At 60.8% G+C, this 57,073-nt stretch carries 57 protein-coding genes (2 of these 57 only partly in view); 35 read left to right on the top strand and 22 right to left on the bottom strand.

What is annotated here, in order from left to right; all coding sequences use genetic code 11:
- Positions 1-29, bottom strand: partial view of a CidA/LrgA family protein gene (locus tag A462_RS11775; RefSeq protein WP_008436537.1) — the start only. Its footprint begins 334 nt before the window's first position; the window shows 29 of its 363 coding nt (coding positions 1-29); its start codon is at positions 27-29; its stop codon lies beyond the left edge, outside the window.
- A gap of 179 nt (positions 30-208) precedes the next feature.
- Here A462_RS11775 and A462_RS11780 point away from each other — a divergent pair, with 179 nt between their 5' ends.
- The 3 genes from A462_RS11780 (at position 209) to A462_RS11790 (ending at position 3,156) form a co-directional block, all read left to right on the top strand.
- Complete coding sequence (locus tag A462_RS11780; protein ID WP_003215423.1) at positions 209-664, top strand: MaoC family dehydratase; 456 nt, start codon at positions 209-211, stop codon at positions 662-664.
- A 103-nt stretch (positions 665-767) separates the two neighbouring features.
- The gene (locus A462_RS11785) at positions 768-2,486 is read left to right on the top strand and encodes a C13 family peptidase (protein ID WP_008436527.1); all 1,719 of its coding nucleotides are present in this window, start codon (positions 768-770) and stop codon (positions 2,484-2,486) included.
- 28 nt (positions 2,487-2,514) lie between these two features.
- Positions 2,515-3,156, top strand: a complete 642-nt coding sequence (locus A462_RS11790) for an oxidoreductase (protein WP_003215421.1) — start codon at positions 2,515-2,517, stop codon at positions 3,154-3,156.
- A 148-nt stretch (positions 3,157-3,304) separates the two neighbouring features.
- On the opposite strand, the gene A462_RS11795 is transcribed toward A462_RS11790, so the two are convergent.
- From A462_RS11795 to A462_RS11815, 5 genes are all read right to left on the bottom strand, one after another.
- Complete coding sequence (locus A462_RS11795; RefSeq protein WP_023659172.1) at positions 3,305-3,589, bottom strand: YceK/YidQ family lipoprotein; 285 nt, start codon at positions 3,587-3,589, stop codon at positions 3,305-3,307.
- On the bottom strand, positions 3,582-4,211 hold the full coding sequence (ubiX, locus tag A462_RS11800; protein ID WP_003219402.1) for a flavin prenyltransferase UbiX: 630 nt from the start codon (positions 4,209-4,211) through the stop codon (positions 3,582-3,584). Before ubiX ends, A462_RS11795 begins: the two co-directional genes overlap by 8 nt.
- The gene (mpl, locus tag A462_RS11805; RefSeq protein ID WP_003219401.1) at positions 4,208-5,557 is read right to left on the bottom strand and encodes a UDP-N-acetylmuramate:L-alanyl-gamma-D-glutamyl-meso-diaminopimelate ligase; all 1,350 of its coding nucleotides are present in this window, start codon (positions 5,555-5,557) and stop codon (positions 4,208-4,210) included. The genes ubiX and mpl overlap by 4 nt, the downstream gene beginning before the upstream one ends.
- A gap of 218 nt (positions 5,558-5,775) precedes the next feature.
- On the bottom strand, positions 5,776-6,522 hold the full coding sequence (locus A462_RS11810) for a hypothetical protein (protein WP_238544248.1): 747 nt from the start codon (positions 6,520-6,522) through the stop codon (positions 5,776-5,778).
- Between the two features lie 473 nt (positions 6,523-6,995).
- On the bottom strand, positions 6,996-8,906 hold the full coding sequence (locus A462_RS11815; protein WP_008436524.1) for a sigma-54-dependent Fis family transcriptional regulator: 1,911 nt from the start codon (positions 8,904-8,906) through the stop codon (positions 6,996-6,998).
- A 286-nt stretch (positions 8,907-9,192) separates the two neighbouring features.
- Here A462_RS11815 and exaC point away from each other — a divergent pair, with 286 nt between their 5' ends.
- The 10 genes from exaC (at position 9,193) to fic (ending at position 20,195) form a co-directional block, all read left to right on the top strand.
- Positions 9,193-10,713, top strand: coding sequence for an acetaldehyde dehydrogenase ExaC (exaC, locus tag A462_RS11820; protein WP_003219398.1), 1,521 nt, complete (start codon positions 9,193-9,195; stop codon positions 10,711-10,713).
- Between the two features lie 204 nt (positions 10,714-10,917).
- Positions 10,918-12,366 (top strand): ethanolamine permease, encoded by a 1,449-nt coding sequence (gene eat / locus A462_RS11825; RefSeq protein WP_008436523.1) that lies wholly within the window; start codon positions 10,918-10,920, stop codon positions 12,364-12,366.
- Positions 12,367-12,430: 64 nt separating this feature from the next.
- Positions 12,431-13,825 (top strand): ethanolamine ammonia-lyase subunit EutB, encoded by a 1,395-nt coding sequence (locus tag A462_RS11830; protein ID WP_008436522.1) that lies wholly within the window; start codon positions 12,431-12,433, stop codon positions 13,823-13,825.
- Positions 13,822-14,670 carry an ethanolamine ammonia-lyase subunit EutC gene (eutC, locus tag A462_RS11835; RefSeq protein ID WP_008436521.1) on the top strand — a complete coding sequence of 283 codons (849 nt, stop codon included), beginning with the start codon at positions 13,822-13,824 and terminating at the stop codon, positions 14,668-14,670. Before A462_RS11830 ends, eutC begins: the two co-directional genes overlap by 4 nt.
- 92 nt (positions 14,671-14,762) lie before the next feature.
- Positions 14,763-15,221 (top strand): GNAT family N-acetyltransferase, encoded by a 459-nt coding sequence (locus tag A462_RS11840; RefSeq protein WP_003219389.1) that lies wholly within the window; start codon positions 14,763-14,765, stop codon positions 15,219-15,221.
- A 240-nt stretch (positions 15,222-15,461) separates the two neighbouring features.
- Entirely contained in the window at positions 15,462-16,118 is a 657-nt protein-coding gene (locus A462_RS11845; RefSeq protein ID WP_008436520.1) for a DedA family protein, read from the top strand.
- A 6-nt stretch (positions 16,119-16,124) separates the two neighbouring features.
- The gene (locus A462_RS11850) at positions 16,125-16,955 is read left to right on the top strand and encodes a zinc-dependent peptidase (protein ID WP_008436519.1); all 831 of its coding nucleotides are present in this window, start codon (positions 16,125-16,127) and stop codon (positions 16,953-16,955) included.
- A 93-nt stretch (positions 16,956-17,048) separates the two neighbouring features.
- Complete coding sequence (gene ppa / locus A462_RS11855; protein WP_003219382.1) at positions 17,049-17,576, top strand: inorganic diphosphatase; 528 nt, start codon at positions 17,049-17,051, stop codon at positions 17,574-17,576.
- Positions 17,577-17,790: 214 nt separating this feature from the next.
- On the top strand, positions 17,791-18,567 hold the full coding sequence (locus A462_RS11860) for a LexA family transcriptional regulator (RefSeq protein ID WP_083853227.1): 777 nt from the start codon (positions 17,791-17,793) through the stop codon (positions 18,565-18,567).
- A gap of 506 nt (positions 18,568-19,073) precedes the next feature.
- On the top strand, positions 19,074-20,195 hold the full coding sequence (gene fic, locus A462_RS11865; RefSeq protein ID WP_008436517.1) for a protein adenylyltransferase Fic: 1,122 nt from the start codon (positions 19,074-19,076) through the stop codon (positions 20,193-20,195).
- A 123-nt stretch (positions 20,196-20,318) separates the two neighbouring features.
- On the opposite strand, the gene A462_RS11870 is transcribed toward fic, so the two are convergent.
- Complete coding sequence (locus A462_RS11870; protein ID WP_003219377.1) at positions 20,319-20,630, bottom strand: DUF6124 family protein; 312 nt, start codon at positions 20,628-20,630, stop codon at positions 20,319-20,321.
- Positions 20,631-21,281: 651 nt separating this feature from the next.
- Here A462_RS11870 and A462_RS11875 point away from each other — a divergent pair.
- From A462_RS11875 to A462_RS11935, 13 genes are all read left to right on the top strand, one after another.
- Positions 21,282-22,613, top strand: a complete 1,332-nt coding sequence (locus A462_RS11875) for an amino acid permease (protein WP_008436513.1) — start codon at positions 21,282-21,284, stop codon at positions 22,611-22,613.
- A 2-nt stretch (positions 22,614-22,615) separates the two neighbouring features.
- On the top strand, positions 22,616-23,911 hold the full coding sequence (locus A462_RS11880) for an aspartate aminotransferase family protein (protein ID WP_008436512.1): 1,296 nt from the start codon (positions 22,616-22,618) through the stop codon (positions 23,909-23,911).
- A gap of 115 nt (positions 23,912-24,026) precedes the next feature.
- A complete protein-coding gene (locus A462_RS11885; RefSeq protein WP_008436511.1) occupies positions 24,027-24,755 on the top strand; it encodes a TetR/AcrR family transcriptional regulator C-terminal domain-containing protein in 729 nt (242 codons plus the stop codon).
- A gap of 120 nt (positions 24,756-24,875) precedes the next feature.
- The gene (locus A462_RS11890; protein WP_032899516.1) at positions 24,876-26,918 is read left to right on the top strand and encodes an acetoacetate--CoA ligase; all 2,043 of its coding nucleotides are present in this window, start codon (positions 24,876-24,878) and stop codon (positions 26,916-26,918) included.
- Positions 26,915-28,099, top strand: coding sequence for a thiolase domain-containing protein (locus A462_RS11895; RefSeq protein ID WP_008436509.1), 1,185 nt, complete (start codon positions 26,915-26,917; stop codon positions 28,097-28,099). Before A462_RS11890 ends, A462_RS11895 begins: the two co-directional genes overlap by 4 nt.
- Before the next feature lies 1 nt (position 28,100).
- A complete protein-coding gene (locus A462_RS11900; RefSeq protein WP_008436507.1) occupies positions 28,101-28,487 on the top strand; it encodes a Zn-ribbon domain-containing OB-fold protein in 387 nt (128 codons plus the stop codon).
- Between the two features lie 124 nt (positions 28,488-28,611).
- Positions 28,612-29,256 carry an NAD(P)H-dependent oxidoreductase gene (locus A462_RS11905; protein WP_008436506.1) on the top strand — a complete coding sequence of 215 codons (645 nt, stop codon included), beginning with the start codon at positions 28,612-28,614 and terminating at the stop codon, positions 29,254-29,256.
- Positions 29,195-29,587, top strand: a complete 393-nt coding sequence (locus tag A462_RS11910; RefSeq protein WP_008436505.1) for a MerR family transcriptional regulator — start codon at positions 29,195-29,197, stop codon at positions 29,585-29,587. Before A462_RS11905 ends, A462_RS11910 begins: the two co-directional genes overlap by 62 nt.
- 416 nt (positions 29,588-30,003) lie before the next feature.
- Complete coding sequence (locus tag A462_RS11915) at positions 30,004-31,143, top strand: Fic family protein (protein ID WP_083853226.1); 1,140 nt, start codon at positions 30,004-30,006, stop codon at positions 31,141-31,143.
- A gap of 88 nt (positions 31,144-31,231) precedes the next feature.
- A complete protein-coding gene (locus A462_RS11920; RefSeq protein ID WP_003209964.1) occupies positions 31,232-31,474 on the top strand; it encodes an exodeoxyribonuclease VII small subunit in 243 nt (80 codons plus the stop codon).
- Entirely contained in the window at positions 31,471-32,358 is an 888-nt protein-coding gene (gene ispA / locus A462_RS11925) for a (2E,6E)-farnesyl diphosphate synthase (RefSeq protein ID WP_008436503.1), read from the top strand. The genes A462_RS11920 and ispA overlap by 4 nt, the downstream gene beginning before the upstream one ends.
- A gap of 110 nt (positions 32,359-32,468) precedes the next feature.
- Positions 32,469-34,367 carry a 1-deoxy-D-xylulose-5-phosphate synthase gene (gene dxs, locus A462_RS11930; RefSeq protein ID WP_008436502.1) on the top strand — a complete coding sequence of 633 codons (1,899 nt, stop codon included), beginning with the start codon at positions 32,469-32,471 and terminating at the stop codon, positions 34,365-34,367.
- A 142-nt stretch (positions 34,368-34,509) separates the two neighbouring features.
- Positions 34,510-36,405 carry a TonB-dependent receptor domain-containing protein gene (locus A462_RS11935; RefSeq protein ID WP_008436501.1) on the top strand — a complete coding sequence of 632 codons (1,896 nt, stop codon included), beginning with the start codon at positions 34,510-34,512 and terminating at the stop codon, positions 36,403-36,405.
- Positions 36,406-36,512: 107 nt separating this feature from the next.
- Here A462_RS11935 and A462_RS11940 read toward each other — a convergent pair whose 3' ends face one another.
- The 10 genes from A462_RS11940 to nrdR all read right to left on the bottom strand — a co-directional run bounded on the left by A462_RS11940 (position 36,513) and on the right by nrdR (position 43,931).
- Positions 36,513-37,310, bottom strand: coding sequence for a cobalamin-binding protein (locus A462_RS11940; RefSeq protein ID WP_008436500.1), 798 nt, complete (start codon positions 37,308-37,310; stop codon positions 36,513-36,515).
- Entirely contained in the window at positions 37,310-37,729 is a 420-nt protein-coding gene (locus tag A462_RS11945) for a nuclear FMR1 interacting 1 family protein (protein WP_008436498.1), read from the bottom strand. Before A462_RS11945 ends, A462_RS11940 begins: the two co-directional genes overlap by 1 nt.
- A complete protein-coding gene (gene ribA, locus A462_RS11950; RefSeq protein ID WP_003209983.1) occupies positions 37,726-38,343 on the bottom strand; it encodes a GTP cyclohydrolase II in 618 nt (205 codons plus the stop codon). Before ribA ends, A462_RS11945 begins: the two co-directional genes overlap by 4 nt.
- Positions 38,344-38,471: 128 nt before the next feature.
- Positions 38,472-39,425, bottom strand: coding sequence for a thiamine-phosphate kinase (gene thiL, locus A462_RS11955; protein ID WP_008436495.1), 954 nt, complete (start codon positions 39,423-39,425; stop codon positions 38,472-38,474).
- An 18-nt stretch (positions 39,426-39,443) separates the two neighbouring features.
- Complete coding sequence (gene nusB / locus A462_RS11960) at positions 39,444-39,944, bottom strand: transcription antitermination factor NusB (protein ID WP_003209985.1); 501 nt, start codon at positions 39,942-39,944, stop codon at positions 39,444-39,446.
- Positions 39,941-40,417, bottom strand: a complete 477-nt coding sequence (ribH, locus tag A462_RS11965; protein WP_003209986.1) for a 6,7-dimethyl-8-ribityllumazine synthase — start codon at positions 40,415-40,417, stop codon at positions 39,941-39,943. Before ribH ends, nusB begins: the two co-directional genes overlap by 4 nt.
- A gap of 90 nt (positions 40,418-40,507) precedes the next feature.
- A complete protein-coding gene (gene ribBA / locus A462_RS11970; protein WP_003209987.1) occupies positions 40,508-41,599 on the bottom strand; it encodes a bifunctional 3,4-dihydroxy-2-butanone-4-phosphate synthase/GTP cyclohydrolase II in 1,092 nt (363 codons plus the stop codon).
- A gap of 16 nt (positions 41,600-41,615) precedes the next feature.
- Positions 41,616-42,293, bottom strand: a complete 678-nt coding sequence (locus A462_RS11975; RefSeq protein ID WP_003209988.1) for a riboflavin synthase — start codon at positions 42,291-42,293, stop codon at positions 41,616-41,618.
- Positions 42,294-42,327: 34 nt separating this feature from the next.
- On the bottom strand, positions 42,328-43,464 hold the full coding sequence (gene ribD / locus A462_RS11980; protein WP_003209989.1) for a bifunctional diaminohydroxyphosphoribosylaminopyrimidine deaminase/5-amino-6-(5-phosphoribosylamino)uracil reductase RibD: 1,137 nt from the start codon (positions 43,462-43,464) through the stop codon (positions 42,328-42,330).
- The gene (gene nrdR, locus A462_RS11985) at positions 43,461-43,931 is read right to left on the bottom strand and encodes a transcriptional regulator NrdR (protein WP_003209990.1); all 471 of its coding nucleotides are present in this window, start codon (positions 43,929-43,931) and stop codon (positions 43,461-43,463) included. The genes ribD and nrdR overlap by 4 nt, the downstream gene beginning before the upstream one ends.
- A 139-nt stretch (positions 43,932-44,070) precedes the next feature.
- Between nrdR and A462_RS11990 the strand changes: the two genes are divergently transcribed.
- The 3 genes from A462_RS11990 to trxA all read left to right on the top strand — a co-directional run bounded on the left by A462_RS11990 (position 44,071) and on the right by trxA (position 46,207).
- Positions 44,071-44,529, top strand: coding sequence for a YbaY family lipoprotein (locus A462_RS11990; protein ID WP_003209991.1), 459 nt, complete (start codon positions 44,071-44,073; stop codon positions 44,527-44,529).
- Positions 44,526-45,182 (top strand): class I SAM-dependent methyltransferase, encoded by a 657-nt coding sequence (locus A462_RS11995; protein ID WP_008436484.1) that lies wholly within the window; start codon positions 44,526-44,528, stop codon positions 45,180-45,182. Before A462_RS11990 ends, A462_RS11995 begins: the two co-directional genes overlap by 4 nt.
- A 152-nt stretch (positions 45,183-45,334) precedes the next feature.
- A complete protein-coding gene (gene trxA / locus A462_RS12000) occupies positions 45,335-46,207 on the top strand; it encodes a thioredoxin (protein WP_003209995.1) in 873 nt (290 codons plus the stop codon).
- A gap of 3 nt (positions 46,208-46,210) precedes the next feature.
- Here the strand turns inward: trxA and A462_RS12005 are convergent, their stop codons facing one another.
- A complete protein-coding gene (locus tag A462_RS12005) occupies positions 46,211-46,558 on the bottom strand; it encodes a hypothetical protein (RefSeq protein ID WP_008436481.1) in 348 nt (115 codons plus the stop codon).
- A 135-nt stretch (positions 46,559-46,693) separates the two neighbouring features.
- Here A462_RS12005 and A462_RS12010 point away from each other — a divergent pair, with 135 nt between their 5' ends.
- From A462_RS12010 to A462_RS12030, 5 genes are all read left to right on the top strand, one after another.
- Positions 46,694-47,305: a DUF2796 domain-containing protein gene (locus A462_RS12010; RefSeq protein ID WP_003209999.1), complete on the top strand. Its 612-nt coding sequence runs from the start codon at positions 46,694-46,696 to the stop codon at positions 47,303-47,305.
- Between the two features lie 148 nt (positions 47,306-47,453).
- Positions 47,454-48,164: an ABC transporter ATP-binding protein gene (locus A462_RS12015; protein WP_008436477.1), complete on the top strand. Its 711-nt coding sequence runs from the start codon at positions 47,454-47,456 to the stop codon at positions 48,162-48,164.
- Between the two features lies 1 nt (position 48,165).
- Positions 48,166-49,431, top strand: a complete 1,266-nt coding sequence (locus A462_RS12020) for an ABC transporter permease (RefSeq protein ID WP_003210004.1) — start codon at positions 48,166-48,168, stop codon at positions 49,429-49,431.
- An 11-nt stretch (positions 49,432-49,442) separates the two neighbouring features.
- Positions 49,443-49,964 carry a DUF3299 domain-containing protein gene (locus tag A462_RS12025; RefSeq protein ID WP_008436468.1) on the top strand — a complete coding sequence of 174 codons (522 nt, stop codon included), beginning with the start codon at positions 49,443-49,445 and terminating at the stop codon, positions 49,962-49,964.
- 96 nt (positions 49,965-50,060) lie between these two features.
- Positions 50,061-50,759 carry an OmpW/AlkL family protein gene (locus A462_RS12030; protein ID WP_008436467.1) on the top strand — a complete coding sequence of 233 codons (699 nt, stop codon included), beginning with the start codon at positions 50,061-50,063 and terminating at the stop codon, positions 50,757-50,759.
- A gap of 98 nt (positions 50,760-50,857) precedes the next feature.
- Here A462_RS12030 and A462_RS12035 read toward each other — a convergent pair whose 3' ends face one another.
- The 4 genes from A462_RS12035 to A462_RS12050 form a co-directional block, all read right to left on the bottom strand.
- Entirely contained in the window at positions 50,858-51,220 is a 363-nt protein-coding gene (locus A462_RS12035) for a response regulator (RefSeq protein ID WP_008436466.1), read from the bottom strand.
- Positions 51,221-51,226: 6 nt separating this feature from the next.
- Positions 51,227-52,687: an ATPase domain-containing protein gene (locus tag A462_RS12040; protein WP_032899514.1), complete on the bottom strand. Its 1,461-nt coding sequence runs from the start codon at positions 52,685-52,687 to the stop codon at positions 51,227-51,229.
- A gap of 90 nt (positions 52,688-52,777) precedes the next feature.
- Positions 52,778-53,902, bottom strand: coding sequence for an ATP-binding protein (locus A462_RS12045; RefSeq protein WP_008436464.1), 1,125 nt, complete (start codon positions 53,900-53,902; stop codon positions 52,778-52,780).
- 243 nt (positions 53,903-54,145) lie between these two features.
- Positions 54,146-55,036 (bottom strand): sugar nucleotide-binding protein, encoded by an 891-nt coding sequence (locus A462_RS12050; protein ID WP_008436463.1) that lies wholly within the window; start codon positions 55,034-55,036, stop codon positions 54,146-54,148.
- 405 nt (positions 55,037-55,441) lie between these two features.
- On the opposite strand from A462_RS12050, the gene A462_RS12055 reads away from it, so the two are divergent.
- Positions 55,442-57,073 carry the beginning of an Lhr family helicase gene (locus tag A462_RS12055; protein WP_008436462.1) on the top strand. 2,649 nt of this gene lie beyond the right edge of the window, so 1,632 of the gene's 4,281 nt are visible here — the first part of the coding sequence; the start codon lies at positions 55,442-55,444; its stop codon lies off the right edge, out of view.

The following is a 57,073-nucleotide window of genomic DNA, read 5'->3' as shown; positions in this document are numbered from 1 at the left end:
ACCAGCCATGTCAGACCGCGTAACAGCATCCGTTCTTCCCCCCAAAAGCGTGTCGGCATTATAAGCACGCTGCCTCTATGGAGCGGCATTCGCCAAAAGCATGGTGGGTTGACCGGGCCAAGTGCCCGTGATGATCTACATTGGTTCTCTGGACCTGTCCAAAACTACAAAAACGATGAAGCCAACCGAGCAAAGAAGGAGAGTCGCAATGCCCTCAGTACCCGTAGCGCAACTCAAAGAATATGTCGGCAAGGAACTGGGACGTTCTGCATGGCTCACCATCGACCAGGAACGTATCAACCTGTTCGCGGAAGCCACCGGCGATTTTCAGTTCATCCACGTCGACCCGGTGAAAGCCGCCCAGACCCCGTTTGGCGGCACCATCGCCCACGGTTTCCTGTCGCTGTCGCTGATACCCAAGCTGATCGAAGACATCCTGATCATGCCCGAAGGCCTGAAGATGGCGGTCAACTATGGCCTGGACAGCGTGCGTTTCATCCAGCCCGTGAAGGTCGACTCCAGGGTGCGCCTGGCCGTGACCCTGACCGACGCCACCGAGAAAAAACCTGGGCAATGGTTGCTTAAAGCCACCTGCACCCTGGAAATCGATGGCCAGGAAAAACCGGCCTACATTGCAGAATCGTTGTCACTCTGCTTCGTCTGAAGCCTGGCTGTGGTGAGCCCGTCCGCTCACCACAATTCATGTAAATTTATGTATAGATCTCGCAGCTGCGGCATACTCGGCGCTCAATTATCCGGATCCCGCTATGCGCCCACTCGCTCCCCTTGCTCTTGTCCTGTTGCTCACCGCGTGCGGCGACGGCGAATCGCTGTTGCCGCCCGATGCGCGGCTGCCCGATGGCGGTCGTTACCGTGGCGATGTGGTCAATGGCTTGCTGCAAGGCCAGGGCCGGGTGGATTACCCCAATGGCAGTTGGTACGCGGGCCAGTTCGATAAAGGCCAGTGGCACGGCCAGGGCGAATGGCATGGCAGCAACGGCGAGGTCTATAAAGGCCAGTTCCAGCAGGGCCTGTTCGACGGCCAGGGCAGCCTGACCACGTCGGGCAACAGCTACGTCGGCGGTTTCAAACAAGGTAAGCGCAACGGCGAAGGCACCCTCAAAGAGGGGCAGATGACCTATCGCGGCGAATTCAAGGACGACCAGTATTCCGGCCTCGGCCGCCTCGAGCTGGCCGACGGCAGCCAGTACCAGGGCCAGTTCGCCCACGGCAAGCCCAACGGCGAAGGCCAGCGCAACGACGACAGCGGCAACCAGTTCAGCGGCCGCTTCGTCGATGGCCAGCTGGAGGGCAACGGCACCTTCAACAGCGCCGACGGCGACATGTACATCGGCCATTTCAAACAAAACCAGCTCAACGGCAAGGGCCGCTACGAAAACGCCGACGGCGACGTATGGATCGGCGAATTCAAGGAAGGCGCCCTCAGCGGCAAGGGCGAACTGATCGGCGTCGATGGCAGCCACTACGTCGGCCAGTTCGTCGACTGGCGCTTCACAGGCACAGGCCGCCTGAACCTCACCGACGGCAGCTTCTATATTGGCGGCTTCGACAGCGACAGCTATCAAGGTCGTGGCACTTTGGTGCTCACCGACGGCACCGTGCAGGCCGGCACCTGGGTCAACGGCATGCGCGTGCGCGACGCCGAGGGCAAATTGTTGCCTGACCCGCTGGAAATCGGCCTGTTTGCCCAGGGCCACTTGCTGGATGCCGCCCTCGCCGCCGTGCCCGCGTCCAAATCGGGGGTGGAGCTGTACACCCTGGTGGTGGCCGGCGACGGCAAACAAAGCGTGTTCCTGCGCGAAGCCGACTACGTCAGCAACATGCTTGCCACGCGCTTCGGCGCCTACGGCCAGATCCGCCTGGTGAACCATCGCGACCATATTGCCGACCGCCCGATGGCCACTCGCGAAAGCCTGCGCCGCGCAGTCCAAACCCTGGCCGAACGCAGTGGCCCGCAAGACCTGGTGTTTATCTACCTGACCAGCCACGGCACTCACGAGCACGAACTGGTGCTCGACCAGCCGCGCATGGAGCTGGCCGACCTGCCGGCCGATGAGCTGGCCGCCGTGCTGGCACCGCTGAAGAACCGCGACAAGATCATCGTGATTTCGGCCTGCTACTCCGGCGGGTTCATCCCGGCCCTGAAGGACGAACACACCCTGATCATGACCGCCTCGCGCGCCGATCGTGTGTCGTTCGGCTGCTCCGAAGAGGCCGACTTCACCTACTTCGGCGACGCCCTCTTCGCCCAGGCCTTCAACCAGACCGACGACTTGCAGCAAGCCTTCAAGCTGGCACAGACCCACGTGGCCGAACGCGAACAGGCGGACAACTTCGAAGCCTCCGAACCGCAGATCTGGGCCCCCAAAGGCGTAATCGCCCATTGGCAATTATTACGCAAACAGCAGGCACGAAAGGCGCTCGAAAGCGTCTCAATGAATAGCAAGGAAGCCAAGAGCAACTAAGCTGAATCTGTATCAAGGGGGAAACATCATGTACCTGACGCCTCAGCATATCTTGCTCGCCGGAGCCTCCGGCCTGACCGGGGAGCACCTGCTGGACCGCCTGCTCAACGAGCCGACCGTGACCCGCGTGCTGGCACCCAGCCGCAAGCCTCTGGCCGAGCATCCACACCTGGAAAACCCGGTGGGCGACCCGGCAGTATTCCTGCCGCAACTGAGCGGCCAGGTGGACATCGCCTTCTGCTGCCTGGGCACCACCATCAAGCAGGCCGGCTCCGAAGAAGCGTTCCGCGCCGTCGACCTGGACATGGTCGTGGCCTTTGCCAAGCGCGCCCGGGAAATGGGGGCGCGGCACCTGATCGTGATCAGCGCAATCGGCGCCGACCCGAAATCCTCGATCTTCTACAACCGCGTCAAGGGCGAGATGGAACAGGCGTTGAAAGCCCAGGATTGGCCGCAGTTGACCATCGTCCGACCTTCGCTGTTGCTGGGTGAGCGATTGGAACCGCGGCTGGCCGAGCAACTGGCCGGGCCATTGTCGCGGCTGATTCCGGGCAAGTACCACGGCATTGAAGTGTGCGAACTGGCGCGGGCGATGTGGCGACTGGCGCTGGAAGAGCAGGATGGGGTGCGGGTTATAGAGTCGGACGAGCTGCGCAAGCTCGGCAAATAACACGTAATTCCAGGCAGGACACCATCCAAATGTGGGAGCGGGCTTGCTCGCGAATGCGGTGGATCAGTCAATGATACAGTGACTGATCCACCGCATTCGCGAGCAAGCCCGCTCCCACATTGGATTTCTGTTAATACTGGGATAAGTACTAAAGCCCGCCCGTCGCGTTAAACCCAACCCCCAGCACCGTCAGCACCGACAGCGGCAACAGCAGCGTGTCGAGCAAGGCACTGGCCGGCAGGTCGACATGGGGATAGCTCGGCGCCTCGGCCCCAAAACGGTCCATCGCGCAACACCCGCCCTGAATCGCATACATGTCCAGCCGCGTGCCGGCATACACCACCGGCGCGCCGGGCTGGGCGGCGTCCAGGGTTCGCGCAGTCGCACACCCGGTCAGTTGCAGCGCCAGCAGCACCATCAATAGTTTATTCATCACTGCTCAAATGGTGCTCGCCCCAGCGCGGCAGCATGTCCTGGGGAATGTTCAGCAGGTTGAGAATCCGCGCCACCACAAAGTCCACCAGGTCATCGATGGTCTGCGGCTGGTGATAGAAGCCCGGCGACGCCGGCAAGATAGTCACGCCCATGTTCGACAGCTTGAGCATGTGCTCCAGATGGATGCTCGAATACGGCGCTTCGCGCGGCACCAGAATCAACTGGCGACGCTCCTTCAAGGTCACGTCCGCCGCGCGCTCGATCAGATTGTTGCAGGCGCCCGTGGCAATCGCCGACAGGGTCCCGGTGGAACACGGCACCACCACCATCGCGGCCGGTGCACCGGAGCCCGACGCCACCGGTGACATCCAGTCTTCCTTGCCATAGACCTTGATCTGCCCCGCCGCCGCACCGGTGTACTCGGTGAGGAAGGCCTGCATCATCTGCACTTTGGGCGGCAACGCCACATCGGTCTCGGTGGCCAGCACCAGTTGCGCGGCCTTGGAGATCAGGAAGTGCACCTCGCGGTCTTCGCGCACCAGGCAGTCCAGCAGGCGCAAGCCATAGGGCGCGCCGGACGCACCGGTCATCGCCAGGGTGACGCGTTCCGGGCCGCTCACTTCAGGGCCTCGGCGAGTTTGCCATGCAGGCCGCCAAAGCCGCCGTTGCTCATGATCACCACGTGAGTGCCGGGCCTGGCCTGGTGTTTCACGTGTTCGATAATGCCTTCCAGTGAGTCGCGGCAAATCGACGGCACCGTGCACAACGCGGCGATGGCAGGCAGGTCCCAACCGAGGTTGGCCGGCGCGTACCACACAACCTGGTCGGCATCGTTGACGCTTTCCGGCAAACCATCACGGTGGGCGCCCAGCTTCATGGAGTTGGAGCGCGGCTCGATAATCGCGATCACCTGGGCATCACCCACACGCTTGCGCAAGCCATCCAGGGTAGTGGCGATGGCCGTCGGGTGGTGGGCAAAGTCGTCATAGATGGTAATCCCATTCACTTCGGCGACCTTTTCCATCCGGCGCTTGACGCTTTTGAACGCGCTCAAGGCCGCAATGCCCATGGACGGCACCACGCCCACATGCCGCGCAGCCGCCAGGGTGACCAAGGCATTGGCGACGTTGTGCTGGCCGGTCATGTCCCAATCGACGATGCCTTGGGCGACGCCTTCGAACAGTACTTCAAATTTGGAGCCATCTTCGCTCAGCAGTTTGACCTGCCATTGGCCGCCAGCACCGGTGGTTTGTACCGGGGTCCAGCAGCCCATCTCGATAACTCGCTGCAGGGCAGGTTCGGTGGTGGGGTGAATCACCAGGCCTTCGCTGGGAATGGTGCGCACCAAGTGGTGGAACTGCCGCTCGATGGCCGCCAGATCAGGGAAGATGTCCGCGTGATCGAACTCCAGGTTGTTCAGGATCGCCGTACGCGGGCGGTAGTGAACGAACTTGGAGCGTTTGTCGAAGAACGCGCTATCGTACTCATCGGCTTCGATGACAAAAAACGGGGTGTCGCCGAGGCGCGCCGACACCGAGAAATTCTGCGGCACGCCACCAATCAGGAAGCCCGGGCTCATGCCCGCATGCTCCAGCACCCAGGCCAGCATGCTGCTGGTGGTGGTCTTGCCATGGGTACCGGCAACGGCGAGTACCCAACGGCCTTGCAACACATGGTCGGCCAGCCATTGCGGGCCAGACACGTACGGCAAACCTTTATTCAGTACATATTCGACTGCCGGGTTACCGCGCACCATGGCATTGCCGATCACGACAAGGTCCGGGACCGGGTCGAATTGCGCCGGGTCATAACCTTGGGTCAGCTCAATGCCCTGGGCCTGCAGTTGCGTGCTCATGGGTGGGTAAACGTTGGCATCGGAGCCAGTAACATGATGGCCCAGTTCTTTGGCGAGCACCGCCATGGAGCCCATGAACGTGCCGCAAATACCGAGAATATGAATGTGCATAGTCGACCTCGTAAAACATCGAGGCAGGTTAGCGCAGGGAAGGGAAAATCGCACTCTTTAGCTGTAGCACGCAGGCCTTGGGGGGTAGCCGCCATTGTTTGTCAGAGCGTAGGGGAATATTCGATAAGTCCGGTGCCACAGGATGCATGCATGGCATCGGACCCATCGCCAGTTTGACTGAGCATCATCCATGACTCGAAAGTTTACGCGGGGTTATGTCACACGACTTTTGTTTCGGCAGACTCTGCCGGTAATGACAGCGTGCCCATGTGCAACAACTTCCCTATGAACTTGTTTAATGCGTCGAATTTCTTATCAATAACATCCAGACGGCCTTTGTCATCGGTGCCGTCTGCGGGAGTGGCAATGTAAGGCCGGAATACCATGTCGTTTTCGTCCCCCAGTTTTTTAAGCTGTTCCTCCGCAGTTTTATACAAGGCCTCAAGCGTTTCCAGGCGCTCGCTTGGCGTACGCGACGAGGAGTCGCTCATTTTAAGTGCCGGAGCATTCGTTCCTTGACGCATTGCCATAATATTGTTGGCAATGACTTCCATGCGCAACTCGGCCAGGCCCAAGCGCGCGGTCGTGGCACCCGTGTCGGTGTCCTGCGTGGCGACGACCGATGTTGTTCCGTCGGTTTTCGCGGCAGGCACCTGCGTGCTTGGAGCCGGCTGGTGAGCCGGAGGGAGCAGTGGCGTATTGTTTGTAAACTGCGCCTTGATTGTCTCGCCAGACCAAACCGAGCCTGCGTAGGTACCAATACTCAGGGGAGCGCTGACCAATCCGCTTATACCCGCACTGACAAAGGCGTCGCGGGCTACCGTTGCCGCCTGGGGCGAGGTGTTGAACACCCCGGCCTTGACCAGCCGATCAGCAACCATCAGGTTTTGAGTCACCTGTGCCAAATCTTTAGGATCTGCGCTGGCCTGAGGCTTGAACGGCCGGTTGGCAGGCCCTTGGCTCATCAATTTTTGTTGTGTCAGCGTTTGAAAATTATTGGGTTTCTCGGGCTTGGGTAGCGTTGTGGAGGTGTCTGTGGCCGGATTTTTCCCTAACCGGGGTTTAGGTTGGGGAGCTATTGGAGGGGAGCTGCCCTGGCCACCGGGACGTACTATCGGAGGCGTTACACCGCCATTGCGCGGGGCCGGTGGTTTATTCACTGGAGGTAGATTGACCGTGTTGGGCCGAACTCTAATACTATTCATGATTATTATCTCACTTATTGTTACTATTTACCCATAAGCGCTATTAGCGAGTTACCGAGACAATCGACAACCGCCAACTTAGTAACTAAACAGATAATGAACGTTCCAGAAGACAGTCACCTACGCACAAAAATACATGACAAAACATTAGTACGGTGCGACGCCAATTATTTAACGCACAGTCGCTCACAACACAGATTGATCACTCACAGTCAGAACAGTTAACGTCATCATTAAACCTGACGCGCTATACCATACTTACGTAACTTTCTATAAAGCGTATTTCTACTGACTCCAAGCACGGTCGCCACGTGCGTCATATGCCAGCGTTGCTGCACCAATGTTGCCAGCAATGCCTGGCGCTCGGCAGCATCCAGCAATGAGTTTGCCGGTTCACTCATCGCCACCGGCAGGGTTTGCACGGCACGAATCTGTGCAGGCAGGTCATCAAGCCTCACCCGCCCGTCCTCACACAGTGCGGCAAGGGTGCGCAACACCGTGCGCAACTGCCGCACGTTGCCCGGCCACGCGAACGCCAACAGGGCCTGGCGGGCCTCGCCGTCAAGCTGCACCGCCTGATCTCCCGCTTCTTCGGCCAACAGGAAGTCCAGCAGTTGCAACTTGTCACTGCGCTCGCGCAACGGCGGCAAGGCCACTTCCAGGCCATTGAGCCGGTAATACAGGTCTTCACGAAAACTACCGTCCTGCACCCGATCAAGCAGATTACGGTGGGTAGCGCTGATAATTCTGACGTCCACCGCTTGCGGTTCACCGCCGATGGGCACTACCAAGCGGTCTTCAAGCACCCTTAATAGCCGGGTTTGCAAAGCCAGCGGCATATCGCCGATTTCATCCAGAAACAACGTGCCACCATCTGCCTGCTGCAGCTTGCCGCGCATGCCTTCCTTGCGGGCGCCGGTAAAACTGCCGCCGCGATAACCGAACAGCTCGCTTTCGATGAGGCTTTCCGGGATGGCTGCGCAGTTGAGGGCCACAAAGGCTTTATCTGCGCGCAGGCTTGCATGGTGCACGGCCTTGGCAAACGCCTCTTTGCCAGACCCGGTTTCCCCCTGGATCAGCAAAGGCACATCACGCTCGAACACCCGCAAGGCTCTGCGGAAATCGTTTTGCAGCGCCGCGTCTCCAAGGCAAATGCCCGGCAATCGCGGCCGCTCCGGCAAGGCGTGGGCCACCGGCACCGGTACGCTGCGTGGCTGGCCGCGCAACACCGCGAACAAGCCACGGCCATCGCGGGTACGCAGGGGCCAACTGGCGCTGGCGTTCGCGCTGGCACGCCCGAGTAACTCATCGAGCGAACAATCGAAAAACGCCTCGACCGGCTGCCCCAACAACCCGCCACGGATTTGCCCGAGCAGGTTCAACGCACTCTGGTTAACCGCACAAATGCGCCCTTCACCATCGAACGCCAGCAGCCCTTCGCTGAACAGGCCCACAGACTCGGCCTGCAAATGAAAGCGCAGCAACCAGTGGTGCTCAAAATGGCGCAGGAAGTAACAGCTCTCGATCATCTTCGCCGAAAGATTGACCAGCGCCATGGTGTGGAACTGGCTCTGGCGCGACACCGCCTCCCGGGCCGAGGACACATCCAGCACCGCCAGCAGTTCGCCATGAGGGTCGAACACCGGGCTGGCCGAGCAGGTCAGGCCGGTATGTCGGCCACGAAAATGTTCATCGCGATGAATCGTCAGGGACTGGCGCTCCACCAGGCAGGTGCCGATGCCGTTGGTGCCTTCGCAGGCCTCGCTCCAATCGGCACCCAGCCACAGCCCGGCACCCTCGAAGATCTTGCGCTCGCTGGGGGCGGTGACGCAGTTGAGGATCACCCCGCGGGCGTCGGTCAGCAGCACCGCATGGCCGGCGCCGGAGAGCTGTTGATGCAGGCTGTTCATTTCATTGCCGGCGATGCTCAGCACTTGTTGCAGGCGTTCGCGGCTTTCCAGCAGGCGGCCATGTTCGAGCACCGTGGGCGCGATGGTCAATGCGGGGTCGAGGTGATAGTCCTCAAGACAACGCAGCCAGGAGCGGGCGATGGACGGATCGCTGCCGGGGCCATGCAGCGGGTCCTGCCCACGGGTGACCGTCAGGACTTGTTGGGCATGGCGACTGAAATGATCGTTTTGCATGTTCTTATTATTCTCCCTGCGTGAAGTACACCGCGCGCGAGTGCCCAGCATCCTCCAGCCTCCCGACCAATGCAATCCCGGGCAGACCCACCGGTCACAGGCTGTACCGCTTATGGCACAAACTGTCACCCAGGCTGTACCAAGCTTGCCACAGCAACGGTTTGCAACAACCTCTAAACCCTTGATTTACAGGCTCTACGAGGCACTGGCCCGACCTTTGCTCTACGCTTTAACAAGCACAACCGTGCGTCCTCCAATAAACACAAAAAGCCAGGAGATACCCACCATGCGTTACGCACACCCCGGTACTGAAGGCGCGATCGTTTCGTTCAAGGCCAAGTACGGCAACTACATCGGCGGTGAGTTTGTCGCGCCGGTCGATGGCAACTATTTCACCAACACCTCGCCGGTCAACGGCAAGCCCATCGCCGAATTCCCGCGCTCCACTGCCAAGGATATCGACAAGGCCCTGGACGCCGCCCACGCCGCCGCTGACGCCTGGGGCAAGACCTCGGCCCAGGACCGCTCGCTGGTACTGCTGAAAATCGCCGACCGCATCGAACAGAACCTCGAACTGCTGGCCATCACCGAAACCTGGGACAACGGCAAGGCCGTGCGCGAAACCCTGAACGCCGACATCCCGCTGGCCGCGGATCACTTCCGCTACTTCGCCGGCTGCATCCGCGCCCAGGAAGGCAGCAGCGCCGAGATCAACGAACACACCGCCGCTTACCACTTCCACGAACCGCTGGGCGTGGTCGGCCAGATCATCCCGTGGAACTTCCCGCTGCTGATGGCCGCCTGGAAACTCGCGCCAGCCCTGGCCGCCGGTAACTGCGTGGTGCTCAAGCCTGCCGAGCAAACCCCGCTGGGCATCAACGTGCTGATGGAACTGATCGGCGACCTGCTGCCGCCGGGCGTACTGAACGTGGTGCACGGCTACGGCAAAGAAGCCGGCGAAGCCCTGGCCACCAGCAAGCGCATCGCCAAGATCGCCTTCACCGGCTCCACGCCAGTGGGCTCGCACATCATGCACGCGGCCGCCGAGAACATCATTCCGTCCACCGTTGAGCTGGGCGGCAAGTCGCCGAACATCTTCTTCGCCGACATCATGAAAGCCGAACCGCAATTCATCGAGAAGGCCGCCGAAGGTTTGGTGCTGGCGTTCTTCAACCAGGGCGAAGTGTGCACCTGCCCTTCCCGCGCGCTGGTGGAAGAGTCGATCTACGACGACTTCATGAAAGTGGTGATGAAGAAGGTCGAGTCGATCAAACGTGGCGACCCGCTGGACACCGACACCATGGTCGGCGCCCAGGCGTCCGAGCAGCAGTTCGACAAGATTTTGTCCTACCTCGAAATCGCCAAGGGCGAAGGCGCCGAGCTGCTGACCGGCGGCAAGGTCGAGAAGCTGACCGGCGATCTGGCCACCGGCTATTACATCCAGCCAACCCTGCTCAAAGGCACCAACAAGATGCGGGTGTTCCAGGAAGAAATCTTTGGCCCGGTGGTGAGCATCACTACCTTCAAGGATGAAGCCGAAGCCCTGGCGATTGCCAACGACACCGAGTTCGGCCTGGGTGCCGGCCTGTGGACCCGCGACATCAACCGCGCGTACCGCATGGGCCGGGCGATCAAGGCCGGGCGTGTATGGACCAACTGCTATCACCTGTACCCGGCGCATGCCGCGTTCGGTGGTTACAAGAAGTCCGGTGTGGGCCGTGAGACTCACAAGATGATGCTTGATCACTATCAGCAGACCAAAAACCTGCTGGTGAGCTACGACATCAACCCGCTGGGCTTCTTCTAACTGACAACCCGCTCCCACATTTGAAATGCAATAAAAATGTGGGAGCGGGCTTGCTCGCGAATGCGGTGTATCAGTTACTGAGTTTTCAACTGACTACCGCATTCGCGAGCAAGCCCGCTCCCACACTTGATCTTCACAAGACCTTGCTACTCATTCGGCTTACTTAAGTAAGCCGGGATAAAACAATAAGAAAGGGATTCCATCATGCCCAGCGAACCGAATGGCGCTCCGGCGTCCGGGTCTTCCGTCGACTTTGAAAAGGTCGGCACCGAATACTTCCAACAACGGGAACTGAAAAAAGGCGCTGCCGGCTGGGTACTATTAGTCGGTCTCGGTGTTGCCTACGTCATCTCCGGCGACTACGCCGGCTGGAACTTCGGCCTGGCCCAGGGTGGCTGGGGCGGCATGTTCCTCGCCACACTGCTGATGGCCACCATGTACCTGTGCATGTGTTTCTCCCTGGCCGAACTGTCTTCCATGATCCCTACCGCCGGCGGCGGCTACGGCTTTGCCCGCAGCGCGTTCGGCCCCTGGGGCGGGTTCCTGACCGGCACCGCGATCCTTATCGAATACGCCATCGCCCCCGCCGCCATCGCGGTGTTTATCGGCGCCTATTGCGAATCGCTGTTCGGCATTGGCGGCTGGATGATCTACCTGGCGTTCTACATCATCTTTATCGGCATCCACATTTTCGGCGTGGGTGAAGCGCTGAAGCTGATGTTTGTGATCACCGCCGTCGCCGCGATTGCCCTGGGTGTGTTCCTGGTGTCGATGGTGCCGCACTTCAGTGTTGCCAACCTGCTGGACATCCCGGTGACCGAGGCCAAGGGCGCCAGCACTTTCCTGCCCTTCGGTTATGTCGGCGTGTGGGCGGCGATTCCCTATGCGATCTGGTTTTTCCTGGCGGTCGAAGGTGTGCCACTGGCCGCCGAAGAAACCAAGAACCCCAAACGCGACCTGCCTCGCGGCCTGATCGGCGCCATTGTGGTGCTGACCAGCTTCGCCCTGCTGATTTTGGTAATCGCCCCCGGCGGTGCTGGCGCCTACGCATTAATGGCATCGGGCAATCCGCTGGTGGAAGCCTTGTCCAAAGCCTACGGCGGCTCCACGTGGATGGGCCACTTCGTCAATCTGGTGGGCCTGGCCGGGCTGATCGCGAGCTTCTTCTCGATCATCTACGCCTACTCCCGGCAGATCTTCGCCCTCTCCCGCGCCGGCTACCTGCCGCGCAAGCTGTCGCAGACCAACAAAAGCAAGGCACCGGTACTGGCCCTGGTGATCCCCGGCATCATCGGGTTCGGCCTGTCGCTGACCGGCCAAGGCGATTTGCTGATCCTGGTCGCCGTATTCGGCGCAACCATTTCCTACGTGCTGATGATGGCCGCGCACATCACGTTGCGCATCCGCCGCCCCAAAATGGACCGCCCTTACCGTACTCCGGGCGGCATCTTCACCTCGGGCGTCGCCCTGGTACTGGCCTGCATCGCCGTTGTGGCGGGCTTTCTGGTGGATCCGCGCGTGGTGATTGGCGCCGCGATCATCTATGGAGTATTAATTGCTTACTTTGCTTTCTACAGTCGGCATCACTTGGTAGCAGGCACGCCGGAAGAAGAATTTGCGGCGATCCAGGCCGCAGAGGCCGCCTTGCACTAACTGCCATAAACCTCGACGCGGGCGCTTTACTCACATTCAGCCCGCGTCGACAAGGAGACTCTGTATGGCAAGCTTTTCCCACGCGGTCGGTGTATTGACCTACCGCTTCGACAGCCTCAAGGACGTGATGGCCAAGGCCAGCCCGGCCCGCTCCGGGGATTTTTTGGCGGGTGTTGCCGCCCAGAACGATGGCGAGCGGGTCGCGGCGCAAATGGCCCTGGCCAACATTCCGTTGAAGCACTTTCTCGAAGAAGTGTTGATCCCGTACGAAAGCGACGAAGTCACCCGGCTGATTATCGACACCCACGATAAACAGGCGTTTTCCGTGGTCAGCCACCTGACCGTCGGGGGCTTGCGAGATTGGCTGCTCAGCGACGCGGCCGACGAACAGAGCCTGCGCGCCCTGGCGCCCGGGCTGACACCGGAAATGGCCGCCGCCGTGTCGAAGATCATGCGCGTGCAGGATCTGGTACTGGTGGCGCAGAAAATCCGCGTCGTCACACAGTTCCGCGGCACGATGGGCCTGCGCGGGCGCCTGTCCACCCGCCTGCAGCCCAACCATCCCACCGATGAGCCGGCCGGTATCGCCGCGAGCATTCTTGACGGCCTGCTCTACGGCAACGGCGACGCCATGATCGGCATCAACCCGGCCACCGACAGCATCGCCTCGATCTGCGCGATGCTGGAAATGCTCGACGCGATCATCCAGCGTTATGAAATCCCGACCCAGGCCTGCGTGCTGACCCACGTCACCACCTCCATCGAAGCCATCAACCGTGGCGTGCCGCTGGACCTGGTGTTCCAGTCGATCGCCGGCACCGAGGCGGCCAATGCCAGCTTCGGCATCAGCCTGAGCGTGCTGCAGGAAGGCTACGACGCGGGCCTGAGCCTTAATCGCGGCACCCTCGGGCAAAACCTGATGTATTTCGAAACCGGCCAGGGCAGCGCCTTGTCGGCCAACGCACACTTTGGCGTCGACCAGCAAACCTGCGAAACCCGCGCCTATGCCGTTGCCCGGCATTTCAAGCCGTTTTTGGTGAACACGGTCGTAGGATTTATCGGCCCCGAGTACCTGTACAACGGCAAGCAGATCATCCGCGCCGGCCTCGAAGACCACTTCTGCGGCAAGCTGCTGGGCGTGCCCATGGGGTGCGACATCTGCTACACCAACCATGCCGAAGCCGACCAGGACGACATGGACACCCTGCTCACCCTGCTGGGCGTGGCCGGGATCAACTTCATCATGGGCATCCCGGGCTCCGACGACATCATGCTCAACTACCAGACCACTTCATTTCACGACGCGCTGTACGCCCGCCAAACATTGGGTTTAAAGCCGGCACCGGAGTTTGAACAGTGGCTGGCGAAAATGGGCATCTTCACGCAAGCCGACGGCAAGGTGCACTTCGGCAACAGCCTGCCACCGGCATTCCGCCACGCCTTGGCGCAACTGGGATGAAGAAGGAACCGCCCGTGCACATCGACACCCCGGAAAACAACATGGACAACCCGTGGCTTGAGCTGCGGCGCCTGACCCCGGCGCGGATTGCCCTGGGCCGCACCGGCACCAGCATGCCTACCGGCGCGCAGCTGGATTTCCAGTTCGCCCATGCCCAGGCCCGCGACGCGGTACACCTGTCGTTTGATCATGCAGGGCTCAGCAGCCAATTGGCGGAGCGTGGCCGCGACAGCCTGCTGCTGCACAGCGCCGCCGTCGACCGTCACAGCTACCTGCAACGCCCGGACCTTGGGCGCCGCCTCAGTGATGAATCCGCCCAGGCCCTGCGGGACTATGCCGAAGCCAACCCCGGCGGCGTGGACCTGGCGGTGGTGGTGGCCGATGGCTTGTCGGCCCTGGCGGTGCATAAACATACGTTGCCGTTTCTTACACGCATGGAGGAACAAACCCACGCTGAAGGCTGGTCGCTGTCACCGGTGATTCTGGTGGAGCAGGGCCGTGTCGCCGTCGCGGATGAAGTCGGCCAGTTGCTCGGGGCAAAAATGGTGGTGATCCTGATCGGCGAGCGGCCGGGGCTCAGCTCGCCGGACAGCCTGGGGCTGTATTTCACCTACAACCCCAAGGTCGGCCTCACTGACGCCTACCGCAACTGCATCTCCAATGTGCGCCTGGAAGGCTTGAGCTACGGCATGGCCGCTCACCGCCTGCTTTACTTGATGCGGGAGGCCTGTCGCCGGCAGTTGTCGGGGGTCAACCTCAAGGATGAAGCGCAGGTACAAACCCTCGAGTCGGATGATCCCGACCTGATGAAAGGAAACTTCCTGCTCAGCCCACCGAAGGACTGATCCCTGCACGATTGCGCTTTTTCTCTGCTTTAGGCAGCATCGAGACACGGCCGCTTGTGTGGTCATACCCCATTTGGAAGTTGAGGCCTGGCATGCGGATTACTCAAGCGACCCTGGAACACCTGGACCTGTTGACCCCGCTTTTCGTCAAATACCGCGAGTTTTACGGCGCGCTGCCATTTCCTGATTCGAGCCGCGCCTTCCTGGAAAAACGCCTGCGCCGCAAGGAGTCCGTGATCTACCTGGCGCTGGCCGACGATGACGACAAGAAACTGCTTGGCTTTTGCCAGCTGTATCCAAGCTTTTCATCGTTGTCCCTCAAGCGGGTGTGGATCCTCAACGACATCTACGTCGCCGAAGACGCACGCCGGCAGTTGGTGGCCGACAACCTGATGCGTACCGCGAAGAAGATGGCCAAGGAAACTCAAGCCGTGCGCCTGCGTGTGTCCACCAGCAGTGACAACCAGGTGGCGCAGAAAACCTATGAGTCCATCGGTTTTCGGGAAGACACCGAGTTCAAGAACTACGTGCTTGCGATCAGCGATGACTGACAACTATTAACCAAACCTCATACATCTGTTGTGGGAGCCCCCTCCCACACTGACGCTGTGTCTACAATCAGATCGCTTTCGCGACATTCCCCGCTACAAAACCAGCACGCTTTTCACAACTCTATCCGTATAATGCGGACCTTTCAGGGTCGTAAGAAATACGCCACTACCTTGTAGCCCTTATTACCCGAAGCCTCCGCACAGGCCCGCTGAGCCAGGCCATTCACACAGGTGCCCTCCATGGATTTCAACCCGCTCGACCTTATCCTGCATCTCGACGTGTACCTCGACATGCTGGTGAGAAACTACGGAGTGTGGATCTACGCCATTCTGTTCCTGGTTATCTTTTGCGAAACCGGCCTGGTGGTCATGCCGTTTCTGCCGGGTGATTCCTTACTGTTCATCGCCGGCGCTGTTGCAGCGGGCGGCGGCATGGACCCGATATTGCTGGGCGGCCTGCTTATGCTCGCGGCCATCCTGGGTGACAGTACCAACTACGTGATCGGACGAACGGCCGGGGAACGCTTGTTCAGCAACCCCAACTCGAAGATCTTCCGCCGCGACTACCTGCAAAAAACCCACGACTTCTACGACAAGCACGGCGGCAAAACCGTGACCCTGGCGCGCTTCCTGCCGATCCTGCGCACGTTTGCGCCGTTCGTCGCCGGTATCGCGAAAATGCCTTACCCGCGCTTCTTCGGTTTCAGCGTGTTCGGCACCGTCCTCTGGGTCGGCGGCCTGGTAACCCTGGGCTACTTCTTCGGCAACGTGCCGTTCATCAAGAAAAACCTGTCGCTGCTGGTGGTGTTCATCATCCTGCTGTCGCTGGTACCGATGATCATCGGTGTGTTCCGCAGCCGCTTTGGCCGCAATTCCACCGAAGCCAAGCCGCAGTAACCTGCGATGTGGTCCCTCAGCGCCTGGCGTCGCCGGCGCCTGCTGGCCAAGCACCCGATTGCCGATGAAACGTGGCAACGGGTGCGCCACCACCTGACGTTCCTCGACGGCATCACTGCCGAGCAAGACCAGTGGCTGCGGGAAGCCTGCGTGGTGTTCCTCGCCGAAAAACACCTCACCGCCCTGCCCGGCGTCGAACTGCACCAGGAACAGCGCCTGCTGCTCGCCGCCCAGGCACAGCTGCCGCTGATGAACCTTGGCGACCTCGACTGGTACCAGGGCTTCCACGAGATCGTGCTGTACCCCGACGACTTCCTCAGCCCGCAGCGCCATCGCGACGCCAGCGGCGTGGAGCACGAGTGGGACGGCGAGCACAGCGGCGAAGCCTGGCAACAGGGCCCGGTGATCCTTGCGTGGCCCGGCGTACTGGCCAGCGGCAACTGGGAAGGCTACAACCTGGTCATTCACGAACTGGCCCACAAGCTGGACATGCTCAACGGCGACGCCAACGGCCTGCCACCCCTGCACCACGACATGCGCGTGCAGGAATGGGCCAGCGTCATGCAAAGCGCCTTCGACGACCTCAACCGCCAGCTCGACCGCAACCCTGACGCCGAAACGGCCATCGACCCCTACGCCGCGGAAAACCCGGCCGAGTTCTTTGCCGTCACCAGCGAATATTTCTTCAGTGCCCCGGATTTACTGGTCAGCAGTTATCCACAGGTGTACGAGCAACTGAGCCACTTCTACCGTCAGGATCCCCTGGCGCGCCTGCACCAACTGCAGGCCGGCGACGTGCGGTATCAGACGGAACGCCAAGCGCACTACGACGTCTGACGCATGGCATCGGCGTCAGAATATGCCTATAATCGCCGCCACTTTTAGGCCAATCCGGCCATGTTCCATGGCCAACTACGGGGGCAACGCCCAATGAGCTACAGCAAGATTCCGGCTGGCAAAGACCTGCCGAACGACATCTACGTCGCCATCGAGATTCCGGCCAACCACGCGCCGATCAAATACGAAATCGACAAAGACAGCGACTGCCTGTTCGTTGACCGTTTCATGGCCACCCCGATGTTCTACCCGGCCAACTACGGTTTCATCCCCAACACCCTGGCAGACGACGGTGACCCCCTCGACGTGCTGGTCGTGACCCCTTACCCGGTTACCCCAGGCTCGGTTATCCGCGCCCGCCCGGTCGGCATCCTGAACATGACTGACGACGGCGGCGGCGATGCCAAAGTTATCGCAGTACCACACGACAAGCTGTCCCAGCTGTATGTCGACGTGAAGGAATACACCGATCTGCCGCCACTGCTGCTGGAACAGATCAAACACTTCTTCGAGAACTACAAAGACCTCGAAAAAGGCAAATGGGTGAAGATCGACGGTTGGGGCAATGCAGACGCCGCCCGCGCCGAGATCCTGAAGTCGGTCGCTGCCTACAAAGGCTGATACCGCTATTCGCTCTGAAAAAGCCCCGATTAAACGGGGCTTTTTTTGTGGGAAAAATATAAACATCCGGCTACTTTAATAAACATATTTACAGCAATTGTTTAACTAGCTTAATCAACTAGCAGAATAGTCCTGCGATAAGGAAACACCTACATACAGCAACTCAACGCATGGTTTATTTGATCTGATTTTACGGCCAGTAAACTCTGCGTTTATGAATACATCAGGTGATCGCTTAAGAGCGCTATTACGGGAAGTTCATCTTTCCGCTTCCGACTTCGCCAAGAACCGCGATGTTACGCCTCAACACGTAAACAACTGGTTCAAACGCGGCGTCCCCATGGGCCGGCTCAACGAGTTCGCAGAATTGTTGTGCGTCACCAGCCGTTGGCTGCGCACAGGCGAAGGCCCCAAACATCCACCCGCCAACTACCTGCTGGAAGGATCCGATGCAGACACCTCCCACCGTATCGCCCGCGAGACCAGCGGCAACTACATCACCCACCCGGTCTCGGGCCCGGTAAAAATCGACGTGGAGATCCCCCTCCACCCCACCTTCACCTCGACCGAAAGCATCCGCCTCTCCCTGCACACCCTTGAAGCCATCGGTGTAAGCCCGGAGCGGGCACTCGGGGCCTACATGGTCGGCAACAGCATGATCGACATCATCCAGGACGGAAGTACCCTTGCCATCGACTGTGGCCGCAAACAGATCATCGATGGCGAAATCTACGCGGTAGAGCACGACGGAATGCTGCGGATCAAATACCTCTACAACCGTCCAGGAGGTGGCCTGCGGATGCGCAGCCACAACAGCGCCGAGCATCCGGACGAGTTTTTGACCTATGAGCAGCGGCATGAGCAGAACTTTGAGATTCTGGGTTGGGTGTTCTGGTGGGCGACACTGAATAACCGCCGCCCGCCGGTGCCGCTGGATGAGCAGTTATTGGGCTACGAAGGCTCTAAATCGGATCCGGAGCTGGGAAATTGAGGCGAATGTGGGTATTATCCGCCGCACATTTGGCAGGGGGTTGGCGTGAAGCCGGTCCGCCCTGCCTGGCGATGCGGAGGAGTTCCCGCTGATGCCCCTTATCACCTGGGTGTGAGCCTGGGTGAACGATTTGAAGGCTGGTGAGGTTTACCAAAAATAAGCTGAACCAGTCCCCGAGAAGCCGGCCACAAGCCGGCTTTTTAATGCCTGGAAGAAATGCGCTACACCTGCCAGGCATCGAGCTATTTGAGAACGCGCCAACCGCTCCAAGGCACGCAAGCCGTCTTTTCCATCCTCAGGACATTCGCCTGATACGTCGCTAAAAGCCCGTTCCAAGAACACGTTTCGCATACCTGTCGTTACCAACGACATGACATCAAGACGTGTCGCAGAAATCAAAATATAGCGACACGTAGTGCACGCATGTTTACACTGACGCCACGAAAGGGCGCCCTGATGAGCCCCTCTTACCTTTAGACGGATAAGTCAAAGACCGAGCCCCATCCATGACCGCATCCCACCTTCCCTGGCAGGCTGACAAGCCCTACAACCAGCTTCCCACTTTGCCACCGGCAACTGTTCTGGAAACCCATGCAGTGCTCAAACGCTGCATTGAGGCCCGCACAGCCCTGGCCGAATTGAAGCAAGCGGCTGAGCTGATCCCTAACCAGACAATGCTGATCAACACCATTCCATTGCTGGAGGCCAAGGACAGCTCAGAGATCGAAAGTATCGTCACCACCACGGATTTGCTCTTTCAGCATGCTCAGGATGGAGATAGCCACGCAGACCCAGCGACCAAGGAAGCACTGCGCTACCGCAAAGCCCTGCAGAAAGGTTATCAATCGTTGGCCGACCGCCCACTCTCCACCGGTACTGCAGTCGAAATCTGCCGCACGCTTAAAGGCGTGAACATGGATATACGCCGGGTGCCAGGAGTCCAGCTAGCCAACGACCGAACCGGCGAGATCATCTATACCCCACCGGAAGGCGAAGATCGCTTACGTGACATGCTCGCCAACTGGGAGCGCTTCCTGCACAACGAGACCGACCTGGATCCATTAGTACGTATGGCGGTTAGTCACTATCAATTCGAAGCCATTCACCCATTCACCGACGGCAATGGCCGTACCGGGCGAGTGCTCAACACCCTGTACCTGATCCAGGAAGGCCTGCTGAATCTACCGATTCTCTACCTTAGCCGTTACATCATTGCCCATAGAGCCGATTACTACCGCCTGTTGCTTGATGTCACTCGCGAACAAGCCTGGGAGCCTTGGCTGCTGTACATGCTCAGCGCTGTGGAAGAAACAGCACGCTGGACTTGTGCAAAAATTGCCGCTATTCGCAGCCTGTCCGAGCACACCACCCAGTTTGTTCGTGAGCAGTTGCCGAAAACCTATTCCCGCGAGCTGGTAGACGTCATTTTCGAACAGCCCTACTGCCGCATCAGCAACGTCGTCGACAAACAGATTGCCCAGCGTCAAGCAGCCTCCCGTTACCTCAAAGAACTAGTCGCCATCGGCGTTCTGCAAGAGGTTCAGGTTGGCAAGGAAAAGCTCTTCATCCATCCCAAACTGATGCAGCTACTCACTCGCGACAGCAATGACTTCAAGCCATACGCCTGAGGAGACCGCTTTAATCCATGGCGATCGTCTGCCGGGATTTCCGCCCCTGAGCCAGGATGATGAGCATTTGGTCAGTAGATCGCTGACCAAATGCATCGCAACCTCAGCGTAGGCTTAAGGTCCTCACCTCGGCTGCAAACAGTCCAGCGCTCGATCCACCACCACCTTCGACATTTCCACCAAATGCATCACCGCCCGCTGTGCGCCATTCAGCGGCTCGGTCGACGCCTGGGCGGTTGCCACGGCGCAATGCAATAACTCGGCAGCATGGGCCAGGGCATCTTCGAAACTCAGTTCGTCATCGACGGTAAACGGGTTGGGTGAAGGCTGCGCGTCCGGCGCTTTGAGGTAGTGATCGATCACTCGACGCGAGGCATCAGTGTCGCGGAGTAAGGCTTTATGGAATGCGGGTGGATCGGGGGTAACTTTGACCATGGTAAATCTCCAATCAAACATTTGGAGCCACCACGCTTCGCGACTAAACGAAGGTGGCAGCTGTACGCAGGTTAGTCGACCGGTCGATTGGAAACCCGGCGCGCCCGAGGGCGCCCTGCGCACAGCCACCATAAAAGTGCAGGCGAAAAACGGCCTGACTCATGAACTGATCGTGCGCCAATCGAATCCGGGCGACTAAACCCGATCACCGAATAAGCAGTGACGGAACGCAGACTAGTCGCGGGATTTTGCTGGCGCAAGCGCTTGGAATTCTCTAGGAAACGTCCTGCCAAGGAAAGGGATCTGTCTTGCTGGCCATCAAAAATCAGCGCCCCACCACCACACATTAGATGTGTTATCGGGTGACACCTCGCCCCGTATCTGCCAATCCAACTTCCCAAACTTCCCGTCTGACAAATCCAGAAACGATCCTACAAACCAATCTAAACAGAATGTTTAACCCCGACTCCCTCCTCCATACCATCAACCCCACCCTGTTCTGGCCCGAATCCTGCCTATTGAACACCGTACAATAAAATCGGCCACCAAGCCGGATAACGTTCATGACCGCTGCGCAATGCAGCCAGGGGAATGATGATGCGCAACATGTCCAACCAGGGCCTTGCTACTTCTCTCAAGGAACGCCACGTCATGCTGATCGCCATCGGGGGGGTGATTGGTGCTGGATTATTTTTGGGGTCTGGCAAGGCGATCGCCACTGCCGGGCCTGCGTTGTTGGCGGCTTATGCCATTTGCGGGCTGATGATTTATCTGATCGCACGGGCGCTGGGGGAGTTGTCTCTATACCGACCCAATAGCGGGTCCTTTGCGTCTTTTGCCGAGGAGTTCCTTGGGCCGCGCTTCGGCTTTATTACCGGGTGGTCGTATTGGTTGATCTGGATTCTGGTGGGCGTGCTTGAGGTCACCGGCATCGGCCTGCTGATGAAATATTGGTTCCCGGAACTGCCCCAGTGGATTCCCGCACTCGTCACGGCCGGTGTGCTGATGGTGATTAATTTGTTCACAGTCAAGGCGTTTGGCGAGGTGGAGTTTTGGCTGGCGCTGATCAAAGTGGTAACGATTGTCGGGCTGATTGTGGCGGGGTTGGTGATTTTGTTTTTCGGCCTTGAAACATCGGCGAAGACACCGCCGTCCATTACCAACCTATGGACCCACGGAGGCGTTTTACCTCACGGCTGGAGCGGCCTGTTGTACGCGATTCCGGTGGCGGCGTTTGCCTTCGCCGGCGTTGAAGTGATCGGTGTGGTGGCCGCTGAAACGGCCAACCCCGAGCGCACGCTGCCCAAGGCGATCAACAGCATCATTTGGCGCATGTTCATTTTCTATGTCGGCTCGATGGCGATCATCATGGCGCTGTATCCGTGGAATCAGCTGAATACCGGGCAAAGCCCGTTTGTCATGGTGTTCGACAGCATCGGTCTGGGAATGGCCGCGGGGCTGGTGAACTTTGTGGTGATCACAGCGCTGGCGTCATCCTGCAATACCGGGCTGTTTGCCACGAGTCGCATGCTGTATTCGCTATCGCATTTCCAGCAGGCGCCACGCAGCCTCCAGGTGTTGAGCCGGCGCCAAGTTCCCGCTCGATGCCTGATGGTCTCGACCCTGATGTTGTTGGTGGGTGTACTGCTCAACTACATGATTCCGGAGAGTCTGTTCGGCCTGCTGATTACCGGGATATTGGGCCTGTTGATCTGGGTGTGGGCGGTGATCATCGTTGCGCATATGGCGTATCGCCGCAAAGTTCAGCGGGGTGAGTTGCCTCGGGTTGCCTATCGCATGCCGTGGGCCATGGGCAGCAGTGTGCTGGTGCTGTCTTTTCTGGCGGTGCTGGCCTTGTTGGTGGCTCTGGACCCGGACACCCGCGCAGCCTTCTATGTGACGTTCGCCTGGTTCGCAGTGCTGATGCTGGTGTATCCGAAACCCGCTCAGTCAGTAGCTGCCAGCGACGTGCAGGGAGCTTGAATATGACCGGCAACACCCTCAAGACCGAACTGGCTGCGTGTGTCGAGCGCTTCACTCGTGCCAACCCCAATAGTGCGCGCCAGTTGGAATGGGCCGCCCGGGTCATGCCCGGTGGCAATACACGCTCGGTGCTGTTTTACGAACCGTTTCCCCTGACCATGTCCAGTGGCGCGGGTTGCTTGCTCACCGATATGGACGGCCATCGCTATATCGACTTCCTGGCCGAATACACGGCGGCGCTATATGGCCACTCCCACCCAGTCATTCTGCATGCGCTGTCACAAGGGATGGCGCGAGGACTGAACCTCAGCGCCCATACCGAGCTGGAAGCCAGGCTGGCAACACTGATTGTGGAGCGCTTCGATTGCGCCGAGCAGGTGCGTTTTACCAACTCGGGGACCGAAGCGAACCTGCTCGCACTGGCGGCGGCAGTTGCCTACACAGACCGTCGCGCAATCATTGCCTTTTCTGGTGGATACCACGGAGGCGTAATGAGTTTCGCCGGACCGGCGACGGCAATGAACGTTCCCCATCGCGTCTATCTGGCCGACTATAACGACCTGCACAGTGTCGAGCGCTTGATGCATCAGCACCGCGGCAAAATTGCCGCGATCCTGGTGGAGCCCATGCTTGGTGCCGGGGGATGCATCTGCGCTGCGCCGGGTTTTCTTCAAGGTTTGCGCGAAATGAGCCGGGCCCATGGCGCGCTGCTGATCTTCGACGAGGTGATGACTTCACGCCTGGCGCCTGGAGGTTTGCAGGAAAAGCTTGAGGTCAAACCTGACCTGATCACCCTGGGTAAATACTTGGGCGGCGGGATGCCTTGCGGAATGCTGGGGGGGCGCCGGGAAATCATGGCGCAGTTCGATCCGCGCCTGGGTCGCCTGCCCCATGCCGGGACATTCAACAATAACGTGATGACGCTCAGCGCCGGCATCGCCGGCCTGGAGCAGGTGTTCACCCGCGAGGCAGCCATTGCGCTCAATACCCGAGGCGACGCATTACGCCAGCAACTCAATCAGGTGCTGGCACCTGTCGCCCTGCAGTTCACAGGACAAGGCTCGGTGATGAATTTTCATCCCACCGCCATGCACCTGCAGCGCCCTATGGAGTTATCCGAGTACCAAAAACGCCTGCGTGACCTGTATTTCTTCCACCTGATCGAAAGTGGCATCTACCTCGCCCGGCGCGGGTTGGTCGCGCTGAGCTTGCCACTGACCGACAACGAACTGTTACACCTGCTCACCGCCACTCGGGCTTTTGTCGATCGCTACGCTGCTGTTTTGCCTTGCGACTGAGGCTGCCCGGCCCAGGAGCCCGAGGCTCCTGGGCACTCCACCGTGATTCGTATCCGAGACAGGAAAACCCTTAGCCGCTATTCTTTCGCCTTCCCTCAGCCGGAACGAAAGGCCCATGACCAGCAAAACCGCAAACCCCCGAGGCCGGCGTAAAAAGAGCGCTGGGGAGGATTCGAAAAACCTGTTGACCGCCCAAATCATCACCACCGCGGCACTTGAGCTGATTGATCAGGAAGGCCTGGAGAAATTCAGCCTGCGCACTCTCGCCAGCGCCCTGGGCGTCTATCCGACGGCGATTTACTGGTACGTTTCTTCTCGGGAATTACTGCTGGCCCAGGTGTTGGCCAAGGTGTTGGAACACTTGGCGCCCGAGCCCCAGGAACGCTGGCAGGACTACTTGCGTGCGGCCATGGTCAATTGCCACAACGCCGTGCACCAACATCCGAATATTGCGCCGTTGCTCGGTGCGCAACTGGTCTCCAATACCCGCACCGACTTCAAACTGGTGGAAGGCGTGCTGGCGGCCCTGCAACAGGCCGGCTTCAACGGGCCGACACTGGCAAGCGCCTACAACACCTTCATTGCCGCCCTCACCGGGTTTACTACGCTGGAGTTCGCACCGCTGCCGGAAAACACAGAAGCCTGGCAAAACCAGGTCCAGCAGAGCCTTCAGCAAGTCGACCCGCAACAACACCCGACACTGGCGCAGAACATGGATCAGTTGAGCAATCGCAGCTTCAGCCTGCGCTGGCAAAACGGCGTGCAAGCGGCGCTGGATGACAGCTTCGCGTTTTATGTCGAGACCATCATCTGCGGATTGGAAACCCTGGCATCCCGTCGCTAGAAACGTCACTCATCGATACCTGAAAAACCACTAATTGTACGTCGTACAATTGATGATTAAGATCCGTCACGCATGAAACCCAATGACCCTTAATAAAAATAACGTCAGAGGTCTTTTATCGTGGCGAACGCTTTCCCGTTTTCTGATCCTGTCCGTCATGGGCAACTGCTGTGGCAGCCTAGTCCCGGGCACATACAACGGGCCCGTCTTACCCGTTACCTGAATTGGCTGCAGCAGGAACGAGATATTACCTTCACCGATTACCACGCCTTGTGGCGTTGGTCCGTCAACGACCTGGACGCCTTCTGGCAATCCATCTGGGATCATTTCCACGTACAGGCCTCCAGCCCTCCCCGCGCCGTTCTGGGCGCCCGCACGATGCCAGGGGCGCAGTGGTTTCCGGGGGCCCAGCTGAATTTCGCCGAACATATTCTGCGTAACGAGCGAGAAAACAGTGATGCCCTGCTGTACGTGAGTGAAACCGATACGTTGCAAGGCATGCCCTGGCCCGACTTCGCCAACCAGGTGCGCACCCTGGCGACTTATTTGCGCGAGCTGGGAATAAGACCTGGCGACCGGGTTGTGGCTTACCTGCCAAATATCCCCGAAGCCATGATCGCCCTGTGTGCCAGTGCTGCCATAGGGGCAATCTGGTCGAGTTGCTCACCGGACTTTGGTGCCGATGGCGTATTGGATCGAGTCCGACAACTGGCACCCAAGGTGCTCTTCGCCGTGGACGGTTACCGCTATGGTGGGAAAGCATTCGACCGTCGTGAACAGGTCCAACGGATCGTTCGGGAGCTGGGCAGTATCGAGCAATTGATCATGCTGCCCGCGCTCTTCCCCCAAGAGTCGATCACCGTTCACGGCGCAGTCGATTGGCGCAACCTGCACCTTCGCCCTATCGTCCCGGCCGTCGACTTCCAGTGTGAGCAACTGCCCTTCGACCACCCGTTGTGGGTGCTGTTTTCTTCCGGCACCACGGGGCTTCCCAAAGCGATCGTGCACAGCCATGGCGGCATTTTGCTGGAGCAATTGAAAGCCCTGCATCTGCACCTGGATTTTCGCCCTGGCGATACCGCGTTCTTCTTCACCACCACCGGCTGGATGATGTGGAATACCTTGTTCTGCACGTTGCTCTGCGACGTACGCCCAGTGCTGTACGACGGCCATCCCACCTGGCCGAACACCGATACGTTATGGCAAGTGGCGCAAGACAGCCGTGCGAGTTTTTTCGGCACCAGCCCCACCTACATCGAGCTGATGAAACGTCAGGGCGTGGTTCCCGGCCAGCGCTTCGATCTTTCGGCACTGCGCACTGTCATGCCCGTGGGGTCACCGGTTTCACCTGAGTGCAATGCCTGGTTCTATCGCCACCTCAAACCCGACGTATGGGTCGCCACCGGCAGCGGCGGTACCGATATCTGCAGCGGCCTGGTCAGTGGGGTGCCCACGTTGGCCGTGTATGCCGGCGAAATCCAGGCACGTGCCCTGGGCGTGGCGGCGCATGCATTCGACGACCAAGGCAAGGCCGCCATCGATCAAGTCGGCGAGCTGGCAGTGACGGCGCCAATGCCTTCGATGCCGGTGTACTTCTGGAACGATCCCACCGGCGAGCGTTACCGCGACAGCTATTTCCAGGCCTGGCCCGGCGTATGGCGCCATGGTGATTTCTTCCTGGTCAACGGCCGTGGCGGTTGCCAGGTGCTGGGGCGCTCGGATGCGACGCTTAATCGCTTTGGCGTGCGTATCGGCACCGCCGAAATCTACCGTGCGCTGGAACAGATCGAGGCCATCGAGGACTCGCTGATCGTCAATCTGGACTTGCCTGAAGGTGGGTTCTTCATGCCGCTGTTTGTCCAGCTACGCCCTGGGATTCAGTTGGACGCAGGCCTTGAACGGCACATCAGCGAGTGCCTGAGCCAAACCTGTACACGCCGACATGTCCCGGATCGCATACACGCGGTGCCCATGATTCCCACGACGTTGACGGGAAAGAAAATGGAGGTGCCAGTGCGGCGGATTTTGATGGGCCATGACCCAGCAAAAGCGGCCAATCCAAGTGCCATGCGAGACCCGCACGCATTGGCGTTTTTTATCGATTACGCAGGCCAGCAAACCGACTATCCAATGCCTTTACCGCCAGGAGACATCGAATCATGAGCCTTAAAGCAAAAGCGTTTATCGTCGGGGCTTATGAACACCCTACCCGCCACGCCGTGGACCGCTCCCTCGCCCAACTGCATGCCGACGTCGCACGCGGCGCCCTGGACGACGCAGGATTGAGCATCAACGATGTCGACGGCTACTTCTGCGCGGGAGACGTACCGGGATGGGACTCCCAAGGCGTCGGCCCGTTTTCCGTGGTCGAGTATTTGGGCATCAAACCTCGGCACATAGAAACCACAGAAAGCTGGGGTTCGTCCTACATCCAACACGTTGCACAGGCTACACGTGCCATCGCCGAAGGACGGTGCAAGGTGGCGCTGATTACCCAGGCCGGACGTCCACGCGCCGAGCGCCAGCGGCCGGACAGCAGTCAGCTCAAGCAACCGCAGAGCGCCTGCGAAGCACCATTTGAAATGCCCTACGGCGCCGCCGTGACCAATCTATACGCCATGTGCGCCATGCGTCACAGCCACGAACATGGCACCAGCGCCGAGCAACTGGCCTGGATCAAAGTCGCTGCGTCACACCATGCCCAGTACAACCCCAACGCGATGCTGCCCAAGGTCGTCAGTGTTGAAGACGTGCTGAACTCGCCACTGATCGCGGCCCCATTACGCAGGTTGGACTGCTGTGTCATCAGCGACGGCGGCGGAGCGCTGGTACTGGCGCATCCGTCCATCGCCCGCGCACTCAAGCGGCCGCTGATCACACCCATCGGCTCAGGCTATTCGGTCAACCATTTGAACGGCGGCTACTTCGACCTGCTCTCCAGCGGCGGCATCCAGTCCGGGGCTGACGCCTTTGCCGAGGCTCGACTCAAGCCCAGCGATATCCGCTACGCCTCACTCTACGACAGCTTCACCATCACCGTATTGATCCAGCTGGAAAACCTCGGATTTTGCCCACCCGGCCAAGGTGGCGTCTTTGTCGCCGATGGCAAGCTGATCAGTGGCGAAGGCCCACTGGCGGTGAATACCGATGGCGGCGGCCTCTGCAACAATCACCCGGGAAACCGGGGCGGCATGACCAAATTGATCGAAGCCGTCCGCCAATTGCGCGGTGAGGCCCACCCGGCGGTTCAGTTGCCCGATTGCACCTTGGCATTGGCTCACGGCACCGGTGGCCTGCTGGGCTCACGACATGGCAGTGCCACCCTTATTCTGGAGCGACTCTGACATGCACCTCAAACCACCTCAAATTACCCCGGAAAGCGCGCCGTTCTGGGACGCCGCCAATCAAGGAAAACTGCTGCTGCGCCGCTGCCTCGATACCGGCAAGCCTTACTACTACCCGCGTGATCACAGCCCGTTTACCGGCTCGACGTCCACCGACTGGATCGTCGCCAGCGGCGACGCGACGCTGTATAGCTTCAGTTACAGTCGGCGAGAAGGCCACGTTCACTGCATTGCCTACGTGACCCTGAACGAGGGCCCTACGATTTTGTCGGCAATAGACTGCGAGGACCCACAACAACTGCGCATTGGCCAGCGACTCAAGGTCGCCTTCTACACCTGCGAGACAGGACAAAATGTACCGATCTTCCTGCCGGTCGGCAGCGTTTAACTATCACGGGCAGGACTAGGTCAGCCAGATCGCCGACCCTTGCCCGTACCGTAGAGTAAGCGCTTGACTCTCCCCCTAAGGTCACACCTCACCCTGAAACCCCAGTTTTCAGGACCGCACCACCATGAGCCAACGCATCCTGGTCATCCTCGGCCACCCTTCCAGCACCAGCTTCTGCTCGGCCCTCACCGACACCTACATCACCAGCGCCAAAAACGCCGGCCACGAAGTACGCATCCTGCGTCTGGGTGAACTGGCTTTCGACCCCATCCTCCACAACGGCTACAACCAGGCCCAGCCCCTGGAACCCGACCTGCTCAACGCTCAATCCGACATCCTGTGGGCCAATCACCTGACGTTTGTTTTCCCCGTCTGGTGGGGTGGCATCCCGGCCTTGATGAAAGGTTTTATCGACCGAATTTTCCTATCCGGTTTCGCCTTCAAATACCGCAAGGGAAAGGCCTTCCCCGACAAACTCCTGAAGGGCAGAACCGCGCACTTGCTGGTGACCCTGGACACACCGCCGTGGTATTACAGGTGGTTCTACCGCATGCCCGCGCTGCACCAGATGCGCAAGACAACACTGGCGTTTTGTGGCATTCAGCCGATCAAGACGTTGCTGTTCGGGCCGGTGTTGGGCTCTACGCCAGCACAGCGGGAACAGTGGCTGAAACAGGCCGGAGCACTCTTTGGGAAAAGGACTTTTCATGTACATCGGCAAAGCCGCGCAACTGTCGGGCACAACCATCAAAGCGATTCGTCACTATGAAGCCATCGGCCTGTTGCCGCCGCAGCAGCGGGAAGGTCGTTATCGCATTTACTCCACGCAAAGTGTGGAGCTGCTGACGTTCATCAAGTGCGCTCAGCAGTTGGGTTTCAAGCTCAAGGAGTTGCAGGCAATTCTGGGTGGGCATCACGGTGATGGGCTGCCCTGGGGCCTGGCGGACAAGGCGATCGCCAACAAGAAGCAGGAGTTGGTGCGGCAGATCGAGGCATTGCAGAAGATGCATGGAGGACTGGTCGAGTTTGAGGCCAGTCTCAAGGATGCTCAGGGCCAATGCACCGCACCACTGAAAACGCCACTGCCGTCAATGAGCTGAACCGCTGTTTTACGTAGTACCGGGCAGCGGCTCGGAACAGAAAAAGCTTCGCAAGTAATGGAGTGGTTTCCGGCCGCACTGGGAAAGGTCCACTTCGAGCGCGATTGGCAATGGCGTGCTGGCGGGAAGTTGGACGGCGATTACCGGCGTGTGGGACGCCATCAAGCAAGCGCAGGAGATCTTCAAGGACGCCGGCAAGCTGTTTGAAAGCCTGGGGGCGACAGCCAGCGAATCGATGGAGCTGGCGAGTACTGCGCCAAAGGTTATGGAACAGGCGATCCTGCTGGCCAGTGATGAGGCGGCGCTGTACCTGATGTGCGCATCTGACTGGACAGTGAGCCGAATAGCTCACACAATCGGCTCACCAAATGAGCCGAATAAGCCTTCTATTCGGCTCATATACCGAGCATGCCTCTATGGATCACCCGAACTGGATCTGGCAACAACCGGACTGGCCGCACTTTCACTGGCAACCAGAGCGCCTTGCAGCGTTGTTGCGAGAGTGCACGCAGGCGCAAGGAAAGTTGCTGGGCATGCTCGGTTCGGTCAGCCAGGCCCAGAGCTCAGAGAATGAACTGGATGCGTTGCTGCAAAACATTCTGACCTCCTCGGCAATCGAGGGTGAGCAACTGAATGTGGGTTCCGTACGTTCCTCTTTGGCCCGACGCCTGGGCCTGGAGCAATTGCAAGACGGCTCAGTGAGCCGACGCAGCGAGGGTCTGGCTGACTTGATGCTGGACGCCACGCAACAGTTTGCTCAACCGTTTACCCTCACCCGTCTATTTAACTGGCATCGGTGGTTGTTTCCCGCCGAGGAGGCCCGCTTTTCCACCCACGGCTTGAACGTAGGCGCGTTAAGGGGGGATGAGCCTATGCAGGTTGTGTCGGGACGACTGGACCGACCCACTGTGCATTTCGAGGCCCCACCCTGCCAAGGACTGGAGCAGTCGCTGGACGATTTCATCGAATGGTTTGAAGCCAGCCGGAATCATGCGGCCCTTGACCCATTGCTCCGCGCAGGCCTGGCGCATTTCTGGTTCGTCACCCTGCACCCCTTCGATGATGGCAACGGTCGTCTGACGCGGGCTATTACTGACCTCGCGCTTGCCCAGGCGGAGAACCAGGCGATCCGCTTCTACGCCATGTCGGCAAGCATCCTTGAAGACCGGGCAGGCTATTACCGTGCACTGGAAACCAGTCAAAAAGCCACGCTGGATGTCACCGCTTGGCTAGAGTGGTTCCTGCAAACCCTGCTTCGTAGCCTGCAGCAGGCGATGGCGCGGATCGACCGGGTGCTGGGTAAAACTCGCTTCTGGCAACGGCATCGAGACAACGTACTCAGCGCCGAGCAGACAAAAGTCTTGAATCGCTTGCTCGACGGCGGCGAGAAGGGCTTTGAGCACGGGATCAGCGCGGCCCAATATCAAGCGGTGGCCAAAGTGTCCAAGGCAACGGCGACCCGACATCTGGCCGATCTTCTGGAAAAAAACTGCCTGGTTCGGCTACCCGGCGGCGGCCGCAGCACCCGCTATCAAATCAACACCCAAGGCGATTGATTTACAAGGCAAATCCCCCCACTCATTTGCCCCAATCCCCCATGTCTGCTAGTGTCGCGCCGGTTTACCGTCTACCGGAATAGCCGCCATGGCCCGCAAAAAAGTTGCACTCGATTTCGAACAATCCCTCGCCGACCTGCAAACCCTGGTCGAGCGTATGGAGAACGGCGAGTTGTCGCTGGAAGACTCGTTGACCGCATTCGAGCAAGGCATCGGACTGACCCGCGACTGCCAGAGCGCCCTGGCGCAGGCGGAGCAGAAGGTCCAGGTGTTGCTGGAACGCGATGGGGAGTTGGCCGAAGAACCTTTCGATGCGGAACAGCCTGAATGATCGACGCTTATCAGGCCGGCAGCCAGGCCCGGGTCAATGCTGCGCTGGATCCGCTGTTTGTCGCGCCCAGCCCTGAGCTGAACCGCCTGTATGAGGCCATGCGCTACAGCGTGATGAACGGTGGCAAGCGCGTTCGCCCGTTGCTCGCCTATGCGGCCTGTGAAGCCCTCGGCGCTCAGGCGGAGGAAGCAAACGGCGCCGCCTGTGCGGTGGAGTTGATCCACGCTTACTCCCTGGTACACGACGATTTGCCGGCAATGGACGACGACGATCTGCGTCGCGGCCAACCCACTACCCATAAAGCCTTTGATGAAGCCTGCGCGATTCTCGCCGGTGACGGCCTGCAAAGCCTGGCGTTCAGCGCCCTGCTGGACCCGCGCCTGAGCAGCGTCAACGCCGAGATCCGTCTGCGCATGGTCACCGCGCTGGCGCTGGCCGCAGGGCCTGCCGGCATGGTCGGCGGCCAGGCGATTGACCTGGGCTCGGTCGGTTTGAAGCTCGATCAACAAGCCCTGGAATACATGCACCGCCACAAGACCGGCGCGCTGATCGAGGCCGCCGTGCACCTCGGCGCCCTGGCCAGTGGCCGTGCCGAAGCGGCGCAACTGGCGGCGCTGCAAACCTACGCGCGGGCCATCGGCCTGGCGTTCCAGGTGCAGGACGATATTCTCGACGTTGAAAGCGATACCGCGACCCTCGGCAAGCGCCAGGGTGCTGATATCGCACGGGACAAGCCGACTTATCCTTCGCTTCTCGGGCTGGAAGCCGCCAAGGCGTACGCCCTGGAGCTGCGGGACCAGGCCCTGGATGCCCTGCGACCTTTCGACGCGGCTGCCGAGCCACTGCGTGACCTGGCGCGGTATATCGTCGAACGTCGCCACTGACAACAGCGGCCTTTTCCACCGCATATCAGCCAAGTTCGGCGCTCTGCGTGGGCAGTTTGCGATGCTTGAGGTAAACTGCCGCCTCTTCTATACCTATAACGATTCGCCTGATGCCCACGACGTTTCAAGAGATTCCCCGCAAGCGCCCGGCCACGCCCCTGCTGGACCGTGCCAACACGCCAGCCGGCCTGCGCCGCCTGGGTGAAGCCGAGCTGGAAACCCTGGCCGATGAGTTGCGCCTGGAATTGCTCTACACGGTCGGCCAGACCGGTGGGCATTTCGGTGCCGGCCTGGGCGTCATCGAGCTGACCATTGCGCTGCATTACGTATTCGACACTCCGGACGACCGGCTGGTGTGGGACGTGGGTCATCAGGCCTATCCGCACAAGATTCTCACCGGACGCCGCGAGCGCATGGCCACACTGCGCCAGAAGGATGGCATCGCCGCCTTCCCGCGCCGCTCCGAGAGCGAGTACGACACCTTTGGCGTCGGCCACTCCAGCACCTCTATCAGTGCAGCGCTGGGCATGGCGATTGCCGCCCGCCTGCAAAACAGCGATCGCAAGGCGATTGCGGTGATCGGTGATGGCGCGTTGACCGCCGGCATGGCCTTCGAGGCGCTGAACCACGCGCCGGAAGTGGACGCCAACATGCTGGTGATCCTCAACGACAACGACATGTCGATCTCGCGCAATGTCGGTGGCCTGTCGAATTACCTGGCAAAAATCCTCTCCAGCCGCACTTACGCAAGCATGCGTGAAGGCAGCAAGAAGGTGCTCTCGCGTCTGCCCGGCGCGTGGGAAATTGCCCGTCGTACCGAAGAATATGCCAAGGGGATGCTGGTTCCCGGCACCCTGTTCGAAGAGTTGGGCTGGAACTACATCGGCCCGATCGACGGCCATGACCTGCCAACCCTGATCGCCACCCTGCGCAACATGCGTGACCTTAAAGGCCCGCAGTTCCTGCATATCGTGACCAAGAAAGGCAAAGGCTTCGCCCCGGCGGAAGTCGACCCGATTGGTTACCACGCGATCACCAAGCTGGAACCGCTGAACGCCCCGGCCGCCGCGCCGAAGAAGCCCAGCGGGCCAAAGTATTCCGGTGTGTTCGGCGAATGGCTGTGTGACATGGCCGCCGCCGACCCGCGCCTGGTGGGCATCACCCCGGCGATGAAGGAAGGTTCCGACCTGGTGGCGTTCAGCGAGCGTTTCCCGCTGCGCTATTTCGACGTGGCCATCGCCGAGCAACACGCGGTGACCTTCGCCGCGGGCATGGCCTGTGAAGGCGCCAAGCCGGTAGTCGCGATCTACTCTACGTTCCTGCAGCGCGGTTATGACCAGTTGATTCATGACGTCGCGGTGCAGAACCTCGACGTGCTGTTCGCCATCGACCGTGCGGGCCTGGTGGGCGAAGACGGCCCGACCCATGCCGGCAGCTTCGACCTCTCGTACCTGCGCTGCATCCCCGGCATGCTGGTGATGACCCCGAGCGACGAGAACGAACTGCGCAAGATGCTCAGCACCGGCCACCTGTACAACGGCCCGGCGGCTGTGCGCTATCCGCGTGGGAATGGTCCGAATGCGGTGATCGAAAAGGACCTTGAGCCTATCGAAATCGGCAAGGGTATCGTCCGCCGCCAGGGCAGCGGGGTTGCCTTGCTGGTGTTCGGCGTGCAATTGGCTGAAGCCTTGAAAGTGGCCGAGAAGATCGACGCCACGGTGGTAGACATGCGTTTCGTCAAGCCACTGGACGAGGCCTTGGTGCGCGAGATCGCCGGCAGCCATGAGCTGCTGGTGACCATCGAAGAAAACGCCATCATGGGCGGCGCCGGTGCGGCAGTCAGTGAGTTCCTGGCACGGGAGAATATCCTCAAGTCGGTGCTGCACCTGGGCTTGCCGGATGTGTATGTCGAGCATGCCAAGCCGGCGCAGATGCTGGCCGAGTGCGGGCTGGATGAATCCGGGATTGAAGCTTCGGTTCGTCAGCGCATGGCCCTGCTGGGCCTGTAGAAACGCGATTAAAAATGTGGGAGCGGGCTTGCTCGCGAAAGCGCTGGGTCAGTCGACAGATGCATTGACTGACACTGCGCCTTCGCGAGCAAGCCCGCTCCCACATTTGTTTTATGCCAACTTCAAATGCTACGGACAGCCCATGAACCGCCTTCGCCTCGCCCTGCCCCTTCTGTTACTGCCCGCCACCGACCTGCTCGCCGACAGTTTCGAACGCGACCAAGCCCTCAAGCTGCCCGACATGGTGATCAGCGCCAACCGCCAGGTCCAGGCGCGCAACGACAGCAGCGCCGCCAACACCGTCTTCACCCGCGACGACATCGACCGCCTGCAACCCACCAGCGTGACCGACTTGCTCAGCCGCGTGCCCGGGGTGCAGGTTTCACAGGCCGGTGGCCGTGGCAGTCTGGCAAGCGTCTACATTCGTGGCACCAAGTCGGCCCAGAGCCTGGTGTTGGTCGACGGCCAGCGCATCGGCAACTCGACTTCCGGCGACAGCAACCTGCAGCACCTGAACATCCAGCAGATCGAACGCGTGGAAGTCCTGCGTGGTTCGCGCTCGGTGATCTACGGCAGCGATGCGATTGGCGGGGTGATCCAGATTTTCACCCGGCGTGGTAACGAGTCCGGCCTGCAACCCCGCCTGCATGTGGGATTTGGCAGCAACCAGACGTGGGAACGCAGCCTGGGCTTGTCCGGCGGCGATGCGCAAACTCGCTTCAACCTCGGCGCCAGCCTGGATGACACGGCCGGAATCAATCGCACGTACGACTCCTATCCCAGCGACCGTGACCATGACGCCTATCGCAACCAGGCCATCAGTTTCAGCCTGAGCCATGCCTTCAACGATGACCTCGAAGCGGGTGTGAACGTGCTGGATAACCGCGGCAAAAGCGAATTCGACAACCCGTTCGGTCGCTTCGATTCGACCACCTTCCAAAGCTTCCAGCAAAAGCCCTACACCCACTTCACCGTGAGCAGTGTCAGCACCTATGTTGACGCGCGTATCAATGACACGTGGAAGTCCCGGCTGGAAGCGGGCCACAGCGAAAACCGCGAAGAAACCCGGGACAAGCTCAGCACCGAACGCAGCGTGTTCAACACTTACCGCAACTCACTGAACTGGCAGAACGACCTGACCCTCAATGAGCAGAACAGCCTGATACTGGGCGGCGACTGGTACGAGGACCAGGTCAACAGCAGCACAGCGTTCGCCGAAGACAGTCGCTGGAATCGAGCGGCGTTTATCCAGCACCGTTTTCAAGCCCAGTCCTTTTCCACTGAACTGGGCCTGCGTCGCGACGATAACCAACAGTTCGGCGGCCACAATAGTTGGAGCGGCACCTTCACCCTGCCGCTGAACCCGGACAATGATCTGTTGCTGAGCTACAGCGAAGGCTTCCGCGCGCCTACGTTCAACGACCTCTACTACCCGGACGAATTCGGCTTCAAAAACAGCAACCCGAACCTCAAGCCCGAGACATCGAAAAGCTACGAAGTGCAATGGCGCAGCCAGCTCAGCGACAGCAGCCGACTGGAAGCCTCGCTGTACCGCACCGATATTCAGGATGCGATCGTGTTTGCCAGCAACGGCCCGCAAAACGTCAGCGCCGCACGCATCAACGGCTTCGAGGCGGCGCTCAAGCAAGAACTGTTCGGCTGGCAAAGCAGCCTCGCCGTTGCATTGATCGACCCACGCGACCGCGACACCGGGCGCACACTGGCGCGTCGAGCCCGGCGCACCCTGAGCCTGGACCTGGATCGCCAATTCGATCAATTCGGCGTCGGCGCCAGCTGGCAAGCGGTCAGCAGCAGCTACGACGATGCGGCGAACCAGCAACGCCTGGGCGGGTATGGCTTGCTCGGGCTACGGGGCAGTTGGGCGGTGAACCATGAAGTCACGCTGGAAATGAAGCTCGATAACCTGCTGAACAAGGACTACAGCCGGGCGCTGTATCAGTATCAAGGCCAGCAATATGGCTATCGGGAAGAAGGCCGGGCACTGATGGTCGGGGTGACCTGGACGCCGGAACTCTAAGTCGTCTGCACCGGCCTCATCGCGGGCAAGCCCGGCTCCCACAGGGGACCGTGCTTATCCAGACGACTCGGTCAAATGTGGGAGCTGGCGTGCCTGCGATAGCGGTCTCACAGCCCCGGAGCAAGAACCTGACACAACCGCGCCACCGCCTGCAGCATCTGCCCGCTGGGCCGTTCCAGGCCCTTGTCAGGCACCACCAGCAAACGCCCGCCAGCCACCGCCGCCACCTGGGGCCAGGCTTTCCAGGCATCCAGCTGCGCTTGATCGCCCGCCAGAATCACCTCGGGATTACGCTGCAACACCGACTCAATGCTGACCTGCGGTGCCGGTAATTTCAGGTCATCGAACACATTGCGCGCGCCGCACACACTCAGCGCATCGCTGATGATCTGCCCGCCACCCACGGTGTACAGCGGCTGGTTCCACACCTGATAAAACACCCGCAACGGCTCGGCCCGCTGATAGCGCGAGCGCAATTCGACCAAGCGCTGACGCAACTGCGCGGCCAATTGCCGGCCGGCGTCATCCCGCCCGAGTTGCCGGGCAATGGTTTCGACCTGTGAGGTGAGTTGTTCGAGACTGTGGGGTTCGGCGACAAATACCGGGATGTTCAGGCGTTGCAGCTGTTCACGCTGGCCCGGGCCGACGCTGCCGGGCCAAAGCAGGATCAGCTCGGGCTTGAGGCTGAGCAGCCGCTCCATGTCCAACTGCCCGTAGTTGCCCACAGACGGCACGTTCGCCAACGCCTGTGGCCGCTCGCCGCCATCCAGCACGCCCACCAGCAAATCGGCGGCGCCCAGTTCAACGACGATTTCAGACAACGAAGGCGCAAGGCTGACCACCCGCTCGACCGCCGCAGCCTGGGCCGCGACAACCAGCAGCCACACCGCCAGCCAGACGCGCATCAACCCAACTGGCGCGGGATGCGGTAGAGGTAGAACAGCACCAGGGTCGACAGTGCCAACAGAAACAGCGGCACCGCTTCCAGCCCGACAAACACTGCCAGCGCGCCGACCCAGGCCGGCAGTGCAGCCACCAGCAACGCCACACGACGGCGGGCCGCGAGGGTGATCCAGGCAGCCGGCTCTTCAGGGGTATCGAGGGCTTTGCCGGTGGCGATCAGCGCGTGTTTATAGCCGTGGAAGTAACGCAGGCTGACAAACATCGAGGCTACGCCGGCGATAAAAAACGGCATCGCCAGCACCGGCAGCAAGGGCTCGGCCTTGCCAAACACGAGGTTGATCACAAACAACGGCGCCAGCGCCAACGCCAGGTATTGCCACCAGTTAAACGACAGCCGCCGCTTGACCTGGCCGCGCGTCACGCCCGATCGGCCTCGCCCTGGTGCTCGTTGCCCATCATGTGGTCGAGCTTGCTGGCCTTGGTGGCCAGGTAGAGCTTGTTGTGCGGGTTGTGGCCGGTGTGCAGCGGCACGCGCTCGGCGACGGTGATGCCCATGTCGGTCAAGGCTTTGACCTTGCGCGGGTTGTTGGTCATCAGGCGCAGGGATTTGACGCCCAGGTGCTGGAGCATCGGCAGGCAGATCCCATAGTCGCGCTGGTCAGCGGCAAAACCGAGGCGCTCGTTGGCTTCCACAGTGTCGGCGCCGCCATCTTGCAGCTCATAGGCGCGGATCTTGTTCAGCAGGCCAATGCCACGGCCTTCCTGACGCAGGTACAGCAACACGCCACGGCCTTCGCGGGCGATGGCCTGCAGGGCGGCTTCCAGTTGCGAGCCGCAGTCACAGCGCTGGCTGAACAGCGCATCGCCGGTCAGGCACTCGGAGTGCACGCGACCGAGGACCGGGGCACCGTCCGCCACGTCACCGAGGCTGAGAACAACGTGTTCGCGCCCGGTGGCTTCTTCAAGAAAGCCATTCATGGTGAACGTGGCAAAAGGGGTTGGCAGCTTGGAAGCGGCGACGAAAACGACGGGCACCTTGTGCTCCTGATTTCAGATTTCACAGGGGAGGGATTGTAACAGTAGGTTCCTACAGACGCTTAAGCTGAATTATCGCTGATAAAGATCAATAGGTTCGATTGGCCTTCAGCTTGGTTCTATGCCTTTCAGAAATGTTGATAGCCACGAATGGCCGGCGTGACGTCCTGGCCAGACGCATCCAGCAGGGTAACGCCCTGCCCCGCCTCGACCCGGCCGATTACATGGACCGGTACACCGGCGGCCAACAGCGGCGCCAGTTCGGCGGGCGGCAAGGTGAACGCCAGTACGTAGTCGTCCCCCCCGCTCAACGCGGCCACCCGGGCATCCGCCTCACCGACGAACGCCAGCAAGGCGGCGGACAACGGCAGTTTTTGCTGCTCGATCAACAAGCTGACAGCCGACGCCTTGGCGATATGCCCGCAATCAGCTAAAAGGCCGTCGGAAATATCCATGGCAGACGTGGCCTTGCCCCGCAACGCCAAGCCCAGCGCCAACTGCGGTTGCGGCGACCAGTAATGGGCCAGCAGCGGCTCGGCGATAGCCGCCTCCGCCGTGCGCTGCCCCAGGACCAGCGGCAAGGCGCCCGCTGCGTTACCCAGCTCACCGCCCACACACAGCAAGTCGCCGGGCCGCGCGCCGCTGCGGGTCAAGGCCTGGCCCGCCGGCACCCGGCCAAACACGGTCATGGTCAGGCTCAGCGGCCCACGGGTGGTGTCGCCACCTACCAGAACCACGCCACAAACCTGCGCCATGGCGTTCAAGCCCTGGGCATAGCGTTGTAGCCAATCGGCATCAACCGTCGGGGTGGTGAGGGCAAGGGTAAACGCGAGGGGATTGGCGCCCATGGCCGCCAGATCGCTGACTGCTACGGCCAGCGAGCGCTGGCCGAGCAGAAACGGATCGCAGGGGTCGGCAAAATGCACGCCGGCCACCAGGGTATCGGTAGAAATCGCCAGCTGTTCCCCGGGAGGAACAGCCAGCAAGGCGCAGTCGTCGCCAATCCCCAGCGCAATGCCTTCGCCGCCCTGCGCACAGGGCGCGGCGGCGAAGTAGTTGCGGATCAGCTCAAACTCGCCCATTGCGTCAGCAAGCGCCAGTTAGCGCTTGTACGCCTTCACTTCGGCTTCACGCAGGCGCGGGGCCAGCTTGTCGAGCACGCCGTTGACGAACTTGTGACCGTCGGTGGAACCGTAGACTTTCGCCAGTTCGATCCCTTCGTTGATCACAACGCGGTAAGGCACGTCGACGCGCTTGAGCAGTTCCCAGGTGGACAGGCGCAGTACGGCCAGTTCAACCGGGTCCAGCTCTTCGATCGCCAGGTCCAGGCACGGCGTCAGTGCAGCGTCGATCTCCGCCAGGTTGGCCGGAACACCGTGCAGGATGTCGTGGAAGTAGCTGGCATCGGCCGCGCTGAAATCGTTGTCGACGCGAAACTGCGCCTCGATTTCGTTCAGCGAGGTTTTCGCCATGTGGCGCTGGTACAAAGCCTGGGTCGCGAGCTGGCGGGCCGAACGACGCTTTTCGCTTTTCGATGGCTTGCCGGCGTCTGCCGGGCGCGGGTCCTGGGGGTTGAACTGATCGCTGTCGTCGCTAATCACTTGGCCTCCAACTGCGCCAGCAGGCTGACCATTTCCAGGGCGGACAGGGCAGCTTCAGCACCTTTGTTGCCGGCCTTGGTGCCGGAACGCTCGATGGCTTGTTCGATGGAATCAACGGTCAGCACGCCAAAGGCGACCGGCACGCCGAACTCCATGGACACCTGGGCCAGGCCCTTGGTGCATTCGCCAGCCACGTATTCGAAGTGCGGAGTGCCGCCACGAATGACCGCGCCCAGGGCGATGATCGCCGCGTATTCACCCTGCTGTGCAACTTTCTGCGCAACCAGTGGAATTTCGAAGGCGCCAGGAGCGCGGATGATAGTGATGTCGCTTTCGCTCACACCGTGGCGAACCAGGGCATCCACGGCACCGCTTACCAGGCTTTCAACCACGAAGCTGTTGAAGCGGCCAACCACCAGGGCATAGCGGCCTTTGGGGGCGATGAAGGTACCTTCGATGGTCTTCAGGGTCATTCGACAAATCTCTTAAAGAGCCGGGACGCGCTTAGTGCGCGCCCCTCAGTGATATTTGAACCGCGAACAAGGGGCAAACAACGCCGGCCTTTATTCGGAGGGCACGTATTCTACTACTTCCAGGTCGAAACCGGATATGGCATTAAATTTCATTGGCGCACTCATCAGGCGCATTTTGCGCACGCCCAGGTCCCGCAGGATCTGCGAACCGGCCCCGACGATGCTGTAGGTGGTCGGTTTTTTCACCGGCGCGTGGTCGGCGGTTTCGCGGATATGCGCCAGCAGCACGTCGCCATCCAGCGGATGGCCCAGCAGCAATACAACACCGCTGCCGGCCTCGGACACCGCGGACATCGCGGCCCGCAGGCTCCAGCGCCCCGGCTGCTTGACCATCAGCAGGTCCCGCAGCGGGTCCATGTTGTGCACCCGCACCAGGGTCGGCTCTTCAGCGCAGATGGTGCCCAGGGTCAGGGCCATGTGCACGTCGCCTTCCACGGAATCGCGATAGGTCACCAGGTTGAACTGGCCCAGTTCGCTGTCCAGCGGCTGCTCGGCAATCCGCTGAACGGTACGTTCGTGGATCATCCGGTAGTGGATCAGGTCGGCAATGGTGCCGATCTTGATGTTGTGCAGCGCGGCAAATTCTTCCAGCTCGGCGCGACGGGACATGGTGCCGTCGTCGTTCATCACTTCGCAGATCACACCGCTCGGCTCGAAACCGGCCATGCGCGCCAGGTCGCAGGCCGCTTCGGTGTGGCCGGCGCGAGCCAGGGTGCCACCCGGCTGGGCCATCAGCGGGAAGATGTGGCCAGGGCTGACGATATCTTCGGCCTTGGCGTCTTTCGCGGCAGCGGCTTGTACGGTGCGGGCGCGGTCAGCAGCGGAGATACCGGTGGTGACACCGGTAGTGGCTTCGATGGACACGGTGAACTTGGTGCCAAACCCGGAACCATTGCGCGGCGCCATCAACGGCAGCTTCAACAACTCGCAGCGCTCGCGGCTCATCGGCATGCAGATCAGGCCACGGGCGTGCTTGGCCATGAAGTTGATGTGTTCCGGCTGGCAGCACTCGGCGGCCATGATCAGGTCGCCTTCGTTCTCGCGGTCTTCGTCATCCATGAGGATGACCATCTTGCCTTGGCGGATGTCTTCAACCAGTTCTTCGATGCTGTTGAGCGCCACGCGGCACCCCCTTGGGTCAGGATTTAAGGTAGCCGTTAGCGGCTAAAAAACTTTCAGTGATGTTCCCGGCGGGCCCTTGAAGAGAGTCAGACTCTGCGGCCTTATCGCCCAACAACAGGCGCTCCAGGTAACGGGCAAGCAAGTCCACTTCCAGGTTCACCCGGCGACCCGGCTGGTACGACGCCATGATCGTTTCGCTCAGGGTGTGGGGAATGATGGTCAGTTCAAATTCGGCGCCATTCACGGCGTTCACCGTCAGGCTCGTGCCGTCGACGGTGATCGAGCCTTTGTGGGCGATGTACTTGGCCAGCTCTTTCGGTGCGCGAATGCGAAATTCCACGGCACGCGCGTTTTCGCTGCGGGCAACCACTTCGCCGACACCGTCGACGTGGCCGCTGACCAGGTGCCCACCGAGGCGTGTGGTCGGGGTCAGGGCTTTTTCCAGGTTCACCGGGCTGCCGCTCTTGAGGTCGTTCATCGCGGTGCAGTCCAGGGTTTCCCGGCTGACATCGGCGGCAAAGCCGTTGCCAGGCAACTCGATGACGGTCAGGCACACACCGCTGACGGCGATGCTGTCGCCCAGTTTGACGTCGCTCAGGTCGAGCTTGCCGGTTTCAACCAGCAGGCGTACATCGCCGCCTTTTGGGGTCATTGCACGGATGCTGCCGATGGATTCGATAATGCCGGTGAACATGCCGTTCTCCTGAAGACGTGGCGCAGGCCGGGAATTATACGCTCGCTGATGGCAGAGGGATGGCAGTGACTCTCCAGTCATCGCCAACAGCGCGCATTTCAGTGATCTTGAGTTGGGGGGCGTCGGCCAGTTTCTCAAGCGGCCAGTCCAGCAAAGGCCGGGCGGCAGAGCCAAGAAACTTGCCAGCGACGAATATCACGTACTCGTCCACCAGCCCTTGCTGGGCGAAGGCACCCGCCAGGCTTGGGCCGGCTTCCACCAACACTTCGTTGACACCACGGGCCGCCAGGGCCACCAGCGCGGAACGCAGGTCGACCTGGCCGTCGACACCCGGCACCACCAGGCACTCGGGGCCTGTGGGGTACTGGTTGTCCGGCGTCACGCAGGTGATGACCAGCGCGGGGCCAGCCTTGAAGAACGGCGCATTCAGCGGCACCCGCAGGCGGCCGTCGATCAGCACACGCAGCGGCGGACGGGACATCGCCAGGGCGGTGGTTTCTTCATCCAGGCCCAGTTCGGCGGCGCGCACGGTCAGGCGAGCACCATCGGCCAGCACCGTGTCGGCGCCGGTCAGCACCACACTGGCCTGGGCCCGCAGGCGCTGCACAGCGGCACGGGCGGCCGGGCCGGTGATCCATTGGCTTTCGCCGTTCGCCATCGCGGTGCGACCGTCCAGGCTCATGGCCAACTTGACCCGCACAAACGGCAGGCCATGCTCCATGCGCTTGAGAAAGCCCGGGTTAAGCGCCCGCGCTTCGTTTTCCAGCAAGCCGCTGTGGGTCTCGATCCCGGCCTGGGCCAGGCGGCGCATGCCACGCCCGGCGACTTCCGGATTCGGGTCCTGCATCGCTGCCACCACACGGGCCAGGCCGGCATTCACCAAGGCATCGGCGCAGGGCGGTGTGTGCCCGTGGTGGCTGCACGGTTCAAGGGTCACGTAGGCCGTGGCGCCCCGGGCTTTGTCGCCCGCTGCCCGCAGGGCATGGACTTCCGCATGAGGTTCGCCGGTGCGCACGTGCCAGCCTTCGCCGACAACCTGCCCGTCACGCACGATCACGCAGCCAACCCGGGGGTTGGGGTGGGTGGTGTACAGGCCCTTGCGCGCCAGTTCCAGGGCACGGGCCATGTAATGGGCGTCGAGTACCGCTTGTTCTGCCGAAGGTGGGTTCATTCTTTTACCGGCTCACGGGCCAGGCGGTCGATCTCTTCGCGGAACTCGTTGAGGTCCTGGAAGCGTCGATACACCGAGGCGAAACGGATATAGGCGACTTCGTCGAGCTTTTGCAGCTCGCCCATCACCAGTTCTCCAACCACCAGGGATTTGACTTCGCGCTCGCCGGTGGCGCGCAGCTTGTGCTTGATGTGCACCAGCGCCGCTTCCAGCCGCTCGACACTCACCGGGCGTTTTTCCAGGGCGCGCTGCATTCCGGCGCGCAGTTTTTCTTCGTCGAAAGGCTGGCGACTGCCGTCGGTCTTGATCAGACGTGGCAATACCAGTTCGGCGGTTTCGAAGGTGGTGAAACGTTCACCGCAGCCAGAGGCCAGGCATTCACGCCGGCGACGCACCTGTTCGCCCTCGGCGACCAGACGCGAGTCAATGACCTTGGTGTCGTTGGCACCGCAGAAGGGACAGTGCATGGTGGCAGGCAACAAAAAATGGGAGGGCCATGGTAGCGCATCCCTGTGGCAAGACAAGCCATAGCCTTTACGGTATATAGGCTGACTATTATGTTTCATATTTTTTAAGCCACGGATTTTGTCCTTTCTGGAGCCGTACATGCAGTTACGACCACTTGTTTTGCTCACGTTGCTCGGTTTTCTGGTCGCCTGCAGCAGCCATGCCCCAAAACCTGCGGCGCCGGCTCCGGCACCGCAACAAGAGAAAAAACTGCCGGGTGTGGAAGAAGATCTCGGCCCGTTGCCCGCCTACCAGCGTGAAGTCAGCGGCCAATTGAACGGTATACCGGCGGGTGCGGAAGTCGAACTGGCGCTGCTGGTGATCGACGACCGTTCGCGCCCGCAACAACTGCTGGCCAGCAGCGTGCTGATCGGCAACAACAAGCCCCTGGCCTTCCGCCTGCGCTTCAACCCGCAAGCGTTCCCGGCGGGCGGGCGCGTTGAATTGCGTGGTCGCGCCAGCCAGTCCGGCCAGTTGATCCTGCACCTGCCGCCGGTGCGCATCACCCAGGCGATCACCCAGACCACCGGGCCGCTGCAACTCGTTCCCGCACCATGACGCCACCGCTGGGCCTGCAACGCGCACTGAGCGAACTGATCGGCGACGCCCAACTGGTGCCCTGCCCGCTGCCGGGCACCGAGTTGTCGCTGTGGTTACTGGACGCCGACAACATGGACCGCGCCTTCAGCCCCGAAGAAACCCGGCGCATCCTGCATGAGCCGCCGTACTGGAGCTTTTGCTGGGCCAGTGGCCTGGCGCTGGCGCGATACCTGGCGGCCAACCCCGAGTGGGTCGCGGGTAAGCGGGTGCTGGATTTCGGCGCAGGTTCGGGTGTTGCCGGGATTGCCGCGGTAAAGGCCGGAGCGCTGGAAGTGGTGGCGTGCGACCTGGATCCGCTGGCCCTGGCTGCCTGCCGGGCGAATGCCGAACTCAACGGCGTAACACTGGGCTATTCAGAAGACTTCTTCACCGAAGCCGACCGGTTTGACCTGATCCTGGTCGCCGATGTGCTGTACGACCGGGCGAACCTGCCGCTGCTGGATCAATTCCTGACACGCGGCCGCGAAGCGCTGGTCGCCGATTCCCGGGTTCGGGACTTCCAGCACCCGGATTATCAGCGCCTGGGTATCCTCGACGCCCTGACACTGCCCGACCTGGCCGAGCCGTGGGAGTTTCGCAAGGTGAGCCTGTACCATTCGCAGCGCGCTTGAGAGCATCGCGGGCAAGCCCGCTCCCACATTTGAAATGCATTCCCCTGTGGGAGCTGGCTTGCCTGCGATTGCGATCCTGAGACCGCCCCGCTTTCAGCTAACCCCACCAACCCTTATAGTTGCCCCATCCCCTGCTTTCTTCGAGATTCCCCATGAGTGAGCCCACGCCGTACATCTTCGATGCCACCACCGCCACCTTCGATCAGGCGGTGATCCAGAACTCCTTCGAAAAACCCGTGCTGGTGGATTTCTGGGCCGAGTGGTGCGCGCCGTGCAAGGCGTTGATGCCGATGCTCGCGCAGATTGCCGAGAGTTATCAGGGTGAGTTGCTGCTGGCCAAGGTCGATTGCGATGCCGAGCCGGACGTGGTCTCGCGCTTTGGCATTCGCAGCCTGCCGACCGTGGTGCTGTTCAAGGATGGCCAGCCAGTGGATGGGTTTGCCGGTGCGCAGCCTGAATCCGCCGTGCGCGCGATGCTGGAGCCCCATGTGCAGATGCCACCACCGGCGGCTGCCGATCCACTGGAGCAGGCCCAGGCGTTGTTTGCCGAAGGCCGTATCACCGACGCCGAGGCCGTGCTGGTCACCCTGCTTGGCGAAGACAACACCAACGCCGCCGCGCTGATCCTGTACGCACGCTGCCTGGCCGAGCGCGGTGAACTGGGCGAAGCGCAAACCGTGCTCGACGCCGTCAAGAGCGATGATCACAAGGCCGCACTGGCCGGCGCCAAGGCGCAGATCACTTTCCTGCGCCAGGCCGCCGACCTGCCGGACGCCGCAGACCTGAAAGCCCGCCTGGCGCAAAACCCGCAGGATGACGAGGCAGTGTACCAACTGGCCGTGCAACAACTGGCGCGCCAGCAATACGACGCCGCGCTGGATGGCTTGCTCAAGCTGTTCATCCGCAACCGCAGCTACAGCGAAGGCCTGCCCCACAAGACGCTGTTGCAGGTGTTCGAACTGCTCGGCAACGATCATCCGCTGGTCACCGTGTACCGCCGCAAGCTGTTCGCCGCGCTTTACTGATCGTTACTCGATCCAACTGTACAGCGGCGTATCCCCGCCGCTGGCTACCTTGACCTTGGCGCTATGGCGCAGGCGCACCAGCAGGCGCTTGCCCGCCGAGGCGCTGCCGGCCAGGCCTTCCAGCTGATCAAGCAATTCCAGGCCGTTGAGTTGCCCGGCCTTGCGCAGTAAATCCTGGGCGGCCTGCCACAGGCTCTCGTCCAGGTTACCCGCCGCCGGCGTCACTACCGGTTCCACACTCGGGGTTTTGCTGGCCTGCAACTGCGCGCCCAGCCGGGCCCAGTCGCCGTCATCCAGCTCCAGGGTCAAGTCCACCGGCAGGTCACCGACGGTTCCACGAATTCTCAACATCGCACTTACTCCCGCACTTTTCTGACGAGCATGCTCCCACGCGTCTTGCGCTACGCCAAGCAGGCGGTCAAACTCCTCGCAAAATTGTTATAAGATCACATAACAAAACTTTCATCTTTGTCCGGGAGCTCCACCATGCGCCGTTTGCTGCTCGCTTTGCCGTTTGCCCTGTTGCCACTGGCCATCGCCCAGGCTGCCGACGAGCACGACCATGATCACGAGCACGGCAGCCTCGGTGCCCACGAACACGGCGTGGGTCGCCTCAATGCGGTGCTCGACGGCCAGGCTCTGGAGCTGGAACTGGACAGCCCGGCGATGAACCTGGTGGGCTTCGAACATCTCGCTACAACGTCCGCCGACAAAGCCAAGGTCGCCGCCGCCCGTAAGCAACTGGAGCAACCCTTGGTGCTGTTCAGCCTGCCCAAGGCCGCCGGTTGCGTGATCAGCACCCAGGAACTGAACAGCCCGCTGTTCGGCGACAAGCCTGAAGCCGACCACGATGAAGACGATGACGACCACGCCACCGATGGCAAAGGCGCCGCCGCCCACGAACATCACCACGACCACAGCGAAATCCACGCTCACTACCAGTTCACCTGCGCCACGCCGACCGCGCTGAGCAACCTCGACCTGACCCAGGTGTTCAAGACCTTCCCCGCCACCCAGAAAATTCAGGTACAACTCATTGGCCCGAGCGGCCAGCAGGGTGTGGAAGCGACGGCCACAGCAGCCACCCTGAAATTCTGATGTAAACACCACACTGTAGGAGCTGGCTTGCCTGCGATGCAGACGCCGCGGTGCTCCAGAAACACCGCGGTGATGCCATCGCAGGCAAGCCAGCTCCTACAGTTGATCGGTGTCATCATCCAAATCGAGCCAGACCACTGACCTCCCTATGACCCAAGCACTTATCGAACTGTCTGACCTGGGCTTCAATTGGCCCGGTCACCCACAGTTGCTGGACATCCCCACGTTCCGCCTGGAGCCGGGGGAAACCCTGTTCCTCAAGGGCCCCAGCGGCAGTGGCAAGACCACCCTGCTGGGCCTGTTGGGCGGTGTGCAAAAGCCCAGCCGGGGCAGCATTCGCCTGCTGGGCCAGGAGCTGACCGAACTCTCGGCCGGCGCCCGCGACCGTTTCCGGGTCGACCACACCGGCTACATCTTCCAGCAGTTCAACCTGTTGCCGTTTCTCTCGGTGCGCGAGAACGTCGAGTTGCCCTGCCACTTTTCAACGTTACGGGCGCAGCGGGCAATCCAGCGTCACGGCAGCGTCGACCAGGCTGCCGCGACCTTGCTCGCCCACCTGGGCCTGAAGGACAAGAGCCTGCTGGAGCGCCGCGCCGACTCCCTGTCCATCGGCCAACAACAACGGGTGGCCGCTGCCCGTGCGCTGATCGGCCAGCCGGAGCTGGTGATCGCCGACGAGCCGACCTCGGCCCTGGACTACGACGCCCGGGAAGCCTTCATTCAGTTGCTGTTCGCCGAATGCCGCGAAGCAGGCGCCAGCCTGTTGTTCGTCAGCCATGACCAGAGCCTGGCGCCGCTGTTCGACCGCAACCTGTCGCTGGCCGAACTCAATCGCGCCGCCACGCCCGCAGAGGTTTGAGATGTATTTGTTTCGACTAGCCATGGCCAGCCTGGCTAACCGCCGCTTTACCGCGATCCTCACCGCCTTCGCCATCGCCCTGTCGGTGTGCCTGTTGCTGGCGGTGGAACGGGTACGCACCGAAGCCCGCGCCAGCTTCGCCAGCACCATCAGCGGCACCGACCTGATCGTCGGCGCGCGTTCCGGCTCGGTGAATTTGCTGCTGTATTCAGTGTTCCGCATCGGCAACGCCACCAACAACATTCGCTGGGACAGCTACGAGCACTTCGCGGCCAACCCGCAGGTAAAATGGGCGATCCCGATTTCCCTCGGCGACTCCCACCGTGGCTACCGCGTGATGGGCACCAACGAATCCTATTTCGAACACTACCAATACGGCCGCCGGCAGAACCTGGAACTGGCCAGCGGCCGCGCCTTCGCCACCGATCCATTCGAAGTGGTGCTCGGCGCCGAAGTGGCCGACGCGCTGCATTACAAGCTCGGCGACAAGCTGGTGCTGGCCCACGGCGTGGCGGTGGTCAGCCTGGTCAAGCACGATGACAAGCCCTTCACCGTGGTCGGCATTCTCAAGCGCACCGGCACTCCGGTGGACCGCACACTGCATATCAGCCTCGGCGGCATGGAAGCGATTCACATCGACTGGCACAACGGCGTACCGGCCCAGGGCAAAGGCCGGATCAGCGCCGATCAGGCCCGCAACATGGACCTGACGCCACAAGCCATCACCGCGTTCATGCTCGGTTTGAACAACAAGATTTCCACCTTCGCCCTGCAACGGGAGATCAACGAGTTCCGTGGCGAGCCGATGCTGGCGATCCTGCCGGGCGTGGCGCTGCAAGAGCTGTGGAGCATGATGGGCACGGCTGAAAAAGCGCTGTTCGTGATCTCGCTGTTCGTGGTGCTGACCGGCTTGATCGGCATGCTCACCGCGATCCTCACCAGCCTCAACGAGCGCCGCCGGGAAATGGCAATCCTGCGTTCAGTGGGCGCGCGGCCCTGGCATATTGCGACCTTGCTGATCTTCGAAGCCTTCGCCCTGGCGTTGTCGGGCGTGATCGCCGGCGTCGGGCTGCTGTATGTGTGCATCGCCGCGTCGCGCGGGTATTTGCAGGCCAACTACGGCCTGGACCTGCCGCTGTCGTTGCCGAGCGAATATGAATGGACTTTGTTGGGCGGTATTCTCGTCGCAGCCCTGCTGATGGGCAGCGTGCCGGCCTGGCGCGCCTACCGGCAATCGTTGGCCGACGGCCTGTCGATACGTTTATGAGGAAGCTGTTGATGCGTCGCGTCGTGCTCGCACTGTTACTGCTGGTGGCCCTGCCCGTGTGGGCTGAAGACCAGCCCAAGGACCTGTCGTGGCAGGAGATGATCCCGCCGGACGCGCCGCCGGAAATCCCCAACATGAAACCGCTGCACGACTTGTCGGGCATGGCCGATGCGTTGTCGGTGGAGTCAGCGCCGGCCGCCAAGCAGGACCTGCCCAACGCGCCGGTCGTACAAAGCCTGGACGGCAAGCACATCCGCCTGCCGGGTTATATCGTGCCGCTGGAAGTCAGCGAGGAAGGCCGCACCACGGAGTTCCTGCTGGTGCCGTATTTCGGCGCCTGCATTCACGTGCCGCCACCGCCGTCGAACCAGATCGTGCATGTCAAAAGCGAAGTCGGCGTGAAGCTCGACGAGTTGTATCAGCCGTACTGGATCGAAGGCCAGATGCAGGTCAAACCGTCCAGCAGTGAACTGGCCGATGCCGGCTACCAGATGGATGCCGACAAGATCTATGTGTACGAGTTGCAGGAATAACCCGTGATTGCGCTTTCATTGAGCTGAGTCAAAAGCTCGAACGTTACGATCTTTACCATTGGACACAAGCAATTAATAACGTCCTTTGGAGCTCCCATGAACAAGTCCCTGCTCGGCGCGTCGCTTGTCGCGCTCGCCCTCGTCGCCCCTGTTGCCCACGCTCACGAAGCGGGTGACATCCTGATTCGCGCCGGTGCCATCACCGTCAACCCGAAAGCGGACAGCAGCAGTGTCAAGGTTGACCAGGGCCCGCTGGCCGGGACCAACCTGGGCGGCAAGGCGACCATGAGCAGCGACACTCAACTGGGTTTGAACTTCGCCTACATGTTCACCAGCCACTGGGGTATCGAACTGCTGGCGGCCACGCCGTTCGAGCACGATGTGAAGATCAAGAACACCGCCCTGGCCCCGGCCAACGGCAAGCTCGGCTCGCTGAAACACCTGCCGCCGACCCTGAGCGTCGTGTACTACCCGCTGGACAGCAAGTCGGTATTCCAACCGTACATCGGCGCCGGTATCAACTACACCTGGATCTACGACGAGCACGTTGGCGGTCGCGCCCAGGAGGCCGGCTTCAGCAACTTCAAGGCGGAAAACTCCTGGGGTTGGGCCGCGCAGATCGGTGCGGACTACATGATCAACGACAAGTGGATGATCAACGCCCAGGCGCGCTACATCGACATCAGCACCAAGGCCACCGTGGACAACAACGCGCTGGGCCAGGGCACTCGGGCCAAGGTCAATGTGGATGTTGATCCGATGGTGTACATGGTCGGTATTGGCTACAAGTTCTAGGTTCTACCCAAGGCCCTGTTGTACAGGGCCTTTTTTGTGAGGCTTCCCATGGAGGCAAGCGCCAATCAGAAGCCAGGCACACGCCCGTGTGCTGCGATTCAGGCTTCAGCCAGGAGTTGGCGAACTTCAGCGATGACCAAGTCAATGTTGAACGGCTTTTTCAACACTGCATTGAACAAGTCCGACCGCTCCATACCAATATGAGCCTGGGCTCCGCTGATCAGGATGATGGGCAAGTGATTGACTGCCGGCAGAGCGCGAACCGCTTCGGCAAACTCCTGGCCATCCATGACCGGCATCATGAAGTCGGTGATGATCAACGCTGGCCGCTCGCGCTCCAGGACCTCGAGTGCTTTCTGGCCATTGCTCGCTTTTACGACCATGTACCCCTCATCCTCCAGCGCATAGCCGAGAATGTCAGCGATCAAATACTCGTCGTCGACGACCAGGATGGTGGTCATGTCAATTCAACCCGAATCAGAGACTTTGGACGTTGAGCCCGGCCGCCAGGAATCATCAGCGACAGCCAATGCATTTCTTGATGCCTTCTTCAAGTCAACGCCGTGTTCATGGATTACCACTTCAAGAAGCGAAGGATCGTAGAAGCTGTCTCGTACCTTAAGAATCGAAAGCATTCTTCTTAGTTCAGATTGAATCTCGAAGAAACGCATCAGCAGCAGGTTATCGACAATACTGGAGAGGTCCGGGGTTGGAGAGCTGACCTCCGAACCAAAAACGTCACGCATCTCCCATGAGGCAAACACCGTTACGCCACGGGCACGAAGCTCGCTCATCAGGGCGCTGTAGAAATCAGTGATACGTGCCGGGTTTGTCGACACTCGGGTCATGCCGCTCAAGCTGTCGATGAACAGGCGCTTGATGCCCTTTTCCTCAACTATTTTCAGCAGACGTGCGCCGAGACCGTCGAGCAGGCCTTCTGTCGTGGGTTGCCAGGCAAGACTCAGCGCACCACTTTCTTCCATACCCTTGATATCAATACCCAGCGATTGGCCTTTGAGGCGTAACCGCTGCGGGCTTTCATAAAAACCGAAATGCAGGCCCGGCGCTTCCACTGTCGACTCAGCGAGGAACCGGAGCCCCAATGTGGTTTTCCCGACGCCGGAAGGCCCCATGACGAGGGTAACGGAGGAACTGTGCAGGCCACCGCCGATGATGGCGTCCAGCGAACCGATGCCGCTGGTGATACGCGTCAGATCAGCACTGTCAGGTAAAGACGGATGGCTGTAGAGGCTTTCCAGACGCGGATAAACCACCAGGCCATCGTCGGTGATTTCACACTCGTGCAATCCGGTCAGTGCACCACTGCCCCGAGTCTTGCGCAATTGAATACGGCGCACTGAACGGCTGCCGTGAAGCTCTTCACCCATCTCGATCACACCATCAACCATGGTGTGCTCAGGACTGCCGTCGTCCAACCGGGAACTGGTGAGAAACAGCACCGTACAACCGGCGAACGCAGCGTGCCCTTGCAGCTCGGAAATGAATTTCTTGGTGTCGATGGGCGAGTCAGCCTTGGAGCGTGCATTGAGCAAGCCGTCGACCACTAACACGGTGGCCTTCTGGCGACTGATCTCACGCCGAAGCAGCTTGACCACTTCATCGAGACCGTCGTTCTCAAGGGTGTCAAATGCACTGACGAACTGAATTTCGGCCCCCACCCGGGAAACATCAAAGAAGTTCAGGGTCGAGAGGAACTGAAATAAACGGTCGTGGGACTCGGCCAGCAACGTGGCCACCAGTACTCGGCCCCCGTTGCGCGCATGATTGAATCCCAGTTGATTGGCGAGGATGGTTTTACCCGATCCTGGGCGCCCCTGGATAATGTAGGAGGCACCTGCGACTAGCCCGCCCTTGAGCAGAGCATCCAGCCCTTCTATTCCGCTTTGAAGGCGATTTAGCTTTTCCACAATGCAACCCTGATGTGAACAACAGGCTCTTGAGCCGAAGGTTTACGATGCTAACTCCATTTGTGCAATCGGGCTATCCACTCATCCCGTTCAAGCGCGGGGCAAATAAAGCGTGAACGTACTTCCCTGCCCCAGACGACTCTCGACCCTGACCTCTCCCCCCGACTGTTTGGCAAAACCCAATACCTGACTGAGCCCCAGCCCACTTCTCTGGCCTTTGCCTTGGGTAGAGAAAAACGGTTCAAAGATTCTATCGAGGCTGAACGGAGCGATACCCGAGCCATTGTCTGTGATGGACACGGCAACAAAACGCCCCTTGATAAGGGGATAGCCATCGGACGCAGGGATAAGGTCCATCGACTCAACACGGATGACCAGCGCCCCCTTATCCATCATGGCGTCGCGGGCGTTCATGACCATATTGAGAATGGCCGCTTCAAACTGTCCTGGGTCGACGTGAACAACGCAGGGTAATTCTGCGGACTCGATGCGTACGTGGATGCCTGTGCCAACCCGCACAGCAATCGTATCGGCCATGGCCAACGTGCTTGAATTGACGTCCAGCGGTGCGGGATGCAGGGCTTGCCTGCCAGCGAAGGACAGCAATTGACTGGTGAAATGAGAACCACGCTCCACCGCCTCGGAAATGGCTTCCACCAGGCGCAGCCGCCGCTCTTCCGATACGGAAGGACGCTTCAAAAGATCCGCTGAAGAACGTATCACCGTCAGCAGATTATTAAAGTCATGAGCCACTCGGCCTGTTACCCGCCCCAGCGCGTCCATCTTCTGCGACTGAAGTGACTGCTCTTGGCTCACATCCTGAACGGTTCCCGTCATCGTGACGGGTAGACCATCATCGGCATAACGGGGTCTTGCGCACACGTGCAGCCAGCGAGTTTCACCGATTGGCGTGATGACGCGGTAGCGAACGTCGTAGTCGCCACGTTGAGCGATTGAGCGATCCCACGCTTCGGCCACTCGACGCTTGTCTTCGGCGTGCACCAAGCGCTGCATGTGTTCATAGCTGAACGGTACGTGAGGTTCGAGTCCGAAGTTGAGGCGGCAAGTGGCCGAGGTCTTCAGCTCGCCCGTCGTCAAATCCAGGCGCCATATACCAAGCCCGGCGGCACTCAAAGCGAACTGCAGGTCGTGCGCTTCCTCATACACATCATCGTGAGGCGGCGGCGAACCATTCACCGGAGAATGTGTTGCCATGATGGGTGGGGCTCCTCTTTTAGGCTGCCCATGGCTGGATGGGCGAAGTCTTCTTCTGAATGCAGACTTTTGCTTTTGCTGAACGAGCCGTAAGCACAATCAATCCCTATTGGCATGGATGACCGGGCGCACCAAAGGTTTCAAATTTTTCGTATCCCGTGGCGCATCCGACTTGCCAACACATATCACTTTTAACCGTCCGCGCACCGCCACAAAAAAAGGCGCCTGTTTCAGGCGCCTTTTTTATGTTTGACCGTGTCGATAGAACCGGTCGAGCAACGCCGGCAGCCCGGCCCGCCATGCCCGTGGCTTGATGCCGAAGGTGTGGAGGATTTTCTTGCAGGCCAGCACCGCGTGTTGCGGCTCGTCGGCTGCATCCGGACGGGCGGCGTGGGCCTGGGCGGTCGGAGCTTCCACCGCCAGCGGGTGGAAGTTGCGCGCTTCGGTCAGGATCGCCTGCCCCAGCGCCAGCGGGGTAGTCGCTTCGTGGCCGGCATAGTGATAAGTGCCCCACAACGGCGCGGCGCAATCGAGTTGCTTGAGCACCGAAATGATCACCCGCGCGGCATCGTCCACCGGCGTCGGGTTGCCCCGGCGGTCGTCGGCCATCAGCAGTTCGTCAGGTTTTTCGGCACGGGCCAGGAAGCGCCCGAGGGTGCCATCGACGCTGTCATCCAGCAGCCAGCCGAAACGCAACAGCACGTGCTGCGGGCAGGTGGCGCGTACGCTCTGCTCGATGCGCCACAACGCCTGGCCTCGCAGGCCCAAGGGCACGGGTTCGTCTTTTTCGCTGTAGGCGGTGGCGCGGGAGCCGTCGAACACCCGGTAGCTGGACGGTTGCAGCAGGGTGATGCTGTGGTGCTGGCACAGTTCAGCCAGGCGCTCGATCGCATATTCCTGGGCGGCCAGGCGTGTCTCGCTGACCGTCTCCGCCTGAAACCAGTCGAAGTAATAGGCGAGATTGATCAAGGCATCGGGACGGGTGTCGTCGAGCAGTTGCGTGAGGCTCGCGGCATCCCAGCCGTCTTGGGGCGGGCGCGGGGCGAGGAAACCGATGTCTTCCTCCGCACCGAGGCGAATCAGCGCCTGCCCGAGGGCATTCCCGCCGCCCAGTAACATAAGGCGCATTCGCATAGATTGAGCAGGCCCGGTCTGTTTGGAACGATGGTTATTATCGACAGGCTTGTGAGCCATGCCGTTGGCATTTGCCAGAATCGTTGCATTTTGCGGGTTTGTAGCGCAACCGTCACTTATAAAGTGCGCCGCCGATTGCGGCCGGGGGGTTTAGGTAGAGAGAGCCTTTTTATGGCCAGGGAGCATGCAGTGGCCAGGGGCCTTGCAGTGGTCAGCGAGCTTGCTGTGGCCAGGGAGCTTCTTGTGGCGAGGGAGCTTGCTCCCGCTGGAGTGCACAGCGCTCCCGCTTTTTTGGGGCCGCTACGCAGCCAGCGGGAGCAAGCTCCCTCGCCACAGCAAGATCCCTCACCACAGGGAATGCATCCCGGGGTTGCAAGTTGCCGGGGCCGGCCGCATAAATTGGGGATGAACCTTCCTGAATCAACGGACACGGTCTTGAACGGTTTCCACCCCGCCGTCAGCACCTGGTTCCGCAGCACGTTCCCGTCGGTGACCGCCGCCCAGGCCCAGGCGTGGCCGCTGATCCGCCAGCGCCGCTCCACACTGATCGCCGCACCCACCGGCTCCGGCAAGACCCTGACTGCCTTTCTCGCGGTGCTGGACGATCTCGTGCACCAAGGCCTGGCCAATGGCGGCCAACTGCCAGACCAAACGCTGGTGGTCTACGTCTCGCCCCTGAAGGCTCTTTCCAACGACATCCAGATCAACCTGCAAACCCCGCTGGCCGGCATCACCGAGCACTTGCAGCGCCTCGGCCTGCCACCGCTGGCGATCCGCACCGCCGTGCGTACCGGCGACACTCCACAGAAAGACCGCGCCCTGATGCGCAAGCACCCGCCGCACATCCTGGTCACCACCCCGGAATCGCTCTACGTGCTGCTCGGCTCGGATTCCGGCCGGCAGATGCTTGCCAGCACCCGCACGGTGATCGTCGATGAGATCCACGCCATCGCCGCCAGCAAGCGCGGCAGCCACATGGCCCTGACACTGGAGCGCCTGCAGGGTTTGTGCAGCGAACCGCTGACCCGCATCGGCCTGTCCGCCACGCAAAAGCCCATCGAGGCGGTGTCGCGCTTTCTGGTGGGCACCGGCCGGCCTTGCGAGATCGTCGATATCGGCCACGCACGCCCACGGGACCTGGATATCGAAGTGCCGCCGGTGCCGCTGTCGGCCGTCATGGCCAACGACGTGTGGGAGCTGGTCTACGACCGCCTCGCCGAACTGGCCAGGCAACACCGCACCACGCTGATTTTCGTCAACACCCGGCGCCTGGCCGAACGCCTGGCCCGGCACTTGAGCGAGCGCCTGGGCAAAAACGCCGTCGCCGCCCACCACGGCAGCCTCGCGAAGGAAATGCGCCTGGACGCCGAACAACGGCTCAAGGCCGGTGAGCTGCAGGTGTTGATCGCCACTGCGTCGCTGGAACTGGGGATTGATATCGGCGATGTCGACCTGGTGTGCCAGATCGGCTCGCCCGGCTCGATCAACGGTTTTCTGCAACGGGTCGGACGCTCCGGGCATCAGGTCGGCGGCACGCCCAAGGGCCGGTTGTTCGCCACCACCCGCGACGACCTGATCGAATGCGCCGCCCTGCTCGACTGCGTGCGCCGGGGCGAGCTGGACACCTTGCTGATCCCGGTTGCGCCGCTGGATGTGCTGGCCCAGCAGATCATCGCCGAAGTCAGCTGCCAGGAATGGCAGGAACAGGCCCTGCTCACGCTGATCCGCCGCGCCGCGCCCTACGCCGAGCTGGATGAGCGTCACTATCAGGCACTACTGCAAATGCTCGCCGAAGGCTACAACGGGCGCCAGGGCCTGCGCAGCGCCTACCTGCACCGCGACGCCATCACCCGCACCCTGCGTGGTCGGCGGGGCGCCAAGCTCACCGCCGTGACCAGCGGCGGCACCATCCCCGACAACGCCGACTACAGCGTGCTGCTTGAGCCGCAAAGCCTGAACATCGGCAGCGTCAACGAAGACTTCGCGGTGGAAAGCATCGCCGGGGATATCTTCCAGCTGGGCAACACCTCCTACCGC

Origin of the sequence: Pseudomonas sp. Ag1 (assembly GCF_000278565.1) — a bacterium.
Classification (GTDB): domain Bacteria; phylum Pseudomonadota; class Gammaproteobacteria; order Pseudomonadales; family Pseudomonadaceae; genus Aquipseudomonas.
The sequence above is the reverse complement of the archived record's forward strand: the minus strand, read 5'-3'. Positions and strand labels throughout refer to the sequence as shown.

Bases quoted from the DNA above. Each gene is read 5' to 3' on its own strand.
- A462_RS11790 (WP_003215421.1), top strand. From the start codon at position 2,515: ATGTACCTGACGCCTCAGCATATCTTGCTCGCCGGAGCCTCCGGCCTG.
- ispA (WP_008436503.1), top strand. From the start codon at position 31,471: ATGATCGACGCTTATCAGGCCGGCAGCCAGGCCCGGGTCAATGCTGCG.
- A462_RS11935 (WP_008436501.1), top strand. From the start codon at position 34,510: ATGAACCGCCTTCGCCTCGCCCTGCCCCTTCTGTTACTGCCCGCCACC.
- thiL (WP_008436495.1), bottom strand. From the start codon at position 39,425: ATGGGCGAGTTTGAGCTGATCCGCAACTACTTCGCCGCCGCGCCCTGT.
- A462_RS11840 (WP_003219389.1), top strand. From the start codon at position 14,763: ATGCGGATTACTCAAGCGACCCTGGAACACCTGGACCTGTTGACCCCG.
- A462_RS11940 (WP_008436500.1), bottom strand. From the start codon at position 37,310: ATGCGCGTCTGGCTGGCGGTGTGGCTGCTGGTTGTCGCGGCCCAGGCT.
- A462_RS11785 (WP_008436527.1), top strand. From the start codon at position 768: ATGCGCCCACTCGCTCCCCTTGCTCTTGTCCTGTTGCTCACCGCGTGC.
- A462_RS11795 (WP_023659172.1), bottom strand. From the start codon at position 3,589: ATGAATAAACTATTGATGGTGCTGCTGGCGCTGCAACTGACCGGGTGT.
- A462_RS12025 (WP_008436468.1), top strand. From the start codon at position 49,443: ATGCGTCGCGTCGTGCTCGCACTGTTACTGCTGGTGGCCCTGCCCGTG.
- exaC (WP_003219398.1), top strand. From the start codon at position 9,193: ATGCGTTACGCACACCCCGGTACTGAAGGCGCGATCGTTTCGTTCAAG.
- A462_RS11975 (WP_003209988.1), bottom strand. From the start codon at position 42,293: ATGTTCACCGGCATTATCGAATCCATCGGCAGCATCCGTGCAATGACC.
- A462_RS11885 (WP_008436511.1), top strand. From the start codon at position 24,027: ATGACCAGCAAAACCGCAAACCCCCGAGGCCGGCGTAAAAAGAGCGCT.
- dxs (WP_008436502.1), top strand. From the start codon at position 32,469: ATGCCCACGACGTTTCAAGAGATTCCCCGCAAGCGCCCGGCCACGCCC.
- A462_RS11780 (WP_003215423.1), top strand. From the start codon at position 209: ATGCCCTCAGTACCCGTAGCGCAACTCAAAGAATATGTCGGCAAGGAA.
- A462_RS12030 (WP_008436467.1), top strand. From the start codon at position 50,061: ATGAACAAGTCCCTGCTCGGCGCGTCGCTTGTCGCGCTCGCCCTCGTC.
- A462_RS11920 (WP_003209964.1), top strand. From the start codon at position 31,232: ATGGCCCGCAAAAAAGTTGCACTCGATTTCGAACAATCCCTCGCCGAC.
- A462_RS12050 (WP_008436463.1), bottom strand. From the start codon at position 55,036: ATGCGAATGCGCCTTATGTTACTGGGCGGCGGGAATGCCCTCGGGCAG.
- trxA (WP_003209995.1), top strand. From the start codon at position 45,335: ATGAGTGAGCCCACGCCGTACATCTTCGATGCCACCACCGCCACCTTC.
- A462_RS11900 (WP_008436507.1), top strand. From the start codon at position 28,101: ATGCACCTCAAACCACCTCAAATTACCCCGGAAAGCGCGCCGTTCTGG.
- A462_RS12010 (WP_003209999.1), top strand. From the start codon at position 46,694: ATGCGCCGTTTGCTGCTCGCTTTGCCGTTTGCCCTGTTGCCACTGGCC.
- A462_RS11875 (WP_008436513.1), top strand. From the start codon at position 21,282: ATGCTGATCGCCATCGGGGGGGTGATTGGTGCTGGATTATTTTTGGGG.
- A462_RS11850 (WP_008436519.1), top strand. From the start codon at position 16,125: ATGTGGTCCCTCAGCGCCTGGCGTCGCCGGCGCCTGCTGGCCAAGCAC.
- A462_RS11915 (WP_083853226.1), top strand. From the start codon at position 30,004: ATGGATCACCCGAACTGGATCTGGCAACAACCGGACTGGCCGCACTTT.
- A462_RS11995 (WP_008436484.1), top strand. From the start codon at position 44,526: ATGACGCCACCGCTGGGCCTGCAACGCGCACTGAGCGAACTGATCGGC.
- fic (WP_008436517.1), top strand. From the start codon at position 19,074: ATGACCGCATCCCACCTTCCCTGGCAGGCTGACAAGCCCTACAACCAG.
- eutC (WP_008436521.1), top strand. From the start codon at position 13,822: ATGAAGAAGGAACCGCCCGTGCACATCGACACCCCGGAAAACAACATG.
- A462_RS11990 (WP_003209991.1), top strand. From the start codon at position 44,071: ATGCAGTTACGACCACTTGTTTTGCTCACGTTGCTCGGTTTTCTGGTC.
- mpl (WP_003219401.1), bottom strand. From the start codon at position 5,557: ATGCACATTCATATTCTCGGTATTTGCGGCACGTTCATGGGCTCCATG.
- eat (WP_008436523.1), top strand. From the start codon at position 10,918: ATGCCCAGCGAACCGAATGGCGCTCCGGCGTCCGGGTCTTCCGTCGAC.
- A462_RS12045 (WP_008436464.1), bottom strand. From the start codon at position 53,902: ATGGCAACACATTCTCCGGTGAATGGTTCGCCGCCGCCTCACGATGAT.
- A462_RS11810 (WP_238544248.1), bottom strand. From the start codon at position 6,522: ATGAGCCAAGGGCCTGCCAACCGGCCGTTCAAGCCTCAGGCCAGCGCA.
- A462_RS11870 (WP_003219377.1), bottom strand. From the start codon at position 20,630: ATGGTCAAAGTTACCCCCGATCCACCCGCATTCCATAAAGCCTTACTC.
- A462_RS11860 (WP_083853227.1), top strand. From the start codon at position 17,791: ATGAATACATCAGGTGATCGCTTAAGAGCGCTATTACGGGAAGTTCAT.
- ribH (WP_003209986.1), bottom strand. From the start codon at position 40,417: ATGACCCTGAAGACCATCGAAGGTACCTTCATCGCCCCCAAAGGCCGC.
- ppa (WP_003219382.1), top strand. From the start codon at position 17,049: ATGAGCTACAGCAAGATTCCGGCTGGCAAAGACCTGCCGAACGACATC.
- A462_RS12035 (WP_008436466.1), bottom strand. From the start codon at position 51,220: ATGACCACCATCCTGGTCGTCGACGACGAGTATTTGATCGCTGACATT.
- A462_RS11910 (WP_008436505.1), top strand. From the start codon at position 29,195: ATGTACATCGGCAAAGCCGCGCAACTGTCGGGCACAACCATCAAAGCG.
- A462_RS12015 (WP_008436477.1), top strand. From the start codon at position 47,454: ATGACCCAAGCACTTATCGAACTGTCTGACCTGGGCTTCAATTGGCCC.
- A462_RS11895 (WP_008436509.1), top strand. From the start codon at position 26,915: ATGAGCCTTAAAGCAAAAGCGTTTATCGTCGGGGCTTATGAACACCCT.
- A462_RS11815 (WP_008436524.1), bottom strand. From the start codon at position 8,906: ATGCAAAACGATCATTTCAGTCGCCATGCCCAACAAGTCCTGACGGTC.
- A462_RS11830 (WP_008436522.1), top strand. From the start codon at position 12,431: ATGGCAAGCTTTTCCCACGCGGTCGGTGTATTGACCTACCGCTTCGAC.
- ribD (WP_003209989.1), bottom strand. From the start codon at position 43,464: ATGAACCCACCTTCGGCAGAACAAGCGGTACTCGACGCCCATTACATG.
- A462_RS11845 (WP_008436520.1), top strand. From the start codon at position 15,462: ATGGATTTCAACCCGCTCGACCTTATCCTGCATCTCGACGTGTACCTC.
- A462_RS12005 (WP_008436481.1), bottom strand. From the start codon at position 46,558: ATGTTGAGAATTCGTGGAACCGTCGGTGACCTGCCGGTGGACTTGACC.
- nrdR (WP_003209990.1), bottom strand. From the start codon at position 43,931: ATGCACTGTCCCTTCTGCGGTGCCAACGACACCAAGGTCATTGACTCG.
- A462_RS12020 (WP_003210004.1), top strand. From the start codon at position 48,166: ATGTATTTGTTTCGACTAGCCATGGCCAGCCTGGCTAACCGCCGCTTT.
- A462_RS11880 (WP_008436512.1), top strand. From the start codon at position 22,616: ATGACCGGCAACACCCTCAAGACCGAACTGGCTGCGTGTGTCGAGCGC.
- A462_RS11905 (WP_008436506.1), top strand. From the start codon at position 28,612: ATGAGCCAACGCATCCTGGTCATCCTCGGCCACCCTTCCAGCACCAGC.